The 40,961-nt window shown below is 70.3% G+C and carries 35 protein-coding genes (1 of these 35 only partly in view); 14 read left to right on the forward strand and 21 right to left on the reverse strand.

Annotated features, from left to right (window positions below; genetic code table 11):
* A protein-coding gene (locus WG209_RS13535; RefSeq protein ID WP_337175584.1) for a hypothetical protein crosses the window boundary here: on the reverse strand, positions 1 to 221 show its 5' portion. The gene continues 19 nt to the left of window position 1, outside the view; 221 of the gene's 240 nt are visible here — the first part of the coding sequence; the start codon lies at positions 219 to 221; its stop codon lies beyond the left edge, outside the window.
* Positions 222 to 251: 30 nt separating this feature from the next.
* Positions 252 to 467 carry a hypothetical protein gene (locus tag WG209_RS13540; RefSeq protein ID WP_337175585.1) on the reverse strand — a complete coding sequence of 72 codons (216 nt, stop codon included), beginning with the start codon at positions 465 to 467 and terminating at the stop codon, positions 252 to 254.
* A gap of 1,167 nt (positions 468 to 1,634) precedes the next feature.
* Between WG209_RS13540 and WG209_RS13545 the strand changes: the two genes are divergently transcribed.
* From WG209_RS13545 to WG209_RS13555, 3 genes are all read left to right on the forward strand, one after another.
* Positions 1,635 to 3,872 carry a hypothetical protein gene (locus tag WG209_RS13545; protein WP_337175586.1) on the forward strand — a complete coding sequence of 746 codons (2,238 nt, stop codon included), beginning with the start codon at positions 1,635 to 1,637 and terminating at the stop codon, positions 3,870 to 3,872.
* A 460-nt stretch (positions 3,873 to 4,332) separates the two neighbouring features.
* Positions 4,333 to 5,340, forward strand: coding sequence for a zinc-binding dehydrogenase (locus WG209_RS13550; RefSeq protein ID WP_337175587.1), 1,008 nt, complete (start codon positions 4,333 to 4,335; stop codon positions 5,338 to 5,340).
* A 123-nt stretch (positions 5,341 to 5,463) separates the two neighbouring features.
* Complete coding sequence (locus WG209_RS13555) at positions 5,464 to 7,851, forward strand: hypothetical protein (RefSeq protein ID WP_337175588.1); 2,388 nt, start codon at positions 5,464 to 5,466, stop codon at positions 7,849 to 7,851.
* A gap of 11 nt (positions 7,852 to 7,862) precedes the next feature.
* On the opposite strand, the gene WG209_RS13560 is transcribed toward WG209_RS13555, so the two are convergent.
* The 3 genes from WG209_RS13560 to WG209_RS13570 all read right to left on the reverse strand — a co-directional run bounded on the left by WG209_RS13560 (position 7,863) and on the right by WG209_RS13570 (position 11,419).
* Positions 7,863 to 8,255, reverse strand: a complete 393-nt coding sequence (locus WG209_RS13560; RefSeq protein ID WP_337175589.1) for a response regulator — start codon at positions 8,253 to 8,255, stop codon at positions 7,863 to 7,865.
* A gap of 340 nt (positions 8,256 to 8,595) precedes the next feature.
* Positions 8,596 to 9,948, reverse strand: a complete 1,353-nt coding sequence (clpX, locus tag WG209_RS13565; RefSeq protein WP_337175590.1) for an ATP-dependent Clp protease ATP-binding subunit ClpX — start codon at positions 9,946 to 9,948, stop codon at positions 8,596 to 8,598.
* Positions 9,949 to 10,273: 325 nt separating this feature from the next.
* The gene (locus WG209_RS13570; RefSeq protein WP_337175591.1) at positions 10,274 to 11,419 is read right to left on the reverse strand and encodes an NUDIX domain-containing protein; all 1,146 of its coding nucleotides are present in this window, start codon (positions 11,417 to 11,419) and stop codon (positions 10,274 to 10,276) included.
* 340 nt (positions 11,420 to 11,759) lie between these two features.
* Here WG209_RS13570 and WG209_RS13575 point away from each other — a divergent pair, with 340 nt between their 5' ends.
* Together WG209_RS13575 and WG209_RS13580 are read left to right on the forward strand one after the other, a co-directional pair.
* The gene (locus WG209_RS13575; protein WP_337175592.1) at positions 11,760 to 12,158 is read left to right on the forward strand and encodes a hypothetical protein; all 399 of its coding nucleotides are present in this window, start codon (positions 11,760 to 11,762) and stop codon (positions 12,156 to 12,158) included.
* Positions 12,159 to 12,278: 120 nt separating this feature from the next.
* Positions 12,279 to 12,983, forward strand: a complete 705-nt coding sequence (locus WG209_RS13580; RefSeq protein ID WP_337175593.1) for a sigma-70 family RNA polymerase sigma factor — start codon at positions 12,279 to 12,281, stop codon at positions 12,981 to 12,983.
* 106 nt (positions 12,984 to 13,089) lie between these two features.
* On the opposite strand, the gene WG209_RS13585 is transcribed toward WG209_RS13580, so the two are convergent.
* Together WG209_RS13585 and WG209_RS13590 are read right to left on the reverse strand one after the other, a co-directional pair.
* Positions 13,090 to 14,268: a DegT/DnrJ/EryC1/StrS family aminotransferase gene (locus tag WG209_RS13585; protein ID WP_337175594.1), complete on the reverse strand. Its 1,179-nt coding sequence runs from the start codon at positions 14,266 to 14,268 to the stop codon at positions 13,090 to 13,092.
* A gap of 120 nt (positions 14,269 to 14,388) precedes the next feature.
* Positions 14,389 to 14,844: a CbiX/SirB N-terminal domain-containing protein gene (locus WG209_RS13590; protein ID WP_337175595.1), complete on the reverse strand. Its 456-nt coding sequence runs from the start codon at positions 14,842 to 14,844 to the stop codon at positions 14,389 to 14,391.
* A 68-nt stretch (positions 14,845 to 14,912) separates the two neighbouring features.
* Here WG209_RS13590 and WG209_RS13595 point away from each other — a divergent pair, with 68 nt between their 5' ends.
* The 7 genes from WG209_RS13595 (at position 14,913) to WG209_RS13625 (ending at position 22,580) form a co-directional block, all read left to right on the forward strand.
* Positions 14,913 to 15,359, forward strand: a complete 447-nt coding sequence (locus tag WG209_RS13595) for an EamA family transporter (RefSeq protein ID WP_337175596.1) — start codon at positions 14,913 to 14,915, stop codon at positions 15,357 to 15,359.
* A gap of 134 nt (positions 15,360 to 15,493) precedes the next feature.
* The gene (locus tag WG209_RS13600; RefSeq protein ID WP_337175597.1) at positions 15,494 to 16,450 is read left to right on the forward strand and encodes a hypothetical protein; all 957 of its coding nucleotides are present in this window, start codon (positions 15,494 to 15,496) and stop codon (positions 16,448 to 16,450) included.
* A gap of 174 nt (positions 16,451 to 16,624) precedes the next feature.
* Positions 16,625 to 18,304, forward strand: coding sequence for a dihydroxy-acid dehydratase (gene ilvD, locus WG209_RS13605; RefSeq protein WP_337175598.1), 1,680 nt, complete (start codon positions 16,625 to 16,627; stop codon positions 18,302 to 18,304).
* 227 nt (positions 18,305 to 18,531) lie between these two features.
* Positions 18,532 to 19,557 carry an RluA family pseudouridine synthase gene (locus WG209_RS13610; RefSeq protein WP_337175599.1) on the forward strand — a complete coding sequence of 342 codons (1,026 nt, stop codon included), beginning with the start codon at positions 18,532 to 18,534 and terminating at the stop codon, positions 19,555 to 19,557.
* On the forward strand, positions 19,554 to 20,873 hold the full coding sequence (locus tag WG209_RS13615) for an NAD(P)/FAD-dependent oxidoreductase (RefSeq protein WP_337175600.1): 1,320 nt from the start codon (positions 19,554 to 19,556) through the stop codon (positions 20,871 to 20,873). The genes WG209_RS13610 and WG209_RS13615 overlap by 4 nt, the downstream gene beginning before the upstream one ends.
* A gap of 393 nt (positions 20,874 to 21,266) precedes the next feature.
* The gene (locus tag WG209_RS13620) at positions 21,267 to 21,953 is read left to right on the forward strand and encodes a hypothetical protein (protein WP_337175601.1); all 687 of its coding nucleotides are present in this window, start codon (positions 21,267 to 21,269) and stop codon (positions 21,951 to 21,953) included.
* Between the two features lie 36 nt (positions 21,954 to 21,989).
* Entirely contained in the window at positions 21,990 to 22,580 is a 591-nt protein-coding gene (locus WG209_RS13625) for a hypothetical protein (protein ID WP_337175602.1), read from the forward strand.
* Between the two features lie 306 nt (positions 22,581 to 22,886).
* Here WG209_RS13625 and WG209_RS13630 read toward each other — a convergent pair whose 3' ends face one another.
* From WG209_RS13630 to scpA, 14 genes are all read right to left on the reverse strand, one after another.
* Positions 22,887 to 23,243, reverse strand: coding sequence for a hypothetical protein (locus tag WG209_RS13630; protein WP_337175603.1), 357 nt, complete (start codon positions 23,241 to 23,243; stop codon positions 22,887 to 22,889).
* A gap of 98 nt (positions 23,244 to 23,341) precedes the next feature.
* Positions 23,342 to 24,448 (reverse strand): MlaD family protein, encoded by a 1,107-nt coding sequence (locus WG209_RS13635; protein ID WP_337175604.1) that lies wholly within the window; start codon positions 24,446 to 24,448, stop codon positions 23,342 to 23,344.
* Positions 24,441 to 25,286 (reverse strand): ATP-binding cassette domain-containing protein, encoded by an 846-nt coding sequence (locus WG209_RS13640; RefSeq protein ID WP_337175605.1) that lies wholly within the window; start codon positions 25,284 to 25,286, stop codon positions 24,441 to 24,443. Before WG209_RS13640 ends, WG209_RS13635 begins: the two co-directional genes overlap by 8 nt.
* A complete protein-coding gene (locus tag WG209_RS13645) occupies positions 25,283 to 26,146 on the reverse strand; it encodes an ABC transporter permease (protein ID WP_337175606.1) in 864 nt (287 codons plus the stop codon). The genes WG209_RS13640 and WG209_RS13645 overlap by 4 nt, the downstream gene beginning before the upstream one ends.
* A 91-nt stretch (positions 26,147 to 26,237) precedes the next feature.
* The gene (locus WG209_RS13650) at positions 26,238 to 26,513 is read right to left on the reverse strand and encodes a hypothetical protein (protein ID WP_337175607.1); all 276 of its coding nucleotides are present in this window, start codon (positions 26,511 to 26,513) and stop codon (positions 26,238 to 26,240) included.
* Positions 26,514 to 26,919: 406 nt separating this feature from the next.
* Entirely contained in the window at positions 26,920 to 28,068 is a 1,149-nt protein-coding gene (locus WG209_RS13655; protein WP_337175608.1) for a Sua5/YciO/YrdC/YwlC family protein, read from the reverse strand.
* The gene (locus tag WG209_RS13660) at positions 28,065 to 28,361 is read right to left on the reverse strand and encodes a DUF493 domain-containing protein (RefSeq protein WP_337175609.1); all 297 of its coding nucleotides are present in this window, start codon (positions 28,359 to 28,361) and stop codon (positions 28,065 to 28,067) included. The genes WG209_RS13655 and WG209_RS13660 overlap by 4 nt, the downstream gene beginning before the upstream one ends.
* Positions 28,362 to 28,478: 117 nt before the next feature.
* A complete protein-coding gene (locus WG209_RS13665) occupies positions 28,479 to 29,765 on the reverse strand; it encodes an aminotransferase class V-fold PLP-dependent enzyme (RefSeq protein ID WP_337175610.1) in 1,287 nt (428 codons plus the stop codon).
* A gap of 67 nt (positions 29,766 to 29,832) precedes the next feature.
* The gene (locus WG209_RS13670) at positions 29,833 to 30,921 is read right to left on the reverse strand and encodes a DUF1559 domain-containing protein (protein ID WP_337175611.1); all 1,089 of its coding nucleotides are present in this window, start codon (positions 30,919 to 30,921) and stop codon (positions 29,833 to 29,835) included.
* 67 nt (positions 30,922 to 30,988) lie between these two features.
* Positions 30,989 to 31,201, reverse strand: coding sequence for a hypothetical protein (locus WG209_RS13675; RefSeq protein WP_337175612.1), 213 nt, complete (start codon positions 31,199 to 31,201; stop codon positions 30,989 to 30,991).
* Between the two features lie 742 nt (positions 31,202 to 31,943).
* Complete coding sequence (locus WG209_RS13680) at positions 31,944 to 33,932, reverse strand: acetyl/propionyl/methylcrotonyl-CoA carboxylase subunit alpha (RefSeq protein WP_337175613.1); 1,989 nt, start codon at positions 33,930 to 33,932, stop codon at positions 31,944 to 31,946.
* Positions 33,933 to 33,957: 25 nt separating this feature from the next.
* Positions 33,958 to 35,490: an acyl-CoA carboxylase subunit beta gene (locus WG209_RS13685; protein WP_337175614.1), complete on the reverse strand. Its 1,533-nt coding sequence runs from the start codon at positions 35,488 to 35,490 to the stop codon at positions 33,958 to 33,960.
* A gap of 19 nt (positions 35,491 to 35,509) precedes the next feature.
* Positions 35,510 to 36,538, reverse strand: coding sequence for a methylmalonyl Co-A mutase-associated GTPase MeaB (meaB, locus tag WG209_RS13690; RefSeq protein WP_337175615.1), 1,029 nt, complete (start codon positions 36,536 to 36,538; stop codon positions 35,510 to 35,512).
* A gap of 266 nt (positions 36,539 to 36,804) precedes the next feature.
* Positions 36,805 to 38,961, reverse strand: a complete 2,157-nt coding sequence (gene scpA / locus WG209_RS13695) for a methylmalonyl-CoA mutase (protein WP_337175616.1) — start codon at positions 38,959 to 38,961, stop codon at positions 36,805 to 36,807.
* A gap of 571 nt (positions 38,962 to 39,532) precedes the next feature.
* Between scpA and WG209_RS13700 the strand changes: the two genes are divergently transcribed.
* Both WG209_RS13700 and WG209_RS13705 read left to right on the forward strand, forming a co-directional pair.
* Complete coding sequence (locus WG209_RS13700; RefSeq protein ID WP_337175617.1) at positions 39,533 to 40,348, forward strand: SDR family oxidoreductase; 816 nt, start codon at positions 39,533 to 39,535, stop codon at positions 40,346 to 40,348.
* Between the two features lie 44 nt (positions 40,349 to 40,392).
* The coding region (locus WG209_RS13705; protein WP_337175618.1) for a fructose-bisphosphatase class II at positions 40,393 to 40,961 on the forward strand (569 nt) is incomplete at its 3' end.

The raw sequence follows: 40,961 nt of genomic DNA on the forward strand, positions 1-40,961 counted from the left end.
GCCGACGGTTCGAAGGACCCGATGGCCCCCCAGCGATGGCCGCAATCCTCGCAGGCCCATTCGGGGTCGCCCTCGCATACGCAGCAGCCGCCGAGGACGATCCGGCCCGCCGCCAGGTCGTCCTCGATCGCCTCGAAATCGGGCAGCCCGTAGAGGATCTCGGCCACTCGCGGGCCGCCGCCGCACCTCGGGCATTCCGTCGGCGCCCGCCGTTGGTCCATCCGCCCCTCCCGATCTGGCGCGGCCCCGGATCAGCCCGGCGTCGGCCCGTCGTCCCGGGCGTCCGGGTCGATGGCGGCGACGCGCGGGAGCAGGTCGTTCAACTCGGCCTGGAACTCGGCCATCCGCCGGAGCAGCGCCGCCATGCGCTCCTCGATCGGCAGCGTCTCCAGGCGCTCTAACTCCAGCCGGCGCGCCTCGGCCTCCGCGGCGTCGCGCTCGCGGCGGTGCTCGTCCTCGTCTTGCATGAGTCGATCGATGTCGTCCATGCCTCCAGCGTAGCGGCCCGGGGAAGGCCGATCAATCTCCCGAAAAATCGAGATTCCTGAAATCCCGCCGGCCCCGGCGTTGAGCATACAGGAGCATTGATGACGGTGCTCCTTGACATCCCGGAAGCAGTAACGATCGAAAGACGACATCGCCTCGGGGCGATCCCTGGTCCGGCATTGACTCGAGCCGGACGGCCCCCTCCCGTCCCCCCTCCCCCACCGGATAGGGCAGCCGCGCCAGCGACGGCCGACCCCCATCGGAGTTCGACGACACCGTCGGCGCGGGGCACCATAACTCGCCGTTATATCGAGCGGCCGACGACCATCGCCCGGCCCTCGGGCTATCCCCTGTTGAGTCAGGAGTATGACACGATTTCCTCGGCGAAACCCAGGACCACGCATGCAAATGTTTCGCCCGCCGTAGTGAATCCATTAGCGCCTTGTAATGCTCTCATGCGGAGATCCATTGCAGCCATGGCTACGACACTCGAATGGCGATTTAGCGTTCGGCGTGTGCCGCGGCCGTGACGAACGCGCGGTGTTTGACGTTCACGCCGAGCCGCTGGGACCGGTCCTGGGGCGGATCGACCGGGCGAGTCCCCAGTGGCCGCATGTGGGTCGTGACGCTTCTCAACATGCTTCCGCGGCCGCCCTCACGCGGCGCGCGGGCCCTGGAAGCCGAGCGCCTGCTCCCCGTGGGAAGTGGCGGTACCCGGTATCAGGCCGTGGTCAGGTCCGATCTCCCTAGGGAAGACCGCCGCCGTCGGCGACGTCAAGAGATCAAGCACCTGGTTGGCGGCATGGGCTAGCGCCCGTTTCCGGGACAATCCTACAAGGCCGCCACGCCTCAAGATCTTTCGGTCTTCTAACAGCCAACGTGAACTCCTTGGCTAAACCTGGACACTAAAACAATCTACAATCCACAACATTCAGTGTTGACATCCGTCTTAACGCCAATCACCCTTGCGTGAACGGGTACGTATCGGCGAGGTGCCCGAAGCCTCGGCCATGGTGGCACGACTGTGCATCGTGGCACAGCGGGGCCTTCTTATTGACCACGGCGGTCAGCCCTCGTCCCGACTCCGTCATCCACCGAGACGACTCGCACCCACCGAACGACCACCTAGAGTGACCAGGACGCCCACGATGCTTGTGACAAACTGGATCGCCGAACGGTGCCGACAGGCAACTGGCCCTTGGTTCGACTCGCGATCCGCTCGCCGTGCCCGGCTCTCCCGCGAGCGATCACGTCGCGGCAAGGTCGCCGCGTGGGCCGAGCCGCTCGAACCTCGCCTGGTCCTCAGCGGCACGTCGTCCACGCTGGCACGGTTCTTCGACGCGGGCTACTACCTGATGACCAACCCGGACGTGGCCTCGGCGGTCCAGGCCGGGGCCATCGGCTCGTCCCTCGAGCACTTCGCCCAGTACGGCGTGAACGAGAACCGCAGGCCCAGTCAGTTCTTCGACGCGAAATATTACCTGGCCACCAACTCGGACGTGGCCTGGGCGGTCCAGGCCGGGGCCATCGGCTCGCCCTTCGAGCACTTCGTCCGCTTCGGCGTCCAGGAGGCCCGCAAGGGCGGGCTCGTCGATCGGTCGACGAGCGTCGAGGCGAGCAACAACCGCCTCGAGCGACTCCTCGCGGATGCCCCCGCGATGACCGCGTCGACGTACACGCGGCGCCCGACCTTGCTCATCCTGACGCAGGGGGCGGCCCAGACAGGCGTCGGGACGGCCAGCGCCGGGCAAACCCTCTACCAGTGGCAGGAAGACCTTCAAGAAGCACTCCATCGGGATCTCACCAACGCCGGCTCGCAGGTCCACACGATGTTCATCAGCTGGGACTCGCAGGCGGCCAACACGCGGCAGGCCGAGTCGTTGGCAATGCGGATCCAGAATTGGCTGGGCCGTAGGACGAACATGTGGGACGTCGTCTTCGTCGGCCACAGCCGGGGCGCCATCTTCAACCAGGAGGTCATAAGGCTCCTCGGCCGGCCCAGCAAGATGCGCAACCTCCAGCACATCATGCTGGATCCGACGGCCGCGGTCTCCATGGGCGACCAGTACCCGAATGTCATCTCGGACACCGTCCATAACGCCGTCGTGTACGATGATGGCTATCAGTTCCTGCCCTTGGGGCTGGTGCGCGATTCGCTCCCGATCAATGGCGCGGCCTACCATCGCGTGACCGTGCCGGGGGTCGGCTATTACGACACGTTCGCCAGCCATAGTCGTCTCCCGGAGTGGTACGCGGACGAGGAATACAAGAAGGACCTGCGGTGGCTGCTCGACGGGAAGCCGGTCGTCACCACCCCGTTCGTCGCGGAGCCTTTGCCCGCGTTCAGCTACATCACGGTGCGGGACCCCGCCGGCGACTTCAGCGATGTCCTGGACATCGGGATCGACATCCGGGATGGCAACCTCCGCGGATCCATCAGCGTCATCGGCATCGGCGGGGCCGACATCACCATCGGCAAGGACGGCCTGGATGTGGGCTTCGGCGGGACGGTCCTGGGGAGCGCCGGCGCGTCGATCTCGCACAAGGGGATCACGGTCAGCGTGCAGGCCGGGGGGATCGGGCCCGTGAACGTGGGCGGCGGGCTGATCCTGGGGGTCGATGAATCCCGCCTCGACGTCGACCTCGGGCCGCTTCGCATCAACCTCGGGACCAAGGGTGGTGGGCTCTACTTCGGCGGCAAGAAGGTCGACTTCTCCGAGGTGGCCTCGATCTCCCCGGGCGACTGGACGATCAACACGACGAAGGTCGACGGCGTCGTCAGCGAGACCTACACCGACGGCGTGCGGAAGGTTCGCGAGGTTTGGAATTCCGCCGGCAGGAAGATTCAGAATGAGTTCCTCGACGGCTCCGGCCAGTGGGTCTCCCAGAGGCTCGACGCCGCCGGCAAGGTCGTCAGCCAGTGGATCTACTTCGGCGGCAGCGGCTCGCGGCTCAAGGAGTGGAAGGCCTGGGCGGGCGACAAGCTGACCGACTTCGAGGAGTACCTGTCCAACGGCAGGAAGGAGTTCGACCGCTGGCTCAACGGCTCCGGCCAGTGGGTCTCCCAGAGGCTCGACGCCGCCGGCAAGGTCGTCAGCCAGTGGATCTACTTCGGCGGCAGCGGCTCGCAATTGTACGAGTGGGCCGCCTGGAACTCGTCGGGGGTGGTCACGAACCTGGAGCGGTTCACGAGAGGCGGTGTGCGCACGCTCGATGCGTACATCAGCACCGCCGGCAACTGGGTCGAGAAGAGGTTCACCAACGGAGTTGAATCGTCGCTGCGGATGTGGAACTCCGCCGGCAAGTACCTCGGCGACCAGTACAAGAACTGGACCGACGCCGCGGCGAACCTCGATCCCACCACGAAAGGCTGGTGGCCGTTCTGAGGAAACGTGAGTCACCCGCTCACTGCTAAACCGCTTTCCGAGAGCACCAGGGATTGGATGCGCGACCAAGCCCTGCCGCCCCGCTCTCGGATGCCATTTACCGGCCAAGAATCCGTGCCATCCAGTGGACAAATTAACAAGACTCCCCCGGCGGGAGAGGGGGGCGCGCGTGTAACGCCCGTCGGGCTCGGCGTGGGGCGAAAAACCACTTCGAACACGACGAACGAAGCCAACTCGATTCCTCCGCAATATCAATCCCCATAATGGCTTACGCCAAACACGCGCGAAACGTCGGCGCGCGAACGAACCCAACCCGCGGACCGGTCGCCGCTCGGCGTGGGGGGCGGAGCGAGGAGGTCCGGCGGCCGGTCGACGCTTGACCGGGCTCGCCGGGGAAATAGGATACCCGGACGCCCGGCCGTCATCTCGGCGGGCCTTTTGGTCCCAGGGAGACAGCATCATGAAGGCGATCTTGCTCCGCGACCCGGGCGGCCCCGAAATGCTGAGGGCGGAGGACGTCCCGGACCCGACCCCGGGGCCGGGCGAGGCCCTCGTGCGGCTGAAGGCCGCGGCGCTGAACCATCGCGACGTCTGGATCCGCACCGGCCAGTACGCGGGCATCAAGCTGCCGGCGATCCTCGGCTCCGACGGCGCGGGGGTGGTGGAGGCCGTCGGCGAGGGGGCCGACGAGGCGCTCGTCGGCCGCGAGGTCGTCATCAACCCCAGCCTCGATTGGGGCGACGACGAGCGCTTCTTCGGCCCGGACTTCCGCATCCTGGGCCTGCCCGACCACGGCACCTACGCGCAGTATGTGAAGGTCCCGGCCGCGAACGTCCATCCCAGGCCGGCCGGCCTTAGCTGGCAAGAAGCCGCCGCGGTCCCCCTCGCCGGGCTGACGGCCTATCGGGCGCTCGTGCCCCGCGCGGCGGTGAAGGCCGGCGAGACGGTCCTGATCCCCGGCATCGGCGGCGGCGTGGCGACCTTCGCGTTGCTGTTCGCGAGGAAGCTGGGGGCGAGGGTCCTCGTCACGTCCGGCTCGGACGAGAAGCTCGAACGCGCGAAGGCCCTCGGTGCCGACGGCGGCGTCAACTACCGGGACGAGAAGTGGGCCGACAAGGTCCGCGAGCTGGGCGACGGCGGCGTCGACGTCGTCGTCGACGGCGTCGGCGGCCAGACCTATGACCAGTGCATCGACCTGCTGAACCCCGGCGGCCGGATGGTCACCTTCGGCGCGACGACCGGGCCGGTCCCGCAGGTCGCCACGCGGCGGATCTTCTGGAAGCAGCTCAACCTGCTGGGCACCACGATGGGCTCGCCGGCCGACTTCGCCGCCATGCTCACCCTCTTCGCCAACGGCGGCCTCCGCCCCGTCGTCGACCGCGTCTTCCCGCTGTCGAACGCCTCGGAGGCCCACCGCCACATGGACGAGGCCGCGCAGTTCGGCAAAATCGTGCTGGAGATCCCCTGAGAGCGAGCCCTCCGGCCGGGTCGAGGGGGTTGCTCGCGCCGTCGGGCGGGCTTACGATGCGCCTCGTTCGCCCCTCCCCCCCGCGACATCCCGTCGCGGGGGCCCGCCCGCGAGATGATTGCGATGAACACCCTGCTGTTGCTCTCGGCCGCCCTCCTGGCCTCCTCGGCCGACGCCCCCCTGACGCCCGTTTCCGCCCGCGCGTTCCACGTCCTCCCCGATCGACCGGCGGTCCTGGAATGGCGGCGCGAGGGGGCCGACGCGAGCCCGCTCGATTACGTCGCGCGCGGCTACCACGGCGAGGAGGAGGCCCGGGGGAAGGCCCAGATCCGCGCGGGGGTCGTCCGGGTCGAGCGGTCGTTCCCGCGGGGCTATCACGAGATCGAATTCCCCGCGACATCCCAGCGCTTCGGGGTGCTGTCGCTGCCGAGGGCGGAGGGCCCCCCCGACCCGTTCTTCGCCATCGACGCGGCCATGTCCTGGCTGGTCGACGACGACGCGACCCGCGACGAGTTGATCGCCCTGGCCCGATCGACCGGGCTGTCCATGATCCGGGAGCGCGTCAACTGGGGCGCGATCCAGCCCGCCGCCGACCGCTGGGATTGGCGGGCCGACCGTCGGTATGACGAGCTGCGGGCGTCCTACCGCGCCGCGGGCGTCCCCATCCTGGAGATGGCGCACGACTCCCCCGCCTGGGCCGGGCGGGTCGCCAAGTACCCCCGCGACCTCGTCGCCACGGCCGACTCCTGGGGCGCGATCGCCCGGCGTTGGGGGGCGGGCTGGGGGGCCGTCGAGCCGTGGAACGAGCCCGATATCTCCTTCGGCGGCGACATGCCCGGCGACCAGTACTCCGCCTACGCCAAGGCCGTCGCCCACGGCGTGCGAAGGACACCCACGCGGGCGCCGATCGTCGGCGGCGTGATGGCCCACTTCGAGCCCGAGTTCATGTCCGCTTGCGCCGAGAGCGGCCTGCTCGACCGCCTCGACGCCTTCAGCTTCCACGACTACGGCCCCGCGACGGCCTTCGAGGGCCTGATCGCCCGCTACCGCGGCTGGCTCCGGGCCGCCGGCAAGGGGGACATGCCCCTCTGGATCACCGAATGCGGCTGGCCGTGGCGGAAGGGCCCGGATCGCCCCCCGGTCGACCAGGATATCGCCAGCGCCTCGCAGATCGTCATGAAGGCCGTGGAGGCGCGGGCCTGCGGCGTGGAGCGGTATTTCTCGTTCGTGTACCCGTACTACGAGGAGAACTCGAACAACTTCGGCATGATGGACCGCCGCGCCACGCCGACGCGGAGCATGGCCGCCTACGCCCAGGCGATCCGGGCGCTCGCGGGGCTACGCTACCTGGGCGACCTCCGCCACGACGACCCCCGCGTCGCGCGGGCGCGAGTGTTCGGCGACGACGCGAGGGCGGTCGTCGTGGTCCACTCGACGACGAACGGGGCCGAGCTGGAGCGGCCGATCGACCTCGGCGCGCCGCCGCTCCGGGTCGAGGGGGCCGACGGCCGCGCGACGGCGACGCGCGACGGCCGCCTCGTCCTGACCGACGGTCTGGCCTATGCCTGGTTCGATCGCGCGACGATCGCCCCGAGGCTCGACGCGGACACCCGCGCGATGGCCCTGCATCCGGGCCGCGACGTCCCGAAGGCCGAGCCCTCGCCGGTCGTCCTGCGTCACCGATTCGACCCGGCCGTCGTCATCCCCGGCGCCGGTGGCTATCGGCTCAAGAAGGCGGGCCCCGGCGCCACGCCGATCGTCGTGGAGGTCTTCAACCTCGGCGACTCGGCCGAGGCGCTGGAACTCTCGATCGCCGTGGAGCCCGAGGGCCAGGCCGGCGACTTGACCCCGCTCCGAGTGGAGGCGGCCCCGCGATCGGTCGTGGAGGCATCCTGGACGCTCAACCTGGCGGAACCGCCCGCCGACTTCGCCCCGATCCGGATCCGGCTCGAGGCCCGCGGCCCCGCCGGCGTCCGCGACCGGCTGGCGTTCACGCTCCTCGGCGAGCCGAGCCTCGAGGCGGCGGTCGCCCGCCTGCCCCGCCACGCCCGGCTGCCGATCGACGACCGCTCCCGATGGACCCCCAACATCGGGGCCGGCGGGGAGATGACGATCGAGACCGGCCCCGACGGCTGGAAGCTGGGCGTGAGGCACGCCCCCGGGGCCGACCGCTGGGCCTACCCCCACTTCCGCCTCCCGGACTCGGTCGACCTCTCCGAGGCCCGGGGCCTGCTGATCCGCGCCCGCTGCCGGCAGCCGGCCGACGCGCGGGTCTTCCTCTGGGAGGGGGATTCGGACGTCGGCTACATCAACGGGCTGAGCCTGATCCCGGCCGACGGCGAATGGCACGTCGCCCGGGTGGATTTCGACGCCCTGGTGCCCAGCGGGGCCAACGCGCCCGACCCCGACGGCAAGCTCGACCGGGGCTCGGTCCGACGGATCGGCCTCGGCCTGAACAGTCGGACGGACTCCAACGAGTTGGAGGTGAGCGACCTCGTCGTCGCCTGGTGACCGGACGACGCTCAGCCGGCGCGGGACGGCGCGACCCGCATCCGCGAGAGAAGGTCGACCAGCGCGTCGTTCATGACCGGCTTGAGCAGGTGCCCGTCGAACCGCGCGCCGTCCCAGTCGTCCTCGGGGGCATAGCCGGAGACGGCGACGAGCGAGGCCCGGTCGAGGCCGCCGCGGCGCAGGCCGTCGGCCACGGCGTAGCCGTCGATGTCGGGCAGGGAGAGATCGAGGAGGACCACGTCCGGGTCATAGCCCTTGGCGGTCTGGAGGGCCGTCCTGCCATCATAGGCAACGGCCACGTCGTAGCCGTGCATCCTCAGGAGCATGGCGGTCGTGTCGGCGGTGTCGCGGTTGTCCTCGACGATCAACACGCGAGAGACGCCGTTCGGATCGAGAGTACTCATCGTTGTGGCTCCAGCCGCCCTCGGGTGGATTCGAGACGACACGCCACCGGGTCGTGCATTCGCAAATCCTGGGCCGAGACCTGCGCGGGCGTCCGCCGCGTCCGGTCGACTCAATCAACGAGCGCCGCGTCGGGATCGACCCGGCGGGGTGGGCAGGACTCGCCGCCATCTTCGAGGCGAGTCAGACCGTGGAATCTTATCGGCGTTGGCCTTGTTTGGGAACTGGCGCGGCCGAAAAAAATTCGACAATCGCTGGACAGGAAGAGGACGCCGGACGACGGGGGCCGTCTCGGCGTCCACGGGTGGGGCTTGGCCTATCAAGACTTACGGCGAGCGGGGCTCAGGCGCTTTCCTTCTTGCGCTCGGCCTTGGAAAGCGGGATAGGAGGGGCGTCGAAGAGGCCCTTTTCCTTGCGGACGACCTCGGGGGTGACGACGTACTTGCCCTTGTCCTTGGCGACGCGGTCGGGGAGCTCGTACATCACGTCGAGCATGATCTCCTCGACGATCGAGCGGAGGCCGCGGGCGCCGGTGTCCTTCGCCTTGGCCATCCTGGCGACCTCGGCGAGGGCGTCGTCGGTGAACTCGACGTCGGCGCCCTCCATCTCGAAGAATCGCTTGTACTGCTTGACCAGGGCGTTGCGGGGCTCGGTCATGATCTTGACGAGGGTCTGCTCGTCCAGCGGCATGAGCGGGCAGAGGACCGGCAGGCGGCCGATGAATTCGGGGATCAGCCCGAATTCCAGCAGGTCGTCCGAGGTCGCCCGGGAGAGGAGGTCCCCCAGGTCGGTGTGCTGCTCGGTCTGGGTCTGGCTGCCGAAGCCGATCGTCTTGCGGCCGACCCGCTTGGCGATGATGTGCTCCAGGCCGACGAACGTCCCGCCGCAGATGAACAGGATGTTGCTGGTGTCCATCTGGATGTACTGCTGCTCGGGGTGCTTGCGGCCCCCCTGCGGCGGCACGTTGGCGACCGTCCCCTCCAGCATCTTCAGGAGCGCCTGCTGGACCCCCTCGCCCGAGACGTCGCGGGTGATCGAGACGTTGTGCGTCGTCTTGCCGATCTTGTCGATCTCGTCGATGTAGATGATCCCGCGCTGGGCGGCTTCCAGGTCGAAGTCGGCGGCGTGCAGGAGCTTCAGGAGGATGTTCTCGACGTCCTCGCCGACGTAGCCGGCCTCGGTCAGCGTGGTGGCGTCGCCGATCGCGAACGGGACGTTGAGGATCCGCGCCAGCGTCCGGGCCAGCAGGGTCTTGCCGCTGCCGGTCGGGCCGACGAGGAGGATGTTGGACTTGTCCAGCTCGACGTCCTGCTCGGGGTCGTCGCCGTGGACCAGCCGCTTGTAATGGTTGTGCAGCGCGACGGAGAGGACCCGCTTCGCCCGCTCCTGGCCGATGACGTAGGAGTCGAGCTGCTCCTTGATCTCGCGCGGGGTGGGGATGTCGGTGAAGAGGGTCTTGGGGACACCCCTCCGCCGCCGCTCGCGGTCGAGGATCGACTGGCAGAGCTCGATGCATTCCCCGCAGATGTAGACGTCGCCGGGGCCTTCGACGAGCGGTCCGACGTCGCGGTAGCTCTTGCGGCAGAAGGAGCAGTAGGCGTTCTTCTTCGCGCCGGCGGATCCGGAGGTCACGCCCCCGCCGCCGCGCTTCCCGCCCCCGGAACCCCCGCCCGTGACGTCCTTACCTGACGGCATGCCAAGCCCTTTCGTCCCTTGAGAAGGGATCCCGCCGCGACCGCCCCGATCGGGCGGGGTCCGGGCGACGCGAGGGGGGCGGCTTGCCCGCGAGCCTCGCGATCCGCCGTCGACCGCAGGTCTTGATGGTCCTGGAGAAGAAAAGAGAGCGTCGCGAGCCCGAAGGGGCCTCTCGCGAGCCCCACGTCCGCGGCCGCCACCGGGCGGGCCTTCCCTGGCCAAGCACATTCTAGATCACGGCCACCGTCCAAGCAAGTCCGGACGACGATCCCGGCGGGCGCGCCGGGCGGTCCTCCCGGCGGGGAGGATCGCGCGGGCCCCGCCGTCACTCGGGGAGCCCCCAGGCCGCGGGGTCCGACCGGATCGCCGCGACGAGCCGACGGCCGGCCGCGCTCATCGTCAACTCCCGGAGCCCCCCCGGCTCCACCCAGGCCGCCGCCGACATCCCGGATCCGGGGACAAGCTCGGCCCCTCCCGGACGAGGCCGGGGCGTCGCCGCGTGGGCGTCGAGCCGCACGCGGTAGCGGGTGACGCCGTAACTCAAGGAATGCACGAGGCTCCCGACGACGATCTCGACCCCCGTCAGCCTCTCCACCCCCCGCTCCAGGTCGATGGAAGGGCCGAGCCCCCCCCTGCCCGCCGGGTCGGGCCCCACCAGGTGGACAGTGGGGAACTCCCAGAATCCCGCCCACAACCCCGGCCCCGCGCGACGCACCATCAGGACGCGCCCCGCGTCGACCACCACGGCGCAGGCCTCGGCCACCTCCTGGGAGGCGGTTCGGGCCGGGAGCCGGGGGATCTCCGCCTGGAGCCCCAGCCGCCGCGCCTCGCACGACTCGGCGACCGGGCAGATCAGGCATCTGGGCTCGCGGGGGGCGCAGACCAGGGCCCCCAGCTCCATCAGGGCCTGGTTGAAGTCCCCTGCCCGCTCCCCGGCGACGAGACGGCCCGCGACCTCCCAGAGCCGCGCCAGGGGCTTCGCGGTCGTCACCTCCCCCCGCTCCGCCACCAGCCTGGCCAGCACTCGCCTGGAGTTGGCCTCCACGATCGGCTCGGGGAGGTCGAACGCCTGGGAGAGGATCGCCCCGGCCATGTATCGGCCCACCCCCGGCAGGGCCCGGACGGCGGCCGGGTCCCTCGGCATCCCGCCGCCGTGATCGGCCACGATCGCGCGGGCCGCCGCGTGGAGCTGGCGCGCGCGTCGATAGTAGCCCAGGCCTTCCCAAGCCTTCAGCACGCGCTCCTCGTCGGCCGCGGCCAGGCTTGCAAGGTCGGGAAACTCCGCGACGAAGCGGTCAAAGTAGGAGACGACCGCCGCGACCGTCGTCTGGACGAGCATCATCTCCGAGACCAGGATCCGATACGGGTCGCGATCCGCCCGCCAGGGGAGCGGACGCTTCTCGACGTCGAACCAGGCCAGCAGCCGCTCGCGGACCCCGGCCAGCCACCCCGACGCGTCCTCCGGTGCCATTCGCCCCTCCTCCAACGCACCCCCCTCCCCCCGCGTCAGGGATTCTCGCGAGGGCGTTCTCGGCCGCCCTGGAAGATCGCATAAGATGTCGCGGCACGGAAGGAGAATACGATTTGGGAAATTTTTCCGGCCACCCATTGACCCTAATATGGCGAGAGCGTAAATTGCATCGGCGGGATAAAAGCAGCGAATGATTCCCGCAAACATCAATGCATGCAGCCGATCAATTTTTCTAATCCGGGAAACCTGAGCGACCTTTCCCGCGACCGGGAATCGACCCTCAACCGAGCCTCGCCGCAATGCCGCGTGCGAGCGTCTTCAAATCCCCGAGAGCGTCTGGATGAACACCACGACATCGACGATCCTGCCGGCGCGACGACCTGCGTCGGAGCGCTCCGAGACCTCCCGCTTCGTCCCGATCCCCGCGACCTCCCGCCGCGGCGCGATGGACCACGACCGTCCCACCCCGTTCGAGCTGGCCGACCGGCTGGCGGGGGTCTGGAGCCGCAACGAGCGACGGCTCGCGGAGCTGGACGCCCTTGAGGCCGGCATCGCCGCGGCCCGAGGCCGCCTGGCGAAGACCTCGGCCGCCCGCGCCGTGGTCGAGGCCCACCTCGACCGGCTCCTGGCCAGGCGCGCCGCCTGCGTCGCCGCGGCCCGCGTCGACGCGGCCTCGGCGGAAGGACTGACCCGCGAATGGGACGCCAGGCACGCCGTCCGACGTGCCGTCGGCGGCTGACGCGAGGTGATCGAAGCGTTCCACCCCACCCCCGAACCTCGGATTGCTCGATCCACCCCCGATGGAATTGGGGGCCCGGCCGACGCCGAAGACGCGCCGGATCGAGCGAGGGACTCCACGATGAGCACCGATTCCACCCCGACCGCCGCCGCCGACCGCCGCCGTTCCGCCCCCGACTTCCCCTCCCGCTGCAACCCGACCCGGCCCACGGCCGACGCCGAGGCGCGGGCCGACATCCCCGCCCGCTGCAACCCGTCCCCCCGCCCCCCGCTGACCGACGCCCAGCGCGACCTGGCGACGCGATACATGCCCCTGGCCAAGTCGATGGCCCGGCGGCTGGCGACGGTCTTCGCGTTCGGCGCCGACGACTTCCGCGCCGCGGCCGCCCTCGCCCTGGTCGAGGCCGCGCAGGCCTTCGACGAGTCGCGGGGCGTCGACTTCTCCACCTTCGCCCGCCACCGCATCCGCGGCGCCCTGATCGACGCCCGGCGGAACTTCCTCTGCGGCGGCTGGCGCGGCGACCTCTCCCTGGCCCCCCGCTTCGAGCCCCTCTCGCCGGGCTCCGAGTCGCGCGGCCAGCTCTACGGCGCCACGGCCGACGAGCCCGTGGGCATCGAGATGGAGACCGAGGAAGACGTGGCCTTCTGCCTCGGCCGGCTCTCCCCCCGCCAGGCCGCCGCGTTCCGCCGCATCTACCTGGAGGGCAGGACGCAGGAGGAGGCCGCCGAGCTGGACGGCTGCTCCAAGGCGACGATGTGCCGGCTCCACCGCGACGGCCTGGAACGCCTCTATGAGATGCGCGGGCACCTGCTCGCCGCCGGATGAGCGTCGCCCGGGCCGATCACCCGGATCGAGGGAGGGCCCGGGGGGAGCCGCGTCGGCCTCCCCCCGGGCCCTTCTTGTTTCGAATCCCGGCCCGATCGCCCGCGGGTCAGGCGGCGCGGTCGGTGGAGAGCGACGGGTGGGCCCGCTCGTGGAGGAACTGGTGCATCGCCCCCACGACGTACCGCTGCTCGGCCTCGGCCAGCTCGGGGTAGATCGGCAGGGCGATAGTCTCGCGGGCGGCGGCCTCGGTCCGGGGGAAGTCGCCCGGCCGGTAGCCCAGCGAGGCGAAGCAGGGCTGGAGGTGCAGCGGGATCGGGTAGTAGATCTCGGTGCCGATCTTGCGGTCGGTGAGGTATTGCCGCATGTCGTCGCGGATCGCCCCCGGGACGCGGACCACGAACTGGTTGTAGACGTGGAAGTTGCCGGGCCGCTCGATGGGGAGCTGGACCATCTCCTCCAGGCCGTGCGAGGCGAACAGCTCGCGGTAGCGGTCGGCGACCTCGCGGCGGGCGGCGGTCCAGGCGTCGAGATGGCGGAGCTTCACCCGGAGGATGGCCGCCTGGAGCGCGTCGAGGCGCGAGTTCAGGCCGACCTCGTGGTGGTGGTACTTCGGCTCCATGCCGTGGACCCGCAGGCGGGCGAGGCGGCGGGCGAGGACCGGGTCGTCGGTGGCGATCATGCCGCCGTCGCCGAAGCCGCCGAGGTTCTTCGACGGATAGAAGCTGAACGCGGCGGCCGTCCCGAGCGTCCCCGCGCGGCGGCCGTGGTACGCGGCGCCGATCGCCTGGGCGGCGTCCTCCAGGACCATCAGCCCGCGACTCGCCGCGATCTCGCGGATCGGGTCCATGTCGGCGGTCTGGCCGTACAGGTGGACCGGGATGATCGCCTTGGTCCGCTCGGTGATGGCGGCCTCGATCGCGCCCGGGTCGATGTTGAACGTGTCCGGCTCGATGTCGACGAAGACGGGCCGGGCGCCGGCGCGCCAGATCGAGCCGCCGGTGGCGAAGAACGTGTAGGGGGTGGTGATCACCTCGTCGCCGGGCCCCAGGTCGATCGCCATCAGCGGCAGCAGCAGGGCGTCGGTGCCGGACGCGCAGCCGATGGCGTGGCCCGCGCCGCAGTACTCGGCGATCTCGGCCTCCAGGCCGGCGACCTCCGGGCCCATGACGAAGCCCTGGGTCTCCATGACCTCGCGGACGACGGGCTCGATCTCGTCGCGGATGGCGTGATACTGGGCGCGCAGGTTGAGCGCGGGAACCCCCGCCGGTTCGTAGGGAAGGGCCATTGTTCGTCACTCCTTCGACGCCCGATGCGACCACGCCCGTGGGCGTGCGCGTGCGAAATGCACTCGAGGTGGCGTCTCCCTCCTTGGAGTAGATCGGCGGGGCGAGTTCTATCCCTTTCCTCAAAAGTCGTCAACCGCGCCCGAATCCCCGCGCGTTCCGCCCCGACCGGCCGGGTCGGCCGCGATCCCGCCGCCGCGGTCGACCTCCTCCACCCGGGCGGCGACCAGCCGGTCGAGCAGCGGGTGGGGGCCCAGCGGCGGGCCGAGCGCGAACTCGACGCCGGGGTGTCGCGCCGACAGGTCGTCGCGCGCGGCGACCAGGTCACGGTACAGGTGGACGCCGTCGGAGAGGAAATAGGGGATCATCAGCACCCGCCCCGCCCCGCGCGCCACGCAGGCGGCGGCCCCGGCCGGGATATCGGGCTCGGCCAGTTCCAGGAAGCTCGGCTCGACGATCGGCCGGGGCCCGGCCGCCTCCAGGCGCGCGGCCAGGTCTCGGAGGTCCAGATTGGCCGCCTCTCGCCGGCTGCCGTGGGCGATGAGGAGGACGGCCGTCGTCTCGGCGGAAGTTTCCATCGTTGGCATGTCCCCTGTGTGTGGTCGTCGGTCGTCATTCTAACCAGAAGCCCGGGAGCCCGTCGCCCATGACTTACGTGCACTACGCCCTGCTTTCCGCCCTGTTCGCGGGGCTGACGGCCCTGCTCGCGAAGATCGGCGTGGCCGACGTCCCCTCGAACCTGGCGACCCTGATCCGGACGGTCGTGGTCGTGGGGTTCGCCGCGGCGATCGTCCTGGCCACGGGAGAGGCGCGGGAGACGCGTTCGCTCGCCCCGCGAGACTGGTTGGCGCTCGTCGGCTCCGGGCTGGCGACGGGGGCGTCGTGGCTGTTCTACTTCGCGGCGCTGAAGCACGGGCCGATCTCCGGGGTCGCGCCGATCGACAAGCTGAGCTTCCTCGTCGCGATGGCCCTGGGCTTCCTGGTGCTGCGCGAGCCGGTCCGGCCGCTGACGCTCGTCGGCGCCGCGCTGGTCGCGGCCGGCGTCGCGTTGACGATCCCCTCGATCCAGGACTCGTTGCGACGGCTGTTCTGAGCCGACGGGCGACTTCGGCCGTACCGCGCTTGACCGCCCCTCGCCCGAAACACTAACATCCTGTTTAGTTTATGGTCCGGACGATGGAGACCGTCTCGCGGGGGAACGCGAGGAAGGCGCAAGGTGGATCTAGGATGAAGAACGACCCGACCCCGCAGCACGCCCCCGGCACGCCCGCCCCGGGCCGCCATCAATACCAGCATCCGACCCCGACGGTGATCCACGACCCCGAGCAGGACATGACGGTCCTGGGGCGCTGGGTCCACCGCGCCATGAAGGAGCCGGTGAAGCTCTGGGGCGCGGTGATCGGCGGGGCCGTCGCGATCCTGGCCGTCGTGATCCTGTACAACCTGGCGTCCGGCGGGGGGGCCGCGTCCTCCGAGGCCTGGAACAGCCTCGACGCCGCCCGCAGCGCCGACGACAAGCTGGAGGTCGCCAAGGCCAACCCCGAATCCCCGGCCGCGAGCTGGGCCCGGCTGGAAGCCGCCGCGCAGCTCTACCAGTCCGGCGTCTCCGACCTCCCGAGCAATTCGGACGCCGCGCTCCAGACCCTCAAGAAGTCGGCCGACATCTACGAGCAGCTCGTCGCGTCCGAGCCCAAGGACTCCCCGGTGGCCCTCGCCGCCGCCTTCGGCCTGGCCCGCTGCCTCGAGGCCCGCAACGAGCTGCCGAAGGCCGTCGAGCAATACAAGCTCGTCGCCTCCACCTGGCCCGATTCCGCCGAGGCCGCCGAGGCCAAGGATCTGGCCGAGGCGCTCCAGAAGCCCGAGGCCGCCGAGTTCTACACCCAGCTCTACGCCTTCAAGCCGTCCAAGGTGAGCCTCCCGCCGCTCGGCACCGAGACGCTCGACTTCCCCGACGTCATCCCCGCCCCCACCGACTCCGCCTCCCCCGCCTCCTCCCTCATCCCGCCCCCCCCTCCTTCGCCCGTGACCGAGGAGCCCAAGGCGGAAGCGGAAGAGGCCGCGCCCGCCGGCGAGGAAGCGCCCAAGGCCGAGGAGGCCGCGCCCGCCGTCGAGGAGCCCAAGGCCGAGCCCGACGCGCCGGCGGCCGAGGAAGCGCCCAAGGCCGAGGAAACCCCGCAAGCGTGAGGGTCTAGCGACGGGGGCCGTCGATTTTCGAAGGGCCCGCCGGTCGAGACGTGATCCGCCCGAGCGAGCCGACGCCGGGCGTCCTTCTCCCACCAAGGGAGGAGGCCACGCTCGCCCGGCCATCTCCCACGCCCAACGACCGCCGAATCGGCCTCATCTCGCGAGAGCAACCCCATGGCGACGCCCCCCCTGAACGCCCGCAGTCGGCGCATCACCGCGGGGGACTCCCGCGCGCCGAACCGGGCGATGCTCCGCGCGGTCGGCTTCTCCGACGAGGACTTCGACAAGCCGATCGTCGGCGTCGCCAGCACCTGGAGCGAGATCACCCCCTGCAACGCGCACATCGACGTCCTCGCGCGTCGCGCCAAGCTGGGGGTGGAGTCGAACGGCGGCAAGGCGCAGATCTTCGGCACGATCACCGTGAGCGACGGCATCTCGATGGGGACCGAGGGGATGAAATACTCCCTCGTCTCCCGCGAGGTCATCGCCGATTCGATCGAGGTCGTCTCCAACGCCCAGGCGTTCGACGGCCTCGTCGCCGTCGGCGGTTGCGACAAGAACATGCCCGGCTGCATGATCGCGATCGGCCGGCTCGACATCCCCAGCGTCTTCGTCTACGGCGGGACGATCCTCCCCGGCGCCCATCAGGAACGGAAGCTCGACATCGTCAGCGTCTTCGAGTCGGTCGGCCAGGTCTGCGCCGGCAAGATTTCGAAGGAGGTCTTCCACGCCATCGAGGCCCACGCCTGCCCCGGCGCGGGCTCCTGCGGCGGCATGTACACCGCCAACACGATGTCCACCGCGATCGAGGCGCTGGGCATGAGCCTGCCGAACTCGGCCTCGCACCCGGCCGTCGGCGCCGCGAAGGGGGACGACTGCGAGGCGGCGGGCCGGGCGGTCCTGGCCCTGATCGAGCGCGGCATCACCCCGCGCCGGATCATGACGCCGCGAGCGTTCGAGAACGCCATCACCGTCGTCATGGCGCTGGGGGGCTCCACCAACGCCGTGCTCCACCTGATCGCGATGGCGAAGGCCCTGGAAGTCCCGCTCTCGCTCGACGACTTCGACCGCCTGAGCAAGCGCGTCCCCCACCTGGCCGACCTGAAGCCGTCGGGCCAGTACGTGATGGCGGACCTCTCCGAGATCGGCGGCACGGCGGCGGTGATGCGGATGCTCCTCGACGAGGGGCTGCTCCACGGCGACTGCCTCACCGTCACCGGCAAGACCCTGGCCGAGAACCTGGCCGATTTCGAGCCGATCGCGAAGGGTAACCCGATCATCCGCCGCCCCGCCGACCCGCTGCGGGCTTCGGGGCCGCTCGTGATCCTCAAGGGGAACCTCGCCCCCGAGGGGGCGGTCGCCAAGGTGTCGGGGCTGGAACATCCCTCGATCACCGGCCCGGCGCGGATCTTCGACTCGGAGGAGGACTGCCTCGCCGCGATCCTCGCCAAGCGGATCAAGGCCGGCGACGTGGTGGTCATCCGCTACGAGGGCCCGCGCGGGGGCCCCGGGATGCGCGAGATGCTGGCCCCCACGGCCGCGCTGGTCGGCGAAGGGCTCGGCGAGTCGGTGGGGCTCATCACCGACGGCCGCTTCTCCGGCGGCACGCACGGCCTGGTCGTGGGCCACGTCTGCCCCGAGGCCCAGGTCGGCGGCCCGCTCGCGGCGCTGCGCGAGGGGGACATCATCACCATCGACGCCGATCGCCAGGAACTCTCCGTCAAGCTCCCGGACGAGGAGATCGCCCAGCGCCTCGCGGCCTGGACGCCGCCGCCGATGCGATACCGCGGCGTGCTCCGCAAGTACGCCCGCCAGGTCGTCTCGGCCAGCGAGGGAGCGGTCACGGATTATTAACAACGGTTCCCTGGGCCTGGCCCCCACCGATCGCCCTCGACGACGTCCCTTCTCCCCTGGTGGGAGAAGGTGGCCGAAGGCCGGATGAGGGGGACGGCCCAGCACCCCGGTCACGCCCCCCTCATCCGCCCCTCCGGGGCACCTTCTCCCACGAGGGGAGAAGGGTTACTTCGCTCGATCCACGGTTTTAATCCGCCCCCCTCCCCCCTTTACCCCACGGCCCGGTCATGTCGGAGACGCCGCTTTCGGAGACGCCCCAGGAGTTCGAGGTCAGGCCGCGCACCGACGGGAGGCGGCTGGACGCATACCTGGCGAGCCGGTTCATCGACTACTCGCGGAGCGTGCTCCAGAAGGTCATCGAGGCCGGCGCCGTCGAGGTCAACGGCCGCCAGGCGCGGGCATCGACCAAGATCCGCTCCGGCGACAGGATCCGCATCTCCCTGCCGCCGCTGCACGACCCGACCCCGAAGCCCGAGGACATCCCGATCGAGGTCGTCCATGAGGACGAGTACCTGACGGTCGTGAACAAGCCGGCCGCCATGGTGACGCACCCCTCGCGCGGCAACTGGGGGGGGACGCTGGCCAACGCCATCCAGTTCCACTACGACAAGCTCTCGACCGTCGCCGGCGAGGACCGCCCGGGGATCGTCCACCGCCTGGACCGCGACACCTCCGGCCTGATCATCGTGGTCAAGGACGACCTCGCCCACCGCCGGCTGGGCCTCCAGTTCGAGCACCGCCAGGTCCACAAGGAATACCGGGCGATCGTCTACGGCGCGCCCGACCGCGACAGCGATTACATCGAGAAGCCCATCGGCTACCACCCCATCGTCCGCGAGAAGATGGCCGTGCGCGAGCCCGTCGACGGCGGCCGCGAGGCCGTGACCTTCTACGAGGTCCTGGAGCGGTTCCGGGGCTACGCCCTGGTGCGCTGCGAGCCGAAGACCGGGCGCACCCACCAGATCCGCGTCCACATGCACAGCCTCGGCACGCCCATCATCGCCGACAAGCCCTACTCTGGCCGCGACCGCCTGACCCTGGCCGACCTGGAAGTCCCCGGCGCCCAGCCCGACGACCCGGCCGGCGTCCTGATCGAGCGCCAGGCGCTCCACGCCCACAAGTTGCGGTTCACCCACCCGATCACGGAGCAACCGCTGGAACTCGTCGCCCCCCTCCCCCCGGACATGGCCCGGACGCTGGAAGCCCTCCGCGCCCACCGCCAGGCCGAAGCCCCGCCGAAGCGACCGCGATGAGCGACCCCACCGCCGATCCTCACGACGTGGCCGTCCTGGGCGCCGGCGCGGCCGGGCTCGTCGCCGCGGCGCGGGCGGCCGAACTGGGCGCGCGCGTCGTGCTGCTGGAGAAGAACCGCAAGCCGGGCGTGAAGATCCTGATCTCCGGCGGCACCCGCTGCAACGTCACCAACGCGCGCGGCCTGCGACGGCTGGAGTCGATCACCGGCCCCGTCGACCCGGGCTTCGACCCCAAGCTAATGCGCGGCGCGCGGGCGATCCAGGACGCCTTCGGCCCCGGCGGCCCGTTCCTCGGCCCCTCGCTGCGGAAGCTGGACGTCGACCGCTCGGTCCGGCTGTTCGAGGACGAGGGTGTTCCGCTCAAGGTCGAGGCCAACGGCAAGGTCTTCCCCCTCTCCGACACGGCCGTCGACATCCTTTCCGCCCTGACCCGCCGGCTCGGCCGGTCCGGCGCCGAGGTCCGCTACCTCGCCCCGGCGAGGTCGATCACGCGAGACGGCGAAGGCTTCCGGATCGACCTCCCGGACGGCCCGATCCGGGCGCGTCGGGTCGTGCTGGCGGTCGGCGGCCGGTCGTTCCCCGGCTGCGGCACGACGGGGGACGGCTACGCGATCGCGCGATCGCTGGGCCATTCGATCGTCGAGGTCCGCCCGGCGCTGGTGCCCTTGAAGGTCGTCCCCGAATGGGTGCCGACGCTCCGGGGGCTGAGCCTGCCCGACGTGGTCGCGTCGGTCCACGACGCCGCCGGGACGACGCTCGCCCGTCGCCGAGAGGCGATCCTGTTCACGCACACCGGCCTGAGCGGCCCCGCGATCCTGGACGTCAGCCGCGCCGAGGCCCGCCGCGGCGAGGCCGACCGGCTGGAACTCCGGATCGACTTCCACCCCGACGTCCCCCGCGAGGAACTCGATCGACGGCTCCAGGCCGCGACCCGCCGCGGCAAGGCGGCCGTCGCCACGATCCTCTCGGCCGACCTCCCCCACCGCCTGGCCGAGTGCGTCCTCGACCACTGCGCCATCCCGCGCTCGCGGACGGGCCCGGACCTCTCGCGCGCCGAGCGCGTCCGGCTGGTCGCCGCGCTCAAGGGCATCCCCCTGCCCATCGCCGGCACGCTCGGCTTCGAGAAGGCCGAGGTCTGCAGCGGGGGCGTCGCGCTGGACGAGGTCGACCCGAAGACCATGCAAAGCCTCCTCGCCCCCGGCCTCTACTTCGCGGGCGAGGTCCTCGACCTCGACGGCCTCATCGGCGGCTACAACTTCCAGGCCGCCTGGAGCACCGGCTGGCTCGCCGGCGAATCCGCCGCGGGGGCGGATTAGCGCTCAATCGCCGTAAAACTCGCGATCCGAGACGCCGTCGGCCTCCGTGAGCCGAGGACGCCCCGGCCGGATGTACCATGCCCTTGTGCCGACGCCTGCTTGACAGCCGCGTCATTGATAGGGACAATTCGATTTCACATTCCTCTTTTTGCGACCGGTTCGTCGTGCCCACATCAATCCCCCGACATCCTGAGGAATAGACGTAATCATCTCACTGCCATGGGAGGACCGGCGATGAGCCCCACGCGAAGTTGCTTCCTTGTCCTCTTGGTCGCGTCAGCGGCCCGTCCGGCGGCCGGGGACGACATCTCCGTGGAGCCGACCCAGATTTAGAACATCGAGAAGCTCGGCTATCCGACCGGGTACGTGTTCTCAACGAATAGCGGATTTCCGGTGACGCTGCAAGTTTGGAAAATCTCGCAGACGGGCTCTGGGATGCCGGCCAGATCCATGACGATTTCCGGCCAAACGGCCTCGCACATTTATGCCCAGCCTGGTAATTACCAGATCTCCTGCGTCGTCACATACGGGATGATCCCGGGGAGCCCCGCGCAACCACCCGGTCCTCGGACATTCACGAGGAATGTCACGATCGGCGAGCCCACGGTCTCGTACCTGTCCGGCCTCGGAACCTCTACCGAATACAACGACGGTTTTGACACGCCAACGCCGTCCAGCCTCGGCAATTCGAAGGGCTTCTATCTGATCATGCGCGTCAAATGCTCGGACGGAAGCGATCCCGGTCCATATCTAGCATGCTATCCTCAGGAGCAGATCCGGAACATCATCCTCAGCGGCCAGGCTCAAAACGACGAGCCATGGGGTCCAGACGACAACAATGATGTTCAATACAAAATGCACCGAGACCCCACGTCCGGCATGACCGTCATATATGATTGGAAGTGGGCGAGGCATCTGCCGCGCCCGGCCGCGAACTCCATATTCGCGACGCTCACCCAGGATTTCCGCATCTCGTGGAAAGACTGGGCCGGGGTGGAACATTCCGGGCCCGTTTACAGCCGGGACTGGAAGTACGAAGCGATCGACAACTTTCACTGGCGATTGCTCGATAATCCTTGATCGTCATTACCCGAGGTTCGGCGAGGGAAACGAGCCATGAGCAGATCACGCCTTGGATCCTTGATCGCCCTGGCGGCCGCCCTGGCCGCGACATACGCCGCGACCGCCAGCCAGGGTGGCGGGGGTGGGAAAGTCGTCAGCCGTGCGATGGGCCGGGGCGAAGTCCTCCTACCGGTGGAAGTCCCCCCCATGCTCTCCGCGCCGCCTGACCTCCTGGGACAGGGAGCCGCGGGCGTCCAGGATCAGCCGGCCCTCCCCACCCTCCCGAGTCTCGGCGAAGATGGTCCGGCGGCGCGATTCGCCCTAGCGGTGACCCCGGACGATGGCGTCGCGCCCGTGGTCGCCGAAGTCTTGTCGCGCGCGGGGTTGGGGATCCCACAGGATCGGATCGATTATTTCCGCGCGAATTTGCCCCCCGGGTCGGAGGATGTCGATGGTTGGGAGGGCCGAGTCGTTTCCGTGGCCGATTCTCCCCAGGGCCTCATTACGACCGTCCGAGTCCACGGCAGGTTCAAGAGAAAGATCGACAATCTGCATCTGCTGGAGAGCTATCTCGTTGATGCGGACGGCGTGCATTATCTAGGTGCCCAGTCCCCCCGGCCACAGCCGCGGATCTCGCTTCACTGAAGTCGCGTGGGATGCCCCGCTACCGGTGCACATCACCGTCGATAGGCCGGCGCTTGCGACTTGCGGCCTGGATGCCGGGAAATGGGTTCCGTCCGTCGGCACTCGTTCGCCATCCATGACCGAGCATGCTCCGGCCTTGCTTGGCTCTCACGAGATTCGTCGGAACGAGATTGAATCATCGCCCCCGAGGGCTCCCGCGAGGGCGGTCGGGGGGGCCTTACCCCGGGCCTCCTCGCATTTCACGCCGTAGCGAGCCAGGATCGATCGCAACTCCCGAGGCGTCAGCAGGCGTTCCATCCCCGCGCCTCAAACGGCCGCGAGATCGCCGCCGACGTATTCTCGGCCCGTGATCTCGTCGAGGTCTCCGTCGATCTCCGCCAATCGCTCGGCCGGGACGTCCATCTCGGCTCGGGCCACATCCCGTCCCAGCGCGTACATCTCGAAGGAGCGCCCCGGGGCCGGCAAGAAGAAGTTGGCCGGGGTCTTCCATCGAAGGGAGGCGTCGAACTGGATGATCGTCGCATCCCAGAGCGAATCCAATGCCTCGCGCATCGTCGGGCCGTCGCCGATGAGGTCGGTTTCCAGGCAGTGCGCGATCCAGTCGCCGTCCTCGCGATAGAAGACGATCCGGAGCGACAGCCGAAAGGAGCGGCCCTCCCGCATGCGAACACCTCCGCGAGTTGGAATGGGACGGGGCGGATCGCCTGGGAATTGTAGCCGCGGGGGGTTCCCGCGGGAAGCCGGGCGAGCCGCCCGATCGCTCAGCGTCCCAGCGCGCCGCGGGAGATGGAGCCTGGGTCGCGGGAGACCTTCTCGGCGAAGTCGCGGAAGGCGGTCAGGGCCCCGCGGAGTTGGCCCAGGGCCTGGTTGGCCGAGAGGGCCACGGCGTTGATGTTGTCGTACAGGTCGGACTGGACCAGCAGGCGCTGGATCGTGCCGGACGTGTTCAGGCCCCCGCGGCCGTCGCGCAGGGCGTTGGTCAGCAGCTCCAGGTCGGAGGCGATCCGGTTCAGCCGCCGCACCGCCTGGCCGACGTCGGTCGTCGGCCTGCGATCGACCCCCGAGCCCAGATCCTTCAGCAGCGGCGCGGCGTCCGCGACCGCCGCGTCGAGCCGCGCGGTGGCGGCGGAGAACCTGGCGATGCCCGTCTTCAGCGCGTCCTGGGTCTGGGGGTCGAGCGTGGTGTTCAGCCGGTTGGCCGCCAGCTCGATGTCGGCGACGGCCTTCTTGACGCTCGCCTGATTCTCGTCGATGAACCCCCGGATGCCGGTCGACGCCCCGGAAAGGTCCTTGCCGGTCTGCTCCCAGGTGGCGAGGAACCCGTCGAGCCGGTCGGCGCTCTTGGCGACCTTGGCCAGCCCGGCGGCGGCCTCCTGGATCGTCTTGAGGGTCTCGCCGGCGTCGTCGAACGCGCGGGTGGCGGCGGCGAGCGCCTTGGAGGGGTCGGGGACGACCTCGCCCTCGATCACGGGGGCCTCGGCCGGGCTCGGGCCGGTCTCCAGCGGGCCCTCCCCGGTCCCCGGCAGCAGGTCGATGGTGACGTCGCCGATCAGCGAGCGCGACAGCCTGGGGATCGAGCCCTCGCGCAGCGGGAAGCGGGTCTCCAGCGAGAGCGTCACGATGACGCCGTCGGGCTGGCCGGGGCGGTCGTCGAAATCGACGGAGACGACCTCGCCGACCCGGATGCCGCTCTTGCGCACCGAGACCCCGGGCATCGCGCCCGGCGCCTCGGGGTAATGCACCTTCAGGAACCCGCGCTCGCGGAGGAGCTGGGGGGACTCGCCGAACCAGACCACCAGCATCGTCAGGACCAGCCCGGCGACGATCACGAACATGCCGAGCCGGAACTGCATGACCCGTTCATTCATCGCTGGCCCCTCCCCCCGCGGCGCGTGCCGCCGCCGCCATCTCGCGGAGGCGGTCGCCGGCCTCGCCGCGGACGAACTGGCGGACGCGCGGGTCGGCCGCGTCCTCCAGCCCGCCGGGGGGACCGTCGTGGATGATCTGCGACTCGCCGCGGCCGACCCGCGCCAGCGGGAAGAACATCACCACGCGGTCGGCCACCTTGGTCACCGTGCGCATCTCGTGCGTCACGACGATCCCCGTCTTGTGCCCGCCGCGCTGGGTCTGCAAGATCAGCTCGTTGATCACGTCGGTCATGATCGGGTCGAGCCCCGTCGTCGGCTCGTCGTACAGCATGACCTCCGGGTCCAGCGCCAGCGCCCTCGCCAGGCCGACCCGCTTGCGCTGGCCGCCGGACAGCTCCGCCGGCTTCTTGCGCTCCAGGCCCGGCGGCAGGCCGACGTCCTGGAGCCGCTCGGCCACGATCCTCGCCACCTGGTCCTCGCCGCACACCTTGTGCTCGCGCAGGCCGAAGGCCACGTTGTCGAACACGTCCAGGCTGTCGAACAGCGCGGCCATCTGGAACAGGAAGCCGAACCGCAGGCGCAGCCGCACCAGCGCCCGCGCGTCCATGCGGGACACGTCCTCGCCCTCGAACAGGATCTTCCCGCTGGTGGGCTGGAGCAGGCCGACGATCAGCTTCAGCAGCACCGTCTTGCCGCAGCCGCTCTCGCCGATGACGCAGACCGTCTCGCCGCGACGGATCGTCAGGTTGATCCCGCGCAGCACCCGCTGGCGGCGGAACTGGATGGAGACATCGCGGAACTCGATCAGGTCGCCCCCGTCCGGGGCGTCCGCGCTCACAGGAGCCCCGTGGCCTGCGGCCACAGCGAGCGATACATCGCGTTCCACGCCAGGCCCAGGACGAAGTCCAGGAACAGGATCGCCATGAACGAGAACACGAACGCCTCGGTCGCCGCCTTGCCGACCCCCTCGGCCCCGGCCCCGGAGTTGAACCCCCGGTGGCAGCTGATCAGCGCGATCGCCGACCCGAAGAAGAAGCTCTTGAGCACCCCGGCCAGGATGTCCAGCCCCTCCACGAAGTCTCGCGAGTGCTTCCAGTAGGCGAACGAGTCGATCCCCAGCACCTGCGTGCAGACGACCGCCCCTCCGATCACCCCCATGAAGTCCGCCATCAGGGTCAGCAGCGGGATCAGCAGGAAGCAGGCGAGGAACCGGGGGACCGCCAGGTAATAAATCGGGTTCGTCCCCAGCGCCGTGAGGGCGTCGATCTGCTCGGTGACGCGCATCGTCCCCAGCTCGGCGGCCATCGACGAGCCGACCCGCCCGGCCAGCATCGTCGCCGCCAGCACCGGGCCCAGCTCCTTCACGAGCGAGATGTTGATGACCGAGCCCATCTTCGTCGCCAGGCCCATCATCTGGAATTCGTGGTAGGTCTGGACGGCCAGCACCATCCCGATGAACGTCCCGGTGATCGCCACCACGGGCACGCTCTGCACTCCGATCGCGTGGAAGATCGGCAGCAGGACCGACCACCGCGGCCTCCGCCGGACGATCCACCCCAGGGTTCGCAGGCAGAAGAGGCTCACGTCGCCGACTTCGGCCACGCGGTCGAACACCTGCCGGCCCAACCTGTGGACGGCGGTCTCCCCCCCATCGGCGCCGACCCCGTCCCGCTCGACGTCCAGCGCCCCTACGGCCATCCCTGACTCCCTTCGACGACGGAAGGCCCGACCCGGCCACCCGGCCATTCTCGCCATTCGGCGGCGATTGGCAAGGCCGATCCCGCCGCGTTCAGCGCGCGACCCGGAGGTAGACCCGGCCGTCGTGGATGCAGATGTCGGCCTCGACCCCGTCCAGCTCCGGGACGGCCGCCTCGACGTAGTGGAAATCGGCGTCGTGATATCGCCTCGACGCCCGCCGGCCTCGCACCATCGACCGCGACGGCTCCAGCCCGGCCAGCCCCTTCAGGGCGGCCAGCAGCAGGCCCGGAACCGGTCGGCCCGGGGCGCCCCCCTCGGCCGGGGTCCTGAGAATCGGGAGAGCGTCCACGAGGGGTGAATCGAGCATGACTTCGGCATCCTGGGTTAGGTCGAGTCCCGGGCGGCGCGCGGGCCATTCGGCGACCGCCCGCGGCCTCCACGACGCGCGGCCTTGACGGGGCGATGCGCGCGGAGGACGAGGGCCGACGAGGCCCGCTGCCCCGATCTCGTTCTGATATCGTTGCTTGGATTGAATGCGGAGAGAGAGAATCGGATCGAGGCGACCCAGGCGAGTCGTGCGCGACGACGGCGTCACGCCTCCGACACTCCCCGGCCCGCTTCGCGGGCACCCACCGGGCCGATCGCTTGCATCGATGCTAGCTCGGTAAGATCAAAACCTAATATAACTCACGCCTCCACGGATGCGAACAGGAAATCCCGACCGATTTATGCGGATTTTCCCGATCGAGAGAGCCCGGGCGGATTAGCCCGGTTCAGGCGGAGGGGGAGCCTCCCGGGACGCCCAGCTCGTCCAGGCGACTGGCGAGCATTCGCTCGATCGCCTCGGAAGTGCGGCGATAAGTGGTCATGTCGGATCCGAAGGGATCCGGAACGTCCCGGCCCTCGGGATCCAGCAGGGTGGCGATGGGGCGGGCCTCGGGGGCGAGATCCAGGAGGAGATCCAGGTGATCGGCGGTCATGGCGAAGAGGCGGTCGGCCTGGCGGACGAGGTCCAGGCCGATCGGCCTGCTGCGATGCCGGTCCAGCGAGCCCCCCATGGATCGGACGACCTCCGCCGCGTGCCCCGCCGCCGGTGCCCCCCGCGACGCCGCGACGCCCGCGGAGACGACCGAGTAACCGCGGGCTTCCAGCTCGTCGGGCCGGCATCCCAGCCGGCGGGCCAGCATCAGCTTGCAGATGGCCTCGGCCATCGGGCTGCGGCAGGTGTTGCCGGTGCAGACGAACGCCAGGAGCCGGCCGGCGCGCGCGGCGATCGTCGCGGCGTCGACGGCCCCCTCGCGGGCGATCGACCACGTGTCTCCCTGTACGCGGACCGCCGTGGCGACCCGACCCAGCCGGGTCGGCCCCGAGTCGATCGCCATGTCGACGCCGGCCAAATTACGCAGGGGCTCCGCGGTCGTGGCGGCCGAGCCGTCGGCCGCCCGGACGAGTCCCAGGACCAGCGGCGCCGGGCAGAACCGCAGCGCCTCGCGGAGCATCGCCTCCTCCGGGCAGCGGAGGGCGACCTCGCCGGAGGGGGAGATCAACGACCGGACGTCGGCCGGCAGGCGGTCGAGCAGCCCGCTCCGGGCCGGCGGCGGGAAGATCAGCGACACGGGGCCGGGCCACGACCGCCGCGCCAGCCGCGCGGCGACCTCCGGCACGTCGGGCGCCCAGTCGGCGGCCTCCTCGGGCCCCTTGACCAGGATCGTCAGCGGCCGGGGCTCGACGTCCCCCCGCAGGGCGCGCAGGCGGGCGACCCCGGCGGGGTTGAGGGCGCTGGAGGCCAGGCAGTACACCGTCTCCGACGCCAGGCCGACCACGCCCCCCTGGGCCAGGCACGCCGCGACCCGATGCACCACGTCGCGGGCGTCGTCGCACCGCGACAGGTCGATCCACTCCCCAGGTCCGGCTTCCGTCATAGCAGCAGCGTCAGGCCGTCGACGGCGTGCAGGGCCGCGTAGATCGCGCGGACCTGCTCCGCGTTCTGGACCGTCACGTGGAGCGTCACCGCCAGGTGCCGCCCCCCCCGGGTGGCCCGCACGGAATGCTCCACGTCGGACGCCGCCGGCAGGTGCTCGGTCACGGCGTCCACCACGCGGCGCTCGAAGTCGTCCCCGGCCTCCCCGATCGCCTTGATCGTGTAGGTGCCGGGGAACGGGTGGGTCGATTCCAGGAGATCCACCGAGGGGCGATGGTCGGGTCGGTCGTCCATGGTCTCCTCCCAGGGATAGGGCCGGTGGGACTCCTTCGGGCGCGGATCGTCCAATCATACGCGCCTCGGGGCCCCGGCGGAAACCCGGAGGGGCGAATTCCCGGCCGCCGCGACGGCTCAGACGCCGTCGGCGAGGGCCTTCTTCATGGCATCGACGAAGATGTCGATCTCCTCGACGGTGGTATAGACGCTGGGGGAGACGCGGATCCCCTCGAACTGCTCGTGCTTGGTGGGGGAGATGACGATGCGGTGCTTGTCCCAGAGGTAGCCGAACAGCTTGCCGCAATCCACCCCCTCGACGCTCAGCAGGCCGATGCCCCAGCCCCAGCCGGGTTCGAGCGGGGTCAGGAGCTTCACGCGAGGGTCGGCCTCCAGCAGCGGGGCGGCCCAGCGGTCGCGGAGGTGGATCAGCCGCGCCGCCTTCCGCTCCGGGCCGATCGCCCGGTGGAACGCCGCGGCGACCGAGATCGCGTTGTGGTTGGCCGCCGGGTGGGTGCCGATCTGCTCGAACTTGCGGATATCCTCGTCCAGCGGCGGGTCGGCGCCCATCAGGGGCCAGATCGATTTGATCTTGGACTTGCGGACGTACAGGAAGCCGGTGCCGATCGGGGCCATCAGCCACTTGTGGAGGCTGGAGCCGAAGTAGTCGCACCCCAGGTCGTCGCGCCTGAACGGGACGTGGGCGAAGCCGTGCGCGCCGTCGACGAAGACTTCGATGCCCTTCTCGCGGCCCAGCTCGACGACCTCGCGGATCGGCATCCCCTGTCCGGACCAGTTCGTCACCTGCGGCAGCTCGATGACCTTCGTCCGCGGGGTGATGGCCTCCTTGATCCGGTCGAGCAGGACGTCGGGCGATCGCATCGGGATGGGGAACGAGATCTTCTTCACGACGACGCCGTCGCGCCGGGCGCGCTGCTGCCAGCTCGTCTGCATCCGGGGGTAGTTCTGGTCGGTGTGGATGACCTCGTCGCCGGGCTTGAGGTCGACGCCGAAGATGAGGGCCTCCATCGCCTCGCTGGCGTTGCGGGTGATGGCGATCTCCTCGGGGTCGCAGCCGAACTCGCGGGCGATGTCGCGGCGGACGGACTCGGCCCGGGGCTCGGAGACGCGCCACATGTTCTGGACGGGGGAGGAGTTGGCGAACCGCAGGTCGCGGATCATGGCCTCCATCACGTCGTTGGGCGCGGGGCTGACGCCGCCGTTGTTGAGGTTGATGACCGTGCGGTCGGTGTCGAAGCAGCGCTGGATCTGGCCCCAGTAGTCCTCGTCGCGGGCGGCCGCGGCGAGGTCGTCGAGCGAGCCCAGGTCGCGGCCGGCGCCGGCGGCGCGGGCCAGCGCGTCGGCCCGGAACGCGGCGACGCCCAGGGCGGCGGCGCCGGCGAGGAAGGTCCTTCGGTCGGTCACTCGGGATGCCTCCGTCCGTCCGGTCGGGCCCGGCCGGCGCGGGGCGCCGGCCGGGGCTCGCGGTCGATCAATACGAGTCGGCGCTGATGACCTCGCCGCCGTTGCGGCTGGAGAGGGCCTGATAGACGCCGATGTTGGTCCCGGGGGCGACCGTGTAGGTGCCGTTGACGTTCCGGGTCACGCCGACCGGCAGCAAGGTCGCGGCGTCGAACGTCCACGTCGAGATCGAGTCCTTGATGAACCGGACGGAGCCGTCCGCCATGGCGAAGTTCGCCCCGCCGGGGTGGTTGCTGGAGGCCGCCACCGTGTAGGCGTTGCCGCCGCCCGAAAGGACCATCACCGCGTCGTCGGCCGCCGACACCGTGAGGCGGGTGTGGGGGTTCAGCGGGTAGTAGGTCAGCAGCATGGTGTCGCTGAAGGCGCTGGAGAACCAGAGGAACCAGACGTTCCTGGACGCCGGCGGCTGGATCTTGTTGAAGGCCCGCTCGCCGGCGAAGAACGTGTTGCTGGTGCCGTCGGTGATCGAGGAGAGCCGGACCGCGCTGCCGAAGTAGACCACGCCGTTGGCCTGGCCGGTCTTCGCGGCGTAGTCGGGGTCGACCCCCGAGGGGCCCGACGGGTAGTTGGGATACATCCCGGCGTTGCCGGCGTACGAGTTGTGCTGGAGCCGCCAGGGGACCGGCACGGCGCCCGCCGGCACGCCGCTGCACGAGCCCAGGAAGTTGCGAGGCTCGGCCGCGATCACCGGGTTGGCCACCTCGCCGTCGCTGGGGCACCACAGCGAGCTCATCCCCATCGACATGATGGTCGAGTTGTCGGCGTAATACGGGTGCAGGTTGTAGTTGAAGGCGTTCGACGCCGACCCCTGCTCCAGGTACGGCAGCATGCCGATGAAGAAGCTCTGCGCCTGCTTCCACCGGCCGCAGGCCTGCGGCCACATGTAGAACGCCCCCAGCGGGAACGTCTCGTGGGCGCTCACGTAATTGTGCGCCGCCAGCCCCAGCTGCTTCAGGTTGTTGGTGCATTGCGCCCGGCGGGCGGCCTCGCGGGCCGCCTGCACCGCCGGCAGCAGGAGGGCGATCAGCACCGCGATGATCGCGATGACGACGAGCAGCTCGATCAGCGTGAAACCGCGATTGCGATGGCTCGTAGGCATGTCGAAGCTCCTGGACACCCCCGTCCCGTCGACCGATCGTCCCGGCGTCGCGCCGACGCCGCCGCGCTCAATCCCGCATCGCCCGCGACCCCTTCCCCCTGGCCTTGCGCGCCTTGCCGTCGGCGAGGACGCCCCCCTTCTTCTCCAGCTCGTCTCGATATTCGGCCGGCGTCTTCCCCTCGATTTGCGCCGTCTCCGGCGCGGACGGGGAGCACCCCGCCGACCATCCCGCCGCGAGCGCGACGAGGACGCCGACGGCGATCGGGATCGACCGTCTCATTCGGACCTCCAGGCGAGACCATCCGCCGCACGACTGGGCGAGTGAAATCCAAACCTATGGGACATCGACCAAGGGAATGGGTCTTGAAGTGAATCCACCCAGCATGGTGGCGGCCGGCTCGCGGGCAGTCAAGCGAAAAGCCCGGGAAGGTTGCGGGAATCCAACAACGCCCCGAACCTATCTCGCCGGCCCTCCCGAAGATCGGAAAATCCCGCCGCATTCATGAAATCTCGCCGGCCCCGGGCGCGACCATGCCATTGCGGATCGTCGATCTTTCGCAATTCGGACTCGGTAACCGGGAGCCGGGCCGGCCCGGAGATCCGGGCGCGGGTGGCCCAACTTCGGAAGTCGCGACGGCCCATGACGCATTACCGAGCGCGGAACGCGCGTCCCCTCTCCCGCCGGGAGAGGGTGGCCCGAAGGGCCGGGCGAGGGCCGCCGGGGTTCGGGGATCCCGACGGCCCATGACGGGAGTGGCCGTCGCCATTCATCGTAGCGCGCCGGCCCTCACCCGCCGCTGGCGCGGCTGCCCTCTCCCGGCGGGAGAGGGGACGGGATGGGGCCGTCGGCCCTCTTCTTCGTTGTAGCGCCGCATGGCCGACGCTCTTGCCCGCGGCCCACGGAAAACCACGTCGCCTTCGACGAACGAAGCCAATTCATCGAACCACAATACACTAACACCCAAGAACTTGCGCGAAACCGACCAGAACCCCGGCGCGCGAACGAAGCCAACTTTGCCGGCTCACTCGAACCGCAGGATCGGCTGGTCGACGACCAGGCTCGCGCCGGGCTCGACGAGGAGTTCGGCGACGACGGCGTCGTGGTCGGCCTTCAGGACGTTGCGCATCTTCATCGCCTCGACCACCGCCAGCGTCTCGCCGGCGCGGACGGGCTGGCCGACCGTCGCGGCGACCTCCACGAGCAGGCCCGGCATGGGGGATCGGAGGAGCTTCGAGAGGTCCGGCGGCGGCTTCTCCGGCATCACCGCCAGCAGCTCGGCGGCGCGGGCCGTCATGACCATGGCGTCGAGCCGGGCCCCCCGGTGGACGACGCGGTACTTCAGCCCAAGGCGCTCGACCTGGACGCGGATCGGCTCGCCGTCCCACGTCCCCTTCAACAGCGGGTCGCCCAGCTTCCAATCCGCGCGGAGCCGGTGGACCTTGCCGTCGTGGACGATCCGACAGCCCCCGTCTTCCAGGGCGATGCCGAGTTCGTAACGGGCGTCGGGGAGGACGACCACCCAGTCGTCGGAGACGCGCCGGGCATGGCCCTGGAGTTGGCCGCTGGTGCCGACGGCCCGCTGGATGTAGCGACGCCTGGCGTAGGCGGCGACGGCGACCGGGATGATCGGGTCGTCGTGCGGCAGGGCCGAGGGGTGGAATCCGTCGGGGTATTCCTCGGCGATGAAGCCGGTGTCGATGTCGCCAGACAGGAACCGGGGATGTCGCGTGAGGGCGGCCTGGAACGCGAGGTTCGTGGAGACGCCCCGCACCAGGAAGGCGTCGAGCGCCGCGTGCATCCGGGCCGCCGCCTGGTCGCGGGTCGCCCCGTGGACGATGAGCTTGGCGATCATCGAGTCATAATAGATCGATATCTCGTCCCCCTCGACGACGCCCGTGTCGACGCGCACGGCGCCGGGCCGCTCCTCGGGGGGGATGTAGCGGACGAGGCGGCCGGTGGAGGGGAGGAAGTTGCGGAACGGGTCCTCGGCGTTGACGCGGCACTCGATCGCCCAGCCGTCCCGGCGGACGTCGGCCTGGGTCATCCCCAGCGGCTCGCCGGCGGCGACGCGGATCATCAGCTCCACCAGGTCCAGCCCCGTGACCATCTCGGTGACGGGGTGCTCCACCTGGAGCCTGGTGTTCATCTCCAGGAAGTAGAAGGAGCGGTCGGCGGCGACGACGAACTCGACCGTCCCGGCGGAGCGGTAGCCGACGGCCCTCGCCAGCGCGACGGCCTGCTCGCCCATCGCGGCGCGGGTCGGCTCGTCCAGGAACGGCGACGGCGCCTCCTCGATGACCTTCTGATGCCGGCGCTGGATGGAGCATTCGCGCTCGCCGAGGTGGATCGTCGCGCCGAACGAATCGGCGAGCACCTGGATTTCGATGTGCCGGGGGCGCTCGATGAACTTCTCGACGAAGACGCGGTCGTCGCCGAACGCCCCGGCGGCCTCGGCGCGGCAGGCTTCGAACGCCTCGGCGACCTCGGCGTCGTCGCGGGCGATCCGCAGGCCCTTCCCGCCGCCGCCGGCCGACGCCTTGATCATCACCGGGTAGCCGACCTCGCGGGCGATCTCGACGGCCCGGCGGGCCGACTCGATCGGGGCGTCGACCCCCGGGATGACGTTCACGCCGGCCTCGCGCGCGAGCCGCTTGGAGGCGATCTTGTCCCCCATCGCGGCGATGGCGGCGGCCGGGGGCCCGATGAAGGCGATCCCCTCGGCGTCGAGCCGGCGGACGAACGCCTCGTTCTCGGAGAGGAAGCCGTAGCCCGGATGGACGGCCTCCGCGCCGGTGGCGCGGCAGGCCGCGACGACGCGGTCGATGTCGAGGTACGAGAGCCGCGGCGTCGGCGGCCCCAGGAGGAACGCCTCGTCGGCCAGCTCGACGTGGCGGGCGCGGCGGTCGGCCTCCGAGTGGACGGCGACCGTGGCGATCCCCATCCGTCGGGCCGCGCGGATGACCCGGCAGGCGATCTCGCCCCGGTTCGCGATCAGGATCTTCTGGAACATGCCGGGGCTCGCGGGGTGGGGTCGATCAGAGGGGGATGTTGCCGTGCTTGCGCCAGGGGCGCTCCACCTTCTTGTCGCGGAGCATCTCCAGCGACCGGGCGATCCGGCCGCGGGTCTCGCGCGGCATGATCACGTCGTCGATGAAGCCGCGATGGGCGGCGACGAACGGGTTGGCGAACTTGTCGCGATACTCGCGCTCCCGCTCGGCGATCCGGGCGGGGTCGTCCTTCTCGGCCCGGAAGATGATCTCCACGGCGCCCTTGGGGCCCATCACGGCGATCTCGGCCGAGGGCCAGGCGAAGTTGACGTCCCCCCGGATGTGCTTGGACGACATCACGTCATAGGCACCGCCGTAGGCCTTGCGGGTGATGACCGTGACCTTAGGCGCGGTGCATTCGGCGTAGGCGTAGAGCAGCTTGGCGCCGTGCTTGATGATGCCGCCGTACTCCTGGGCCGTGCCGGGGAGGAAGCCGGGGACGTCCACGAACGTGACGATGGGTATGTTGTAGGCGTCGCAGAACCGGACGAACCGGGCGGCCTTGATGGAACTCCTGATGTCCAGGCAGCCCGCCAGCACCAGCGGCTGGTTGGCGACGAACCCCACGCTCCGGCCGGCGATCCGGCCCAGGCCGATCACCACGTTCGCGGCGTGGTCGGGCGCCAGCTCGAAGAAGTCCCACTCGTCGACGACCTTGAGGATCAGCTCGCGGACGTCGTAGGGCCTGTTCGGGTCATCGGGGACGAGGCTGTCGAGCGAGGGCTCGGCGCGGTCGGCGGGGTCCTCGGTCGGGACGACGGGGGGGCGCTCGCGGTTGTTCGACGGCAGGAACCCGAACAGCCGCCGGGTCATCATCAGGGCCTCGACGTCGTTCTCGAACGCGTGGTCCGCGACGCCCGACCGCCCCGCGTGGGTCGCCGCGCCCCCCAGTTCCTCGGCCGTGACCGTCTCGTGGGTGACGGTCTTCACCACCTCGGGGCCGGTGACGAACATGTACGAGGAGTCCTTCACCATGAAGATGAAGTCGGTCATCGCCGGCGAGTAGACCGCCCCCCCGGCGCACGGCCCCATCACCAGCGAGATCTGCGGCACCACGCCCGACGCCTGCACGTTGCGCAGGAAGACGTCGGCGTAGCCGGCGAGCGAGGCCACCCCCTCCTGGATCCGCGCCCCGCCGGAGTCGTTCAGGCCGATCACCGGGGCGCCCACGTCCATCGCCTTGTCCATCACCTTGCAGATCTTCTCGGCGTGGGCCTCGGAGAGCGAGCCGCCGAAGACGGTGAAGTCCTGGCTGAAGACGAAGACCAGCCGGCCGTTGATCGTGCCGTAGCCCGTCACCACGCCGTCGCCGGGGACCACCTTGTCGGCCATGCCGAAGTCGGCGCAGCGGTGGCCCTTGAACATGTCCCACTCCTCGAAGGAGTCGGCGTCCACGAGCAGCTCGATCCGCTCGCGGGCGGTGAGCTTCCCCCGGGCGTGCTGGGAGGCGACGCGGGCCGCGCCCCCGCCCAATCGTGCCTCGGCGCGCTTCTCGTCGAGCTGGCGGACGATCTCGTGCATGGGACCGGACCCCTTCGGCTCAGTCGGCGGACGCCTCGATGAAGTCCAGCAGGCGATACGCGGCGGCGGCGGCGGTGGAGCGCCCCTCGGCGACGGCCCGGCTGGTCGGCTCCAGCTCGCGGCGGACGTCCGCGTTGGCGCGGAAGCGGGCGCGGAGGCCCTGGTCGATGAGGCTCCACATCCAGTCGACCGCCTGGCGACGACGCTTCTCGTCCAGCTCGCCGGAATCGGCCAGCGCCTTACGCATCCGCTCGACCTCGTCCCAGAACTTGTCGACCCCCTCACGCGTCGCGGCGCTCAGCGAGAGGACGACGGGCTTCCACGCCTCCGAGTGCCGGCGCACCATCGTCAGGGCGCTGGCGATCTGGCGGCGGGCGAGCTGGGCGGCCTCGGGGTCGATGTCGGCCTTGTTCACCGCGATGATGTCGGCCACCTCGACGATCCCCTTCTTGATCGCCTGGAGGTCGTCGCCCGAGTTGGGGAGCTGGACCAGGACGAAGGCGTCGACCATGCCGGCGACGGTCGTCTCGCTCTGGCCGACGCCGACGGTCTCCACCAGGATCACGTCGTAGCCGGCGGCCTCGCAGACGAGCATCGCCTCGCGGGTCTTGTCGGCCACGCCGCCGAGCGACCCCCGCGACGGCGACGGCCGGATGTAGGCGTCCGGGTGCACCGACAGCCGCTCCATCCGGGTCTTGTCCCCGAGGATCGAGCCCCCCGTGATCGTGCTCGAGGGGTCGACGGCCAGCACCGCCACGCGATGCCCCCGGCCCACCACCTCCAGCCCCAGCGCCTCGATGAACGTCGACTTCCCCGCCCCCGGCGAGCCGCTGATGCCCAGGCGGATCGAGTTCCCCGTGTGCGGCAAGAGGGCGTCGAGCACCCCGGCGGCGCGGCGGCGGTGGTCGGGCCGGGTGGACTCGATCAGCGTGATCGTCTTGGCCAGCGCCCGGGGCTGACGCCGCAGGACGCCGTCCACCAGCGCGCGGTCGGCCGGCTCGAGGTCCACCTTGATCGGGCCGCGCTGGGCTTCTGGGTCGCTCGACATGGATTCTCTGTCTGCTCGGTCACGCGGGGCGGTCGACCCGGGACATGATACATGAACCGACGGTCCCGAGGCTCAATCGTCCCCTCTCCCCCTGGGAGAGGGCGGCCGCGTCAGCGGCGGGCGAGGGCCGTCGCGCTTCGGGAATAGCGCCGGCCGCGCCGGGCATGGGCCGTCGCTATCTCCGAAATGCGACGGCCCTCACCCCGCCCTTCGGGCCACCCACTCCCAGGGGGAGAGGGGACACCCGATTTGCGTCCCGCGCCGGGTCAGGCCGGGACGCGACGCTTGCGGATCGCCTCCAGGATCCCCCGGGCGCAGGCGGGGATGGGGGTGCCGGGGCCGAAGACCCCCACGGCGCCGGCCCGGGCCAGGAAATCGTAGTCCTGCGCCGGGATGACCCCGCCGACGAAGACGCAAACGTCGTCCGCCCCCTGGTCCCTCAGGGCCTTGACCAGCTCGGGGACCAGCGTCTTGTGGCCGGCGGCCAGGGTGGAGACGCCCACGGCGTGGCAGTCGTTCTCGATCGCCTGGCGGGCGGCCTCCTCCGGCGTCTGGAAGAGGGGGCCGATGTCGATGTCGAAGCCCAGGTCGGCCAGCGCGGTGGCGACCACCTTGGCGCCGCGGTCGTGCCCGTCCTGGCCGAGCTTGGCGATCATCACGCGGGGCCGGCGGCCCTCCTGCTCGGCGAAGGCGTCGACCTCGGCCTTCAGCTCGTCCCACTCCTCGTTCTTGCCGAACGCCATGCCGTAGACCCCGGAGATCACCTGGTTGTTGGCCCGGTAGCGGCCCCAGGCCTTCTCGAGCGCGTCGGAGCACTCGCCGACGGTCGCCCGCAGGCGGACGGCCTTCACGGTCGCCTCCAGCAGGTTGCCCCGGCCCGAGCGCGCCGCCTCCGCCAGCTCCTCGAGCGCCGCCTCGACCGCGCTCGCGTCCCGCCTCTCGCGCAGCTCCTTCAGCCGGGCGATCTGCGACTCGCGGACGGCCGAGTTGTCGATCTCGCGGATCTCGACCGGGTCCTCCTTCGCCAGCCGGTACTTGTTCACGCCGACGATGACGTCGAGCCCCGAGTCGATCCGCGCCTGCTTCTCGGCGGCGCACTCCTCGATCTTCATCTTGGCCCAGCCGGACTCGACGGCCTTGGTCATCCCGCCGAGCTTCTCGACCTCCTCGATGATCTCCCACGCCTTGTCGGCGATGTCCTGCGTGAGCTTCTCCATCATGTACGAGCCGGCCCAGGGGTCGACGACGGACGTGATGTGCGTCTCCTCCTGGATGATGATCTGGGTGTTGCGGGCGATCCGCGCCGAGAAGTCGGTCGGCAGGGCGATCGCCTCGTCGAACGAGTTGGTGTGCAGCGACTGCGTCCCGCCGAAGACGGCCGCCATCGCCTCGATCGTCGTGCGGACCACGTTGTTGTACGGGTCCTGCTCGGTCAGCGACCAGCCCGAGGTCTGGCAGTGCGTCCGCAGCATCATCGACTTGGGCTTCTTGGGGCTGAAGCCCTTCATGATCTTCCACCACAACAGCCGCGCGGCGCGGAGCTTGGCGACCTCCAGGTAGAAGTTCATGCCGATCGCGAAGAAGAAGCTGAGCCGGCCGGCGAAGTCGTCGACGTCCAGGCCGCGCCCCAGGGCCGCCTTGACGTACTCCTTGCCGTCGCCGAGCGTCAGGCCCAGCTCCAGCGCCTGGGTGGCGCCGGCCTCCTGCATGTGGTAGCCCGAGATCGAGATCGAGTTGAACTTGGGCATGTTCCGGGCCGTGTACTCGATGATGTCGGCGACGATCCGCATCGAGGGCTCGGGGGGGTAGATGTAGGTGTTGCGGACCATGAACTCCTTGAGGATGTCGTTCTGGATGGTCCCGGAGAGCTGCGTCGGGGCCACCCCCTGCTCCTCGGCCGCCACGATGTAGCCGGCCAGGACGGGGAGCACCGCGCCGTTCATGGTCATGGAGACGGAGACCTTCTCCAGCGGGATGCCGTCGAAGAGGATCTTCATGTCCTCGACCGAGTCGATGGCCACGCCGGCCTTGCCGACGTCCCCCTGGACGCGGGGGTGGTCGGAATCGTAGCCGCGGTGGGTGGCCAGGTCGAAGGCGACGGAGATGCCCTGGCCGCCGGAGGCCAGCGCCCGCTTGTAGAAGGCGTTGGACTCCTCGGCGGTGGAGAAGCCGGCGTACTGGCGGATGGTCCAGGGGCGGACGGCGTACATGGTGGCCTGGGGGCCGCGGACGAACGGCTCGAAGCCCGGCAGCGTGTCGGCGTATTCCAGGCCCTCGACGTCCCTCGCCGTGTACAGCGGCTTGACGTCGATCCCCTCCGGGGTCTTCCAGTCGAGGTTCTCGACCTTGTTCTCGGGGGCGAATCTGGCGGCGGCCTTCTCCCAGCCGCCCAGGTCGGAGGAGTTCGGCAGTGACTCGCTCATGGCATCGGGCCTCTCATCCCTCGTCGTGGCGGCGCGGCCGTGACGGCGGCGTCCGCTCGGCCCCGCGACGCGGGGCCCCGCCGGCCCCGGGGGCGGATCCGGCGGAGAAATCGGCTTGCTTGCGAATCGGGCGCCCGCCCGGCGAAATGGGGCGGCGTCGCCCCGCCCCCCGATCCGGGGCGGCGGCCCGCCCTCGGACGGGGGGGCCGGCGAGTCGGCGGGCCGCGCTTCGGCGCCGCGCCTGGTCTTCACGGCTCAAGCATATCGCGGCCGCGGGGGCTCGGCCATCGGGAAACGGCCCCGGGGAGCGATTCCCGCCATTTCACGAATTTCGAAGCGTGGGGCGGGTTCGACGCCGCCGGGGACGCCGAAACGTACGCCCCACGAATCAACGCATTCCCTTGCGTCCATTCGGCCTCGGGCTTGACAAGGCGGGGGAATCCGTCAGGATGGATCGGGGCGACGCCCCACCCCAGGGGGCGCCGAGGCCGTCGCCCCCCAGGCCGCGGCCGGGACCCCCGGGCCGGAGCCAGAGCCAACGTCCCCGACCATCGAGATCGAGAGCATCGCCATGATCATCAAGGGTAAGTCGGCCGTCATCACCGGGGCCGGCAGCGGCATCGGCCAGGCCGTCGCGACCGAGCTGGCCGAGCGCGGCGTCGGGGCCGTGGCGCTCGTCGACAGCAGCGAGAGCGTCATCAACCTGGCCCGCTCGATCAACGACCGCCTGGAGCGGCCGGTCGCCGAGGCGATCATCGGCGACGTGACCGACGCGGCCTTCCGCGCCAAGGCGTTCGACCTGATCTCCTCCAAGTACGGCCCGCCGAGCATCTGCATCCCGGCCGCCGGCATCAGCCACGACCAGCCGGCCGTCCAGATCGACGAGGCCTCCGGCCGCGCGGTCACCTACCCGGTCGAGAAGTTCCGCGAGCTGTGCGAGGTCAACCTGATCGCCCCGGCCGCCTGGGCCATGGAGACCGTCGCCCGGATCGCCGACGAGCGCCGGAGCCGCGGCATCGGCCCGTGGAAGGCCGAGGAGGGGATCCAGGGGACCATCATCTTCCTGGGCGCCGTCAGCCCGCACGGCAACTCCGGCCAGGTCGCCTACGCGGCCTCGAAGGCGGGCCTCGAGGGGGTCGCCGCCACGCTCACCAAGGAGGCGATCAACTTCGGCGTCCGCTGCGCCGTGATCCACCCCGGCTACACCGACACGCCGATGACCCGCGCCCTGGGCGAGGAATACATCGAGAAGAACATCCTCCCCTACACCCAGCTCCGCCGGCTGATCGCCCCCTCCGAGATCGCCGACGCGATCTACTTCCTCCTCTGCAACTCGGCCGTCAGCGGCCAGCTCTGGGCCGACGCCGGCTGGCACCCCCACGCCTGACCGGACCGATCGGAAGGACGTCCCGAGCCAGCCAAGGCCGCCGCATGACCCAGCCCCCCCCCGACCACAACCTCGCCATGGATCTCGTCCGCGCCACCGAGGCCGCCGCCCTGTCCGCGGCCCGGTGGGTCGGCCGGGGGGACAAGAACGCGGCCGACGCCTCGGCGGTCGACGCGATGCGGCTGCTGTTCAACTCCATCGGGTTCGACGGCGTCGTCGTCATCGGCGAGGGGGAGAAGGACGACGCCCCCATGCTGTTCAACGGCGAGCGGCTGGGGACCGGCGAGGGCCCCCGCGTCGACATCGCCGTCGACCCGATCGACGGCACCCGGCTGGTCGCCGGCGGCATGGCCAACGCCGTCGCCGTCGTCGCCGTCTCCGAGCGCGGGACCATGTTCGACCCCGGCCCCTGCTTCTACATGGAGAAGGTGGCCTGCGGGCGCGAGGCCGCCGGCGTCATCGACGTCGCCGCCCCCATCGAGGAGAACGTCCGACGCGTCGCCGCCGCCAAGGGGATGCACGTCGAGGACCTGACCGTCGCCGTCCTCGACCGCGAGCGCCATCACGAGGCGATGGCCCGGATACGGGCCAACGGCGCCAGAGTCTACCTCCT

Source organism: Paludisphaera sp. (assembly GCF_037189885.1).
Lineage (GTDB): Bacteria > Planctomycetota > Planctomycetia > Isosphaerales > Isosphaeraceae > Paludisphaera.

Bases quoted from the DNA above. Each gene is read 5' to 3' on its own strand.
- WG209_RS13540 (WP_337175585.1), bottom strand. From the start codon at position 467: ATGCAAGACGAGGACGAGCACCGCCGCGAGCGCGACGCCGCGGAGGCC.
- WG209_RS13545 (WP_337175586.1), top strand. From the start codon at position 1,635: ATGCTTGTGACAAACTGGATCGCCGAACGGTGCCGACAGGCAACTGGC.
- WG209_RS13550 (WP_337175587.1), top strand. From the start codon at position 4,333: ATGAAGGCGATCTTGCTCCGCGACCCGGGCGGCCCCGAAATGCTGAGG.
- WG209_RS13555 (WP_337175588.1), top strand. From the start codon at position 5,464: ATGAACACCCTGCTGTTGCTCTCGGCCGCCCTCCTGGCCTCCTCGGCC.
- WG209_RS13560 (WP_337175589.1), bottom strand. From the start codon at position 8,255: ATGAGTACTCTCGATCCGAACGGCGTCTCTCGCGTGTTGATCGTCGAG.
- clpX (WP_337175590.1), bottom strand. From the start codon at position 9,948: ATGCCGTCAGGTAAGGACGTCACGGGCGGGGGTTCCGGGGGCGGGAAG.
- WG209_RS13570 (WP_337175591.1), bottom strand. From the start codon at position 11,419: ATGGCACCGGAGGACGCGTCGGGGTGGCTGGCCGGGGTCCGCGAGCGG.
- WG209_RS13575 (WP_337175592.1), top strand. From the start codon at position 11,760: ATGAACACCACGACATCGACGATCCTGCCGGCGCGACGACCTGCGTCG.
- WG209_RS13580 (WP_337175593.1), top strand. From the start codon at position 12,279: ATGAGCACCGATTCCACCCCGACCGCCGCCGCCGACCGCCGCCGTTCC.
- WG209_RS13585 (WP_337175594.1), bottom strand. From the start codon at position 14,268: ATGGCCCTTCCCTACGAACCGGCGGGGGTTCCCGCGCTCAACCTGCGC.
- WG209_RS13590 (WP_337175595.1), bottom strand. From the start codon at position 14,844: ATGGAAACTTCCGCCGAGACGACGGCCGTCCTCCTCATCGCCCACGGC.
- WG209_RS13595 (WP_337175596.1), top strand. From the start codon at position 14,913: ATGACTTACGTGCACTACGCCCTGCTTTCCGCCCTGTTCGCGGGGCTG.
- WG209_RS13600 (WP_337175597.1), top strand. From the start codon at position 15,494: ATGAAGAACGACCCGACCCCGCAGCACGCCCCCGGCACGCCCGCCCCG.
- ilvD (WP_337175598.1), top strand. From the start codon at position 16,625: ATGGCGACGCCCCCCCTGAACGCCCGCAGTCGGCGCATCACCGCGGGG.
- WG209_RS13610 (WP_337175599.1), top strand. From the start codon at position 18,532: ATGTCGGAGACGCCGCTTTCGGAGACGCCCCAGGAGTTCGAGGTCAGG.
- WG209_RS13615 (WP_337175600.1), top strand. From the start codon at position 19,554: ATGAGCGACCCCACCGCCGATCCTCACGACGTGGCCGTCCTGGGCGCC.
- WG209_RS13625 (WP_337175602.1), top strand. From the start codon at position 21,990: ATGAGCAGATCACGCCTTGGATCCTTGATCGCCCTGGCGGCCGCCCTG.
- WG209_RS13630 (WP_337175603.1), bottom strand. From the start codon at position 23,243: ATGCGGGAGGGCCGCTCCTTTCGGCTGTCGCTCCGGATCGTCTTCTAT.
- WG209_RS13635 (WP_337175604.1), bottom strand. From the start codon at position 24,448: ATGAATGAACGGGTCATGCAGTTCCGGCTCGGCATGTTCGTGATCGTC.
- WG209_RS13645 (WP_337175606.1), bottom strand. From the start codon at position 26,146: ATGGCCGTAGGGGCGCTGGACGTCGAGCGGGACGGGGTCGGCGCCGAT.
- WG209_RS13650 (WP_337175607.1), bottom strand. From the start codon at position 26,513: ATGCTCGATTCACCCCTCGTGGACGCTCTCCCGATTCTCAGGACCCCG.
- WG209_RS13655 (WP_337175608.1), bottom strand. From the start codon at position 28,068: ATGACGGAAGCCGGACCTGGGGAGTGGATCGACCTGTCGCGGTGCGAC.
- WG209_RS13660 (WP_337175609.1), bottom strand. From the start codon at position 28,361: ATGGACGACCGACCCGACCATCGCCCCTCGGTGGATCTCCTGGAATCG.
- WG209_RS13670 (WP_337175611.1), bottom strand. From the start codon at position 30,921: ATGCCTACGAGCCATCGCAATCGCGGTTTCACGCTGATCGAGCTGCTC.
- WG209_RS13675 (WP_337175612.1), bottom strand. From the start codon at position 31,201: ATGAGACGGTCGATCCCGATCGCCGTCGGCGTCCTCGTCGCGCTCGCG.
- WG209_RS13680 (WP_337175613.1), bottom strand. From the start codon at position 33,932: ATGTTCCAGAAGATCCTGATCGCGAACCGGGGCGAGATCGCCTGCCGG.
- WG209_RS13685 (WP_337175614.1), bottom strand. From the start codon at position 35,490: ATGCACGAGATCGTCCGCCAGCTCGACGAGAAGCGCGCCGAGGCACGA.
- meaB (WP_337175615.1), bottom strand. From the start codon at position 36,538: ATGTCGAGCGACCCAGAAGCCCAGCGCGGCCCGATCAAGGTGGACCTC.
- scpA (WP_337175616.1), bottom strand. From the start codon at position 38,961: ATGAGCGAGTCACTGCCGAACTCCTCCGACCTGGGCGGCTGGGAGAAG.
- WG209_RS13700 (WP_337175617.1), top strand. From the start codon at position 39,533: ATGATCATCAAGGGTAAGTCGGCCGTCATCACCGGGGCCGGCAGCGGC.